Here is a 57,671-nt window from a genome sequence, read left to right as displayed (position 1 = left end):
TAATAGTAATGGCGGACTAATTCGAGTGTATATTTTTGGATTCATTAGAAAAATAATACATTCAATTAGGAGAATTCGCTTATGGAAACTAAAAATAAAAAATTAACATTTAAACACTATATTATTATTGGTTCAATGCTCTTTGGAATGTTTTTTGGAGCTGGTAATTTAATTTTCCCGATTCATTTAGGACAATTAGCTGGCGGACATTGGCTAAGCGCTGGATTGGGCTTTTTATTGACAGGCACTCTGTTGCCACTATTAGGAATTATTGCTATTAGTGTTACTCGCTCAAATGGTATTTATGATTTGGCTAAACCTCTTGGTCATCATTACGCAACCTTTTTTATGATTTTGACTTGTTTGACATTAGGACCCTTATTTGCAACTCCAAGAACAGCAACTACACCTTTTCAAATTGGAATTGCAACACATGTTTCATCTGCACAAGAACCCATATATTTATTAGGATATTCTTTGATCTTCTTTTTAATAGCCGGTTGAGCATCGAGAAAGCCAACTGGAATCATTGATACGATAGGAAAATTATTGAATCCAGCATTCCTAATTTTGTTAGCAATAATCTTTGGCATATCTTTTTCAAGTCCAATGGGAAATGCTGCAACTTCTCATATAACAAGTGATTATCAAGGTGGTGCTTTCTTAAATGGTTTCTTACAAGGATATAACACTATGGATGCTTTGGCCGCATTGTTATTTGGAATTGTAGTTATTACTTCTATTCGTGGATTAGGACAAAATAATTCAACTGCCATTGCAAAGACAGCTGCTAAATCTAGTTTACTTAGTATTTCATTGGAAGCTTTTATATATTTAGTATTAATTTGGATCGGTGCTACTTCACTTACGCATTTCAAAATATCAGCTGATGGAGGAATCGCTTTTTCTCAAATAGTTTCTTATTTTATGGGAATACCTGGTGAAATTATTTTAGCAATTATGGCAACTTTAACTTGTTTAACAACAGCAGTTGGCTTGATATCATCATTTGCAGAAGCTTTACACACTAAATTTCCTAAATTATCGTACAGATTTTGGAATATTCTTTCCTGTGTAGCATCATTTTTAATTGCTAATATAGGTCTAGAGCAGATAATTTCTTGGTCAACTCCTATGTTGATGTTTTTATATCCATTGGCAATTACACTGATTATTTTATCCATAATGTCACCCATATTTGAACATGATTCTATTGTTTATGTGATCACAACTGCTTTTACGATAATTCCAGCATTCATTGATGCATTGAGTTCAGCACCAGCAATTATTGCTGATCAAAATTTAATTCAAATGATTTTAAAATGGGACAAAATGTATCTTCCTTTTGCAAAATTAGGGATGGATTGGTTTATCCCAGCATTGATAGGTTTATTATTAGGTTTAACGATCCATTATGGACAGCTAGTAATGAAACGCTCTAAAGTAACAGATTAAATATTGGAGGGGGAAAAATGGCATTTTTAGGCACACTTTGTTTTTTACTGTTCTGTACAACTTTGGCAGGACATTTTTCACATTTAGTAGGAATACCTGCGGTTATAGGGGAAATAATTGTGGGAGTTATTGTAGGACCAGCAATTTTTAATTTGGTAAAACTCAATACACTAGTAAATACATTTTCTGAAATTGGCGTTGTTATTTTAATGTTTATTGGTGGATTGGAAAGTAATTTACAGTTGTTGAAAAAATATCTTCGACCAGCAATAATTGTCGCCATCATAGGGGTTATATTTCCAGTAGTTATTATGGGTGGAGTCAGCTTATTCTTTGGCTTTACACAATTTGAATCTTTATTTATTGGAGTTATCTTTTCAGCTACGTCAGTTTCAATATCAGTTGAAGTCTTAAAGGAATTTCATACCTTAGACACTAAAGAGGGCGCAACGATATTAGGTGCAGCAGTGGCGGACGATATTATTGGAGTTATTTTGTTAAGTATTATGATTTCAATGATCGGAAGTAAGAATACTACTAACATTGGTATTGTACTTATAGAGCAGATTGCTTTTTTTGCCGGGGTATATTTGCTGTTTCGCTGGATAGCACCACTATTGATGAGTCTAAGTAATCATTTGTTAATGGCAGTTAGTCCGGCCATAATGTCGATGATAATTTGTTTAGGGATGGCTTGGTTAGCCAATTTAGTTGGGTTAAGTGGAGCAATTGGTGCCTTTTTTGCCGGAATCGCCGTTGCTCAGACCGACTATCAAAAAGAAGTCGATACAAACATCGAGCCAGTTGGTTACACTTTATTCATACCTATATTCTTTGTTAGCGTTGGTTTGAATATGACCTTTTCTGATGTATGGAAATCATTGCCATTCATTTTAATAATGACAATTCTGGGTGTTTTGACCAAATTGTATGGATGCGGACTCGGTGCCAAATTAAACGGATTTACTAAAGAAAGTAATTACTTAGTTGGTACAGGGATGATTTCTAGAGGAGAAATGGCACTGATAACGGCTCAAATTGGATTTTCAGCTAATTTATTGTCGAGTGCGTACTACTCAGACGTGATCTTGGTAATTATTTTAATTACGATTATTGCTCCATTTATGTTAAAACAGGCAATCAAGAAAATACCGTATTCAAATAATTTACAAACTAATTAGTCCTAAAAAATAATTTTATAGATAGTGGTAACATAGTAAATGTATATATGATAGAAATTATATAAATGAGAGGGCATTTGTAAATTACAGATGTTTGGCAATATCCAATTGACTGAAAAATATCAAACAGAACGAAAATTATTTTTGACTAGTGCGACTTTGATTGGTCTTGGCGCTGGTATGATGATTGGAACAAACGTTAAAGCTGATTCAACAGGTGAAGTAAATTCCGACCAGGATCAAACTGAGCAAACAACAACTTTACCTAAAACAGATGACAGTCAAGCCACCTCACCAACTGATACTGACGATAACGATTCAACAAGTAACTCTAATGAAGATACATCAACTAATGATCAATCTGATTTTAGTTTTAGTCAGGATTCTAAAGGAAATTATACTGTTACTGGATACACAGGTGCTGCTCAAAAAGCCGCAAATGGTGGAGTAGATCCAACGTATTCTACAGATATAACAATTCCTGATATATATAAAGACAGTCCAGTTACAGCAATTGGAGATAATGCTTTTAATAACGAAGCTGGTTCTTCAGATAATTTATCGATTGTTGATGGATTGACTTCAGTTACTTTTGGTAAAAATATTCAACAAATTGGGAATTATGCTTTTGCTGGAAATAAACTGACATCAATTTATCTACCTGATAGTACATGGTCGATTGGAAGCCATGCTTTTGAAAATAATCAATTAAGTGACATCAAATTTAATAGTGTGCAACAAATTGGTGATTACGCTTTTGCAAATAATAAATTGACTAAAGTAAGTTTACCTGACAGTACATGGTCGGTTGGGGCTTATGCTTTTGCCAATAATCAAATAAACGACATTAATTTGAATAAAGCAACGGTAATTAATGATTACGCATTTAGTGATAATGACCTTAGTAAGCTAGTCATACCGGATAAAACTACTACCATCGGTGGATATTCTTTTGAAGGAAATCATATTGATGACTTAACATTAGGATCTAGCCTTGGAACCATTGGGACATCAGCTTTTCAGAATAATGATATTTCTGGGGTAATAACAATTCCAGCATCGGTAGAGAACATAGGTGATTATGCTTTTTTAGATAATAAGATAACTGGACTAGTCTTTGGTGATCAAACGTCTGGAACGAGTACTGATAAACTTGCAACCATTGGAACGTCGGCTTTTCAAGGCAATCAAATAGCAGGCACGCTTACTTTGCCAGAATTATTAACAGATATTGGTGACTATGCTTTTGATGATAATAAAATAACTGATTTAGTACTTAACAATAAAGTAACGAAGATAAATACCGGTGTGTTTGAAAATAATGAATTGGATGAATTAATTCTTCCCAATAATATTACTAATGTTGGAAATTCTGCCTTTTATAATAATAAACTTGAAAATCTGAGTTTGGATCAAGGCTTGGATACTATTGGAACATATTCTTTTGCTAAAAATAATTTATCAGGTGATTTGACTGTTCCAAGTAGCGTTACAAGCGTTGGGGAAAGCGCTTTTGCTGATAATGGATTAACCGGAGTTGACTTAAAGGGATCACTAGATAATTTAGGGAATAATTCTTTTGATAGTAATGACTTACAAAATATAAATATTGAACAAAATATAAAGACAGTTGGTGATGGATCTTTTTCCAATCAGAAGCATTTATCAGTTGATGCTGAGGTTTCGGTCACCAAAGCTTTGGACGTTAAAAAGAATATAGCAAAACAACTGGGATTGTCTGTTGATAGTTTGTCAGGATTAAAGTTTACTTTGGATAATAATCTTTTAGATTATGATGAATCAAAAGATGAATTATCACTTCCAAAGGATTATCAAGGAAAAGATATTGTCATGAAATTGATTCTTACTTCAAATGGATCAAATACTGGTTGGTATGGAACTAATGATCTGGAATTGAATTTGAAGAAAAAAATGGTAATTGCTGATGTTACTATTCCTAGTAATTTGGAACACGATCCAGTTGTACCAAAAGTAGAAGGCCAACTGGGAGCACAGGTAAGAGTGGTAGTACCCACGGTTTCAGGTTATACAGTTAGTCCTGCATCCATATATGCAACGGTTAATGATGATACGATAACTGCTAATAATTCAGTGATATATCGAAAGAATGCCGAAATTGACCCTGATCCAGATGACGATGATTCAGGTTCAAAAACAGATCCAGGAACTGACTCGGGAAAAGATACAAATAATGACTCAGGAAAGGGCTCGAATAGTGGCTCAGAAACTAAACCTGATAATAATTCGGGAACTAATACCGACACTAATTCGAATTCCAAGCCAAATACGAATTCAAATTCAAATACTGGTTCAAAAACAAACTCCAATTCTAGTTCAGACTTAAATATTCTTAGTCCATCGTCAAATGGTCAAAAAAATATTGAGAGACCCAATGGTTTCTATAATGGACGATCCGGCCAAGCTTCTGAGATTATCGTTAATGATGGAAATGATTTTGTAAAACCAGCAAATAATGATTCGAGAAACATGGAAATAAGTAGTAATGTTCCTGAAAATAGCACTAAACTTCCACAGACTAGTGAGAAATCTAATGTCATGACGTGGATAGGTGTAATTATTTTAGGATTTCTTGGAATTTTTGGTTTTGATAAAAGAAAAAATTAAAAGCATCCTCATGAGAGGGATGCTTTTTTGATTGAATATAGGAAAAAGGAAATTTTTGCGATTTAAATCCCTCAAAATCTATTTAAGGTGTATCGCTGAAATGGGAACTTTATTTATTAGACGGCAGAAAACAGCCTTTAAAAACGTCAAGACCATTTCAGTAGTTTTTTATTGAAAAATTTCTTGTCAACCTCTTGAAATATAGATGCAAATAGTAATTAAAAAAACCATTGATTATCAACTTATAAACATATTAGAATTGAATTTGCGAGTTTGAAATTTCAAATATAACTTCTTGTTTGTGAAGTTAAAAAATATTTTTTTTATATCTACTTTAGCTACTACTTGATATACCAAACTTTTGTTCGTATCGGTACTTTGTGTAATAGTAATTTTTAAGCACAATATCTTGTTATCTCATATGACTTGAGATACTATATATTGTGTTATTTATTTTAAATGGAGTGAAGCATAATGAGTTTACTAAAGAAAATTACCTTAAAAAAAGATTTTGTTGATCATGTTAAAGAAACAATCAAACCACATTGGGGAGAACTAGGCTGGGTCACTTACAAGCGTACATATGCTCGCTGGATACCTGAACTAGGACGTACCGAAAACTGGTCTGAAACCGTTAAACGTGTTGTTGAAGGAAATATCAATCTTGATCCACGTTTGCAAAAGGATTCGTTAACTGATGAAGCATACTCTGGACTTGTTAGTGAAGCTCAAGAATTATATAAATTGGTTTATGGATTAGCTGCTACTCCTTCAGGTAGAAATCTTTGGATCTCTGGAACTGACTATCAAGATAGAAATGGTGATGCTTTAAATAATTGCTGGTTTATCGCTATCCGTCCACAATCTTATGGTGACAGTCATATTGTTCCTTCATATTTGGAAAAAGATCAAGTTGCTGTTTCGATGCCATTTTCATTTATGTTTGATCAACTGATGAAGGGTGGCGGAGTTGGTTTTTCCGTTGTTCCTGAAAATATGAAACAAATGCCTGTTGTCGATCAAAATGTTAATTTAACAGTTTTGATCGATAAAAAGAGTGCTTCTTATGCAGATTCACTTAAAGCTGGTGCAGTTGACCGTGAAGAGTGGATGAAGTCACATAGTACAGATAATGTACGTTTTTATAAGTTACCGGATACTCGTGAAGGTTGGGTAATTGCCAATGCTAATATGATCGATGCTCATTTTGTATCTACAAATAAAGAAAAAATCGATGATGTTGTTCTAGATATTACTGATATCAGACCAAAGGGCGCTAAAATCAAAGGATTTGGTGGTACTGCTTCAGGTCCTGTTCCATTGATTGAAATGTTCTTTGATATTAATAAAGTTTTAGATGAGGCCGTAGGAAGACAATTAACTTCTGTTGACTGTACAGATATGGGTAACCTTATTGGTAAAACGGTTGTTGCTGGTAACGTTCGTCGTTCAGCTGAGCTTGCTTTAGGTGGGGCTACAGATAATGACTTTATTACAATGAAGCAAGACCAAGAGAAGCTTTATCATCATCGTTGGGCTTCAAATAATAGTGTTTCTGTTGATTCTAAGTTCACTAAGTATCAACCAATTGCAGATTCCATTACACATAATGGAGAACCAGGAATCGTTAACCTTGAACTATCACGTAATTATGGTCGTATAGCCGACGGTTACCAACCAGGAATTGATGATGCGGTTGAAGGTACTAATCCATGTGGTGAAATCTCGTTAAGTAACGGTGAACCATGTAATCTATTTGAAGTATTTCCAGTTATTGCCGAAAAACAAGGTTGGAAATTGGAAGAAGCTTTTGGCTTAGCGGCTAGATATACAAAACGTGTTACATTCAGTAATTACGATTGGGAAGTTTCACGTAATGTTATTCAAAAGAATCGTCGTATCGGAGTTTCAATGTCAGGTATTCAAGACTGGATCTTAAATACTTTTGGAAATCGTGTAGTTACAGGCTTTGAAGATGCTATGGATGATGGTGTTGCTATTAAGAAACCTGTTTACGATCAAAGAATTGTTAAGAGATTTGATGATTTGTATCATTCCGTTGTTAAAGCTGATGCTGATTATTCAAAGGCTTTAAATTGCCAGCCTTCAATTAAACATACAACTGTTAAACCATCAGGTACTGTTGCTAAACTTGCTGGTGTTTCAGAAGGAATGCATTTCCATTATGCAGGTTATCTAATTCAAAGAATTAGATTCCAAGACAACGATCCATTGCTTCCAGCATTGAAAGCTTGTGGATACAAGATCGAACCAGATATTTATACAAAACATACTATGTGTGTTGAATTTCCAGTTAAGGCAGTTAATGCTGATAACCCTAACTTTGCATCAGCTGGTAATGTTTCAATTGCTGAACAATTTGCTACACAAGCATTTTTGCAAACATATTGGTCAGATAATGCGGTTAGTTGTACCGTTACTTTCCAACCAAATGAAGCTAAAGAAATTGCACCACTGATGTATCAATACCGCAATACTACAAAATCCACTTCATTGTTACCATACAGTGGTGGGGAGTTTAAACAAGCACCTAAAGAACCAATCGATAAGAAAATATATCAAGAACGTGAATCTGAAATAAAAGGAAATGTTGCTGAAGAATTTTCTGAATTAAGTGGTGATCATGATAAGAAAGATCTAGAGTTAGTAGATCAATCTGATTGTGAAAGTGGAGCATGTCCAATTAAATAGAGCGTAGAAAAACACGTTCAGCTTTCGAGCATTAAGGCAAATGACCCTATCAATCCGATTTTGGATTGATAGGGTCATTTGCTTTAAGCGGAAAAAGCTGTGTTTTTCTGCGCGTTTAAGCAGCAAGTTTAAGGATAAATATAAAAAGCTATGTTGTGTTGCGCGTTTCGACTACATATTTAAATAACCTAAATACTCTCAACAATAGACCAATTTAACTGAGTTTTATATACTCCTGCAGCAAAATTATTATCATTGATATGTAAGAGAATTCCATTTTCTTTAGACCAACCAATAGATGGAACTTCATTTCCTTCGTCTGTTGCTTGAATAACTTGATCATTATTGAATAAATCATGGGCAGTACCGTTGTCAACAAAATGTAAACTTCCTAATAGTTTAATACTATCATCGTTAATCAGATTATCATTTTGTGTAACTCGAACTTCAGTAGGGTTTTTAATACGTCTTTGATCATCCACTTCAACAACGTTTTTTGGTTCATTTAATTCGTCAGGACGATAGATTGTTTCGTTTGCTGAAAGAGGAGATATGGTACCAAAGTTAATATCTTCAACATCCATTTTGATAGTGTTTGTGGAATAACTGATAACTTCTTCAGCTCCATCCGATCTATAATCGTCAGGTTCTGAAACTTGACCAACAATATATGGAGTAGTGTGGACCGTTTCTTTTTGATCAACTGCACCTTGAGTAGACTTTATCTCTACAGAGTGGCTCTGTTTAGTTTTAAAGCTCATATTAGGAATTACTACTTCTTTTGTATTGCTCTTAGAATTTGTAACTACTTCATAATCGTCAGTAGATAATTCATTGTCATCTAGCATAACTGATTTTATGACAGAGCTTTCTCTCATAAGCGCATGATAAGACCCGCCATTAAGAATTCCAGTACCACTATTATTAGTCAAAGTAGATTTTCTAGTGATCGTATCTCCTTCGTTTACTCCAAATAAATGAAGATCATAATCTAAATCGTCATTGTAGTCCTCATTATCAATACTATTATCTATTTTTATATCTGGAGATCCATCAGGAATAACAGTAAGGGTTGCTTTGTTAGTTGTATAACTCTTATTGATCACACCTAATTTAACGTTAATAACTGCTTGGTATTTACTTTGGTTGTCATCTTCCATAGTAGTAGGATCAGTAGTTACAGATAGCGCACCATTAACTTCATCATCTTTATTTATTTGAACTCTAGACCCGTCTGGATTATCTCTATACCACTTAACTGTGTATTCGTTACTTCCACCACTGTTGTCTCCACCTTCATCGCCATCTTCACCATCATCATCGATATCTTCTAAATCACCAAGATTACCTTCGATAGAAAATGTTGCTTTTTCTCCAGCTTTAACAGTTTGATCTTCTAGACCTTGTCCGACCTTAACTGTAGTAGTTCTTTGAATATCTTCTCCGTTAGGATTATGGAGAGTACCGATAACTGTTACAGTCCCGTGCACTTCTTTTTTAGTTACGGCTGTTAATAATCCGGTGTCTTCGTCGATAGTTGCCAACGATGTATCATCAACACTCCATGTTACGTAACCAGTATAATTTTCAGGGATTATATCTGCATGGGCATAAGTCGAAGTTGCAGCCATGTCAAAAGATGTACTGTAAATATAATCGTCATCAGTCCTAACTGTCATTTCTTCACCATCTACGGGATAGGGAACAGTGTGGACAGCAGCAACTTGTGAATAGATTTTTTTTGCGAATGGATTAGGAATAATACCTATCCATTGAACTTGAAGTTGGTAATAAGTGGTTTGATTAGCATCCTTTCCAGTTATAGTTAAATTTTCTTTTTTACCTCCATCATTTTTAATAACGGCAGTCCATTTATCGTCTCCTGGAGTAAATTTATACCATTGGTATCTTGCCCATCTATCTAAAGTAGCAGCCGCATAAACAGCTGATCTAGCAGAGTCAGTTCTTAGAGTTACAGTATCACCAACTACGACGTTATTTTCTGCCTTTGGTTGTAATGCAAATCCAGTTGTTAGCCAGATTCCAAAGAACTTTTTAACATCTTTAGTAGGCTTGTGATAGTAACCTACATCTTCAACACTAGGATCAGTATCGTTGTCGTCCGCATATACGTTTGTTCCATTTAGTTGGAAGCAACTTAGAGTTAATAAAAAGGTTATAAATATGATATAAAACTTTTTTATTTTCATAAATCGTCTCCTTTATTATGTCTTACGCTTTCATAAGTTTAACATAATAATCCTGCATAATAATTCATATTATATAAAAAGTATTTGCATATTATGAGTCAAATTAATTGCTCATAAAATTAAGTGAAAAACTTTTGAGTAAAAAGACTTTACAAAGATGGATTACAGTTGTAAACTACGAATTGTAATAAAGATTACAGTTGTAAACGAAAGGCCTGATAGTAATGATGGAAGTTGAAAATATGTCAAAGGCTGAATGGCAAGTAATGAGAATTATTTGGACACTTGGTCAGGCAACCAGTAAAGAAGTTATTGAAGTTTTAAAGAGAAAGACAACTTGGAAAACAGTAACGATTAAAACATTGATAATTAGACTTCAAAAAAAGGGCTTTTTGAAAGCTGATGAATCAACAAGACCTTATGTTTATAAACCATTAATTGCAGAGACAGACGCAATACATCAGAGTGTTAATGATTTATTTGACAGTCTTTGTTGTATGAGAAAAGGTAAGGCCATTGGAGATCTAATTAAAAATTCACCTATATCTAAGGGCGACATAGATGAATTGATAGAATTGTTGCAAAATAAGCGAGAAACAGCACCGGATGAAGTAGAATGTGATTGTTTGGAGGCGAGTTTATAATGGAAAATATGAAAAATCATGATATGCACAATATGGATGATATGAATATGGAAGATATGGGAAACGGACATATGATGATGCATGGCGGTCATATGATGGATATGGGAGATCTTCGTAAAAAGTTTTGGATTTCATTAGTTTTGGCAATTCCCGTATTTATTCTTTCACCATTTATGGGATTACATTTACCATTTCAATTTCAATTTCCAGGTTCAGACTGGATAGTATTGATCTTATCTTCAATTTTGTTTTTCTATGGTGGTAGACCATTTTTGAATGGTGCAAAAGGAGAATTGCAAAGTAAACAACCAGCAATGATGACCTTGATCACAATGGGTATCAGTGTTGCCTATATTTACAGTTTGTATGCTTTTGTAATGAATAATTTCTTTGGTTCAGCTAATATCATGGATTTCTTCTGGGAACTTGCTTCATTGATCGTAATTATGTTACTAGGTCATTGGATCGAAATGAAATCAACAATGGATGCTGGTAATGCACTTCAAAAAATTGCTTCACTAGTCCCAAGTCAAGTTCATATGGTTCACGGAGATACAACGATGGATCATGATATCGGTATGGTTAAAGCTGACGATATTATTGAGATTCGTGCTGGTGAATCAGTTCCACTTGATGGTGAAATCATTCAAGGTGAAAGTTATATCAATGAATCATTGATCACTGGTGAATCAAAAGCTGTTAAAAAAGGTATTGGTAAAAAAGTAGTTGGTGGTTCGATCAATGGTGATGGAACTATCAGAGTAAAAGTTACTAAGTCTTCAAAAGAAGGTTACTTATCACAGATCAGTAAATTAGTTAATGATGCTCAAAATAACAAATCTAAGACACAAGCCTTGGCTGATAAAGTATCAGGTTGGTTGTTCTACGCAGCCGTTACAGCTGGATTATTATCGTTTATTTATTGGTTGATTTTTGGTGATATGAATATGGCTTTGAATAGATTAGTTACTGTTTTGGTTATTGCATGTCCACACGCTTTAGGTTTAGCAATTCCTTTAGTTATGTCACGTAGTACATCAATTGCTGCCACAAATGGTTTGATCATTCGTGACAACCAAGCTATGGAGAATAGTAGAAAAATTGATTACGTAGTTATGGACAAAACAGGTACTTTAACAGAGGGTAAATTTACTGTTAATGGTATGCAATCACTTGATAAAAATTATGATGACAAAAAGGTATTAGGATTGATTGCCGGTTTGGAATCAGGTTCTAGTCATCCAATTGCCAGTGGTGTTATAAAATATGCTAAATCAGAAAATATTTTGGCAGACACTTTAACTAATATCAAAGCTATTAAAGGTTACGGAATGTCTGGACAAAAAGATGGTCAAGAATATCTTTTGATCAACATGAAGTACCTTCAAGAAAATAATATTTCTATTGATAAGACAGTTATTCAACCATATTTGGATAAAGGAAATACCATTAGTTATTTAGTATCAGATAAGAAGATCATTGGCTTTATCGCTTTAGGTGATAGAATCAAGAAAAATTCTATTCAATTTATCAAAGATCTAAAAGCAAGAAATATCACTCCAGTTATGTTAACCGGGGATAATAAAGAATCAGCTACGATTATGGCAAAACAATTAGGTATCGATGAATTTAAAGCCGAGTTGTTACCAGAAGATAAACACGGATTTATTAAGAATTTGGAATTAACAGGTCATCATGTAATGATGGTCGGTGATGGTATAAATGATGCTCCTAGTTTAGCCAGTGCAACAGTAGGTGTAGCAATTGGAGCCGGAACAGATGTAGCAATCGATTCCGCAGACGTTGTTTTGTATAACAGCGATCCAAGTGACATTATTAAGTTCTTGAATCTTTCTCATAAAACATATCGTAAGATGGTTGAAAACCTCTGGTGGGGAGCAGGATACAATATCTTAGCAATTCCATTAGCAGCCGGAATTTTAGCTGGAGTAGGATTTGTATTAAGCCCAGCAGTAGGTGCAGTAGTTATGTCATTGTCGACAGTTATTGTGGCTTTGAATGCTATGACACTAAGATAGAGAACGGAGGCAAGACGCTCAGCTTCTGAGCACTGCCTAGGATAATGCTTATGGCGATTTGTGCCATAAGCATTATTCGTAGCAGGCACAGGAAGTTGGCTTGCCGCAGTTCGTTTAAGATAGAGAGCACAAGTTTGAGTATTACCTAAAATAATGCGTGTGGCATACACTGCCATGCGCATTATTTTTTTACCAGGCGAAAGAAGATGTCTTATCTAATATAGTGAACGAGGGTCAACTTCAAATATAGATCATTCATTTAAGTTGTTTTTTAAATATTAATTTAATAACATTAGATATATATAGTGAGTTTGTTAACAAAAAGCAAATCGAGGGTAAAAATATGAAAAAAATTATCAAGTTCTCAGAAGTAGTCCTTACTGCATTATTAATGGTCGGACCAATAGTGCCTCAAGTAATACCAACTGTCGAAGTTCGTGCTGATAGTGAAGGGCAACAACCAATAGACGCTTCTAGGTTGCAAGCAATTGCTAATGAATTTAAGTCTATGAGTATTAGGAAGAGTTTTTATTCGGATTTCTCAAATGAAAACAATGCTAATCTTTTAGATGATATGAATGACGATGAGGATCCAGTTCCGGGAATCGATAAATTTTTAGGTCAAGGATATTTTTTGTTTGATTACGATTTTTTTAAAAAATATATGAGTCAAGAATTGCCTGATTCGGATTCAGATTATTTAAAAAATAATGAAGTGTCGATCGGCTTGCAAATATATAATTCAAATGGTGAACGGATCAAAACTATGAAAGATTTCCAAAATTTGGGAGTTGGTTCCTACACAATGAATATCAGTATTTTTTATCTTGATGGTGAAACTATGGATAATGTTAGTGGTTCAACTGGATTGAGGCTTAATATTCTGGATGGTGAAACAACCTCGGCCAACTTTTCTTATAAATCTAAAATAACAGTTACGGATGGAACGCCAATTTCATCCATAGACGATCCTAAGAAATATGTTGATCCTAAACTTACCGATACTGGTTCGGACGGTAATAATAGAACTATTTATGTCAGTTACTTCAATAACATTTATGATAAACCTGAATTTTATCGCAAAGCATTATATGCACGATTAAAAAGACCTAATTTTAGTAAACTATTTATGAATATTAATCCTGAGTTATTTGATAATAACGGAAATCCACTTCCTACTGATGATTTTGAACATCTTGAGGGTGACACTTTTAAAACAGGAACATATTATAGATTAATGCCGCTTGATTTTGGAGACAGCGATAAAGATGCAAAAGACACTGAAGGATATAAACTCTTCTCCAATAAAATGAATTCCATGTCTTCTGACAGTGGTTCGTCAACAGATAAAGATAATCTAAATCTCAAGATTAATGGTAAATCATTAGATGATTCAATAAAAAATTATTCTTTTGATTTACCAATAGTTAATACTATCTACGTAGTACAAGAAATTGATGTTGTTCCTAATAAACCTGTTGATGATGGTATTTCAGGTATTGTTACAACACATAAGGATGCAAAATATTATGCGTTATACAATGACGATAACAATAAAGTTTCCCATCGTAGTTTGATGGCAAATTCTTCATGGAAAACAGACAAAATCAGAACCATTAATGGTGTAAAACAATATAGAGTTTCGTCACACGAATGGGTAAATGCCTCAGATGTAGATTTTATTTCAAACGGAGAAATTACCGAAAGTATGACGATTCAAAATTTAGATACACCAAAGGAAATTAGTCTGGCAAAGAACCATAAAGTCTATGCACTTCAAAATTCCAAGAAAGAAGTTTCAAAGGTTAGAGCATTATCTGGTGGAACTAACTGGAAAGTAGACAAAATTGGAACCGATATGCATGGTGGGGTTTATTATGGAGTTTCTACAGATGAGTTTGTTAAAGCGGATGACGGAGTTAATGTAGTTAAATAAAAATAGTCCTCAATTTTTGTAGATTTTAAAAACCTATAAAAATGAGGACTATTTTTTTATTCAAATGTAATTAATATTCAAGTAATCTCTTCATCAATTGAAAATGGTGCTTTAATGATAGTTTCTTCACAGTTCCTAAACCTGGAAATTTGTCTTGTTGATTATAAGCTAATAATTCTTGTAAAGCAGAAGTATTATTTATGCCATTAATATGATTTTTGGACCATTGGACTAATTTATTCAGTGCCTCAAAGAATTTTTCCTTTTGGCCACGCATACTCTCATTACTATCAGAAACAAAGTGGTGGATTCTTAAACTTCCATCTTTTGTTACATAGATTATATGTAGTGCAATGGCTCGACTAGGCATCTCCTTATCGAAGTAAAAACTTCCAACCATTGAATAATCACCAAAACCATCATAATTATCAATCTGATTGTACCAACTGGCTGGTTGAAAATATTCATCTTCTAATAGTTTATAATCTTCAACATGTTTTACAAAAGTCAATGGATCAGTTAATGAAACAGCTTTGTCTCCAACTATTTCATGCAACCTAGCTTCTTCTGGAATCAACACATTAGTGACGTTTTTTAATAGGTCAGTTTGTTGATAAGCCTTTAACAGTGGATAGTTTTTAGCGATTAAAAGAGTTCTTTTATTTGTATCTAAGTAATCTGTGGAAAAATCGGCTGCTAAAATGGCACTCGGTAAAAAGTTATCAACAGCTGACATGTCTGGTAGGGGATGAAGTTTAGTGTCATTTAGGCCATAAACACTTACTTGAGGATTTGAAATAACACTGAAAGATTGATTACATTTTAAAAAAGTATTCACCGTTGTTTGTAATTCTTTAGAATCGCGTACCGGTTCAATTATGGGGATGATGTTTGGTCCCAATTGATTGTTTTCACACAATTCTTTTAGTGCTAATAAATCATACATGCGACCGCGCAAATATGGATAATATATCGTCATATCAAATCCTCCATATTTGGAGAATCCTCAGATTGTAATTTGAGTTTTAGTGCTTGGTATTCTGCGTTTCTTGCGTCTAACTCTTCTTCTAGAGCTGCAATTTTATCGTTTTCTGATTCTTCAATAAAACGGTCGTATAGATTTCGTTCAGGTTTATAAACGTTATAACCGGTCTTGGAACGTTTTTTGAGTTCTTTAAAAAGTTTATCGTCAGAGTATAGTTGCAATCCTTTTTCTATACGTTTAGCTTTATCTACTTCACGGAATAATGATGCGATGAAGTGACTTGTAAGATATTTTTCATCTACTTGTAGATCTTGATATTTAGCCTTTTTAGCAATTGTTAAAAATCCAGGGGCACGTTGAGTTTGAGGTGATAATTCGACTGATTTTTGATCGAATGCACGATAAATCAAAACTCCAATATTATCGGGAACTTCTTCTTTAACTTCTTCTTTAACTTCTTCAAAAAGTTCTTTTGTTAAAACAAAATAGTTATAGTTCCCAATAAATGATAGTTTGGCCTTAGAATGAAAGTCATTTTTGGTGATTTTTAATTCAAAACAGCGCCATTCTATTTCACCATTAGGTAGTTGCCGATAACTCAAAGTATCAACGATACCTTTTTTATCAGGCATTGAAACTTCCTCAACAACATAAGAATCTTGTTCCAAACAGTATTGATAAAGGGTAGTTTCAAGATTTTTAGTTAGTTTAGTCTTCATAACGTTCTCACTTTCACGCAAACATCTAATTATATTATAGAATATACGTTCGCATTTGTCGTTAAAAAAAAGAACGTCTTAATTACGTTCTTTGATAATATGGAAGATCCAAGAAGGTGATAACAATTTCCGTTCCTTTATCCACCTGTGAATTTATTTCAATTTTATGACCGAGTTTATCCACCATTTTTTTAACAAGATATAGTCCCATACCAGTGGATTTACTGCCGGATGTACGTCCGTTTTTGCCGGTAAACCCTTTATTGAAGACTCGGCTTAAATCTTGGTTGGCAATACCGATACCGTTATCTTTGATATGTAAGGCGACATTGTTATTTTTATTAGTAGTAAAAATAGATATTTTTCCGCCTTGGTCTGTATATTTAAGACTGTTAGAAACAATTTGATTGAGGATAAAACTGAGCCATTTTTCATCAGTCAAAACTTTTTCAGAACTTATATCTAAATCAATTCCGATACGTTTTGAGATAAACATTCTCTTATTACTTCTGATCGACGATTTTACAATACTACTTAAATTTTGTTCTTGAATCAAATAATCATTGGAAAAATTCGTTAGTCTGGCGAAATATAATGCCTGATCTACTAAATAATCAATTTGGTCAATTTCTTCATCAAGTAATTCTTTATCCAAATCGGAATCTTGAGATAGTTTCAATGCAGCTAATGGAACTTTAATATCGTGAACCCAAGATTCCGTGTATTCACGTTGATCTTTTTGACTTTGATAAAGATCTGTTAACTCTTTTCGATAGTCTAGTGATATATCATTTATCTTTTTTTGAATAAATTTTTCTTCGTTATTTTTGGCCCCGGTTAATTCTTTTGATAGATCATTGTCACTTTTTTGAAGAATGTTATACCATGATTTTTTTCTATTGAAAGATAAAACCAGACTAGTGGCAGAGATAAGGATTGCTAAGATCCAAGTATAAATCAAAGTACCTTTTTGAAAGTGTACTTGCGGATCTAAATAAAAGACTATTTCAATGAAAGTTATTCCAAATAAAATTACCAAAATTAGCCCTATATGGTCTTTTAAATATTTATATAGTGTCATAAATAACCTCGCTTAAGGAATAATGTAGCCTTGTCCAACTTTAGTAACTATATAATCTTTCAGTCCAAATTGAGCAATTTTGCCTCTTAGACGGTTGATATTAACAGTCAATGTGTTGTCATCAACGAATCTTTCATCATCCCACATGAAGTTTAAAAGCTGCTCACGAGTGACTATTTTACCTTGATCACGTAATAATCGTTGTAATAATTTATATTCATTTTTTGATAGATCAATTTTTTCTTCACCAATTTCTACTGTGCCACTGGCAAGATTTAATTTTAATCCATTGTACTCAATTACATCGTTATTATTTTTTGCAAAATCATACGTTCTACGTAATAAGGCGTTTATTTTAGCAATTAGAATGTCAACTGAAAAAGGTTTCTCAACAAAATCGTCAGCACCCATATTCATTGCCATAATTTGATCCATATTTGAATTACGTGAGGAGATAATAATAATAGGAATCTTAGATATTTTTCTTATTTCTTGGTTCCAATAATAACCATCAAAAACTGGTAAATTAATATCTAATAGAATTAAATCTGGTTTATATTCTTTGAATTGCTCGATAACTGTTTCAAAATTTTGAGTGACATAGTTATCCAAGTGCCACTTTTCTAGATTTTCACTGATTAGTTTGGAGATAGATGGATCATCTTCAACAATCATAATTTTTGCCATGAAATTAACCCCCACATGATAGAATAAGGCTAACTATTATCATAACAGTAATTTTTAATTTATGGAGAATACACTGTGCAAATTATTGTAAAGAATATTGCTAAAGATTATGGAAAAAGATTTAATGCTGTTCACGCTATCAAAGATATTGGATTAGAAGTAAAACAAGGTGAATTCTTAGGGATCATGGGTCCATCTGGAGCCGGGAAATCAACTTTGTTAAATATTATTTCAACTAATGAACGTCCAGATCACGGACAAGTCTTGATAGATGGAATTGATATGACGCAATTGCATGATAAAGAACAAGCAAAGTATCGTCGAAATAAAATGGGCTTTATTTATCAAAGTTTTGAGTTATTAGATTCATTGAATGTAAAGGAAAATATTATTTTGCCGATGGCCTTAAATCATGCCTCTAAAAAACTGATCGAGCAAAATTTTAAACATATGATTAAATTATTGAATATTGAATCCTTGAGCAAACGAAATGTTGATGATCTATCGTTAGGACAAAAGCAAATCGTTGCTGCAGCAAGAGCTTTGATCAATAATCCCGAGATATTATTTGCGGATGAACCAACGGGAAGTCTGGATTCAAAGTCGGCCACTATCTTGTTGAATTATATGCAATTGATCAATGATAAAGAAAAGACGACTATTTTAATGGCGACACATGATGCTTTTACGGCCAGCTATTGTTCGCACGTAGTATTCATCAAAGATGGCGTCATTTTTTCTGAAATTGTAAATCCGGGTGACCGTAATAAATTTTTTGAACAAATAATCAATATGCAAAGAACAATTGGTGGAGGGAGCTACTTTAATGTTTCTGAAAATAATTAGACGTAGTTTTAGGACCATGAAAGATAGTTATTTGATATATATCCTTGCCTGTAGTTTTGCAATTGGAATTTTTAGTATATTACTTTCTTTAGTTGATAACCCCAAACTAAAAGGAGATATTTCAATATGGAGTAGTGGGATCGCTAATGCTACTTTAGGATTTAGTGTCATATTTATTTTTTGCGCTTTTGTATATATGGGTTTTGTTGGTGGATTCTTTATTAAACAACAGGCACATGAATTTAAGACTTTTGAAAAGTTTGGTATGGCTCGTTGGACAGTAATTATAATAGGATTCATTCAAACAGTCGTTGTCCAATTGATCTCGTGGGTCATTGGGGTTTTGGTTGCACTGATATTTCAAAAGTTTTTTGGAATGTTGTTACTGTACTTAATGGGTGTTAAGTTTGGCTTTGCCTTTTTATTTACTAGTAATACGTTTAATTTGCTACTACAAATAGGTATTTATTCTACATTAGTTTTTAGTATTATGAATTCTTTTAGAGTCAATAGATTGTTGAAAAATAAAAAGAATCGTCAAAAGTCGCTACGTCTATATTTGAGAATACCTTCTGGTATTTTAGGTATATTGTTTTTTGTTAGTGGTTTGTTAGTAACAGTTATCTTTTTGGGAGACATCAAGGGAAGTCAAGCTGATAAAGTTTTGTGGGAACTAGTTTTTTTGATGATGGCTTATTTGTTTGGAACATATTTAATATACTTCGGTTTTTTGCCAAGTCTTTTGACCATATTGCAACATATTAAACGAATCGCTTATACAGGAATAAATGTTTTTTCTTTTAAATACTTCAAAGAGCGTTTGATAAGAAATACTTCCATTTTATGGTTTATAACTGAGTTATCTTCTTTAGCGTTAGTATTATTATCGATTTGTTATTTGGGATACCAAACCATTTATAACAATTATGACTATGCCCATCCCTTTGAATTGACGGCTAACCAATATACGGTTAAAGACATCAAGAAAGATTTGAAGGAAAACGGTTCTAAAATAACTCGTGAATATAAAACAAAAGTGAAGATGACGGTTGTTCAAAGATCTTCTAATGATCAAATAATTCCTGGAACGTTCATGTCTTATTCTGATTATAAAAAATTACCGAAATCTAATATTTCAAGAAATCCTAAGATCGGCAAAAAGGACTTTTTGATTTTAGATTATGGTTACAGTGTTCCAGGTTATGTTTCAAATCAGTCAAAAGAAGCAGTTGTTAAAGTAAAAAATGCAGATACGATTAAGTCAAACAAAATCGGTTCCGCATTTCCATACGGATCGACGATGTATCAAGGCCTAATGATCATTGCTCCAGATAGTTATTATAATGATTTGGATGCTAGCGTAGAGAATACATTTTATGGTTGGTTCTTTAAGAATGGTGACAAGTTAACTAAGAAGCAATATGAAAAATTAGATTCCCAAGAATACACTAAGGGCGTTTCAATAAAAAAAGCAGATAACTTAGATGAAACGAAGTTATCTGCTATAGATGGTTCCTCCAATAATACAGGAACTATCTTTATGGATTCTAGTTATTCTCGTCAAAAAAGTGCCAAGATCCAAGTGGATCAAATTACTGGATTTGGAATATTTATCGTAGCGTTGTTTAGTGTTGCATTACTAATAGCGTTAGGTAGTGTTTTGACATTGAGACTACTGTTAAGGGATGACTCAGAATGGAAACAACTAAAGACGTTGAATAAAATCGGAGTCAATAAAAGTGAGATCAAAGAAATTGTCAAAAAAGAAACTGTTTATACATTCGTTATTCCGATAGTTTTTGCGGTAATGCAGTCCTACATTGTAATAGCGTTGTTTGGCAGTTTTCCTCAAATGGATATGTTAGTGCCATTTATTTTGATTAATCTTGGTTATGTTGCGCTTTATGGGATAATAGGTTTTGTAACTTACCTGATATCGTGGCGCAGTGTTAATCAAAAACTTAACTAAGTTCGTATTCTTTTAGGAAGAATCCAAATGGTTCTTCTGAGAAGCGTTGAATTTCAACGTTGATTTGCTTTTTGATGAATGTTCGCCAATTTTTCAGTGATTCTTCATCAGGGAAAGTACTAATAACTAAATATTCGAGACGATTATCTTTTTTTTGAAAGATTTCTGAATCTTTATCGGTGATGATAAAATCATCTGAATACATTTTATTATCGAAGATAGCAGCTTGATCTTTGTTGAATTTTAAATAAGTCAATAAATATAGTCTGTTAGAACTTATCAAGGATCCAGTCTTCTTGCGGTATTGACCAGATTCAGCTAATACTTTTATTAAAAGATGATCTGCTTTATCATCAAATAAGGGTTTTAATAAAGTATCAGCACTAGTCTGTTGATTCTTTAAAAAATTATATGTTCCTAGCTTTAATGTTATGTTCATAATTATTGAAATCCTTTCAACAAAATTTTTGGAGGTTTTCACATGCTAATTACAGTATTAGGTTTCTATGGAGGATATCCACACAACGGTATCGGAACTTCAGGATATTTACTAAGAGATGACAATTTCAATGTTTTGATCGATTGCGGTAGTGGGGTATTGAATGTATTATCCAATTATCTCGACCCAACTGATTTGGATGCGGTTGTCTTATCTCACTATCACCATGATCATACCGCAGATCTAGGAGTTTTGCAGTATAATTGGCTAGCCGCAGATAAGGATCAACCACTTCCAATCTATGGTCATACACAAGATTTTGTTAACTTTGCTCAATTAACAGAAGGCGATGCTACTAAAGGAATTGCCTATAATGATTATGAGCCAACAAATATCGGACCATTTAAATTTGAATTCTTAAGAACGATTCATCCTGTTCCCGCATATGCAATGCGTATTACCAAGGGTGATGAGACAATAGTCTACACTGCTGATACTACTTATTTTGATGGATTAGTAGACTTTGCTAAGGGAGCTGATCTTTTGATCACTGATACTAACTTCCCCGAAGAAGTTACTGGTAGAAAGTGGCATATGAATACTAAAGAATCAGGTACTTTGGCAAAAGATGCAGGGGTTAAACGAATGATGATCAGTCATTTACCTCAAAACTATAAGAAGCAAACATTGTTAGAACAATCACAAAAATATGCTGGAGATATTCCAGTTATCAGAGCATTCCAAGGTCTTGAAGTTCAAGTTTAATCTCTATTCCTATTGTTATAGGTATTACACTTGTAAACCATAAATGAACAATAATCCTAAACATAACCTAAAAGTTATGTAGAATGTGAATCCATCACAATACAGGCTTATTTGACGGTTCATCAAGTTCACAAACTATAAAAATAAGAACAAGCATTCGTAAGTTTTTATTAGAAAAAGTATAGATTTTGTATTAGTAATACGATACAATATTATTGTGTTAATAATTAGGAGCACAATATACAGAAAAGGAGAGATTATAATGGTAACTATTTATACATCTCCAAGTTGCACTTCATGCCGTAAAGCAAAGGCTTGGCTCGAACAACACGATATTCCTTACAAAGAAAGAAATATTTATTCTGAACCCTTAAATAAACAAGAAATTAAACAAGTCCTACAAATGACAGAAAATGGAACTGAAGAAATTATTTCTACACGTTCCAAAGCATTCCAAAACCTTAAAGTTGATCTTGACGATTTGACAATTGATCAATTATTAACATTAGTACAAGAGAACCCTGGATTATTGAAACGTCCAATCATCATGGATGATAAACGTCTCCAAGTAGGATTCAACGAAGACGAGATCAGAAGATTCTTGCCTAGAAGTGTTAGAACTATGGAATTACAAAAAGCTCAACTTATGGCTGGATTATAAGAAAGTCGTTCACAAAAGTGAACGACTTTTTTATTTGGAGCTGTGACATTGGTCATAACTTCTTTTTTGCTTACGAACCTTTATAGACTTAAATGTGCAACAAAAGGCTGCAACCTCCACATAGCTACGAACCACAAATGATTGATAGTGCCAATCATTCGTGTCTCTAGGCTATGCTCCGGTGGCAGAACGCCTTTTGTCACACTCTTGCCTATAATAATAGACACATGAGGTGTAGTTGTTGACATATCTCATTTTTTGAAATCATAAGTTTTAGATTATGACGCGCGTGGCTTGGAGAATGCCGATATTATATATCATGTAAGATATTTATATATTTATTTCCCAGGGTGGTAGAAAATTATGAAAAGAAATGAGCAGGGACATTTTATTCAAATAATTTTAATAGGCCTGTTTAGTATGGCCCTTTTCTTATTTTCTAATACTCTGATCAAAGCTGACTCCATGCAAGACGTCATTAATCAAAATGATTCTCTAGTTGTTGATCAGCCTAATCAAACTAAGGTTGAAGCTACAGCTTCAGCACCGAATGTTTCAGCATATTCTATTACGAATAGTGGAACTTTTGGAACTTGTAACTGGGATATTGATGATACTGGTAAGTTAACGATACATGCGGGGGTTTTGGGTACAGGATTGCCTAATTGGAATTCATATAATTCTGTTATTACTAGTGTATACGTTGAACAGGGAGTAAAAGCTAATAGTAATTCAACAGGTCTTTTTAAAGATTTATCAAATGCAACAACAATTGATATTAATAATTTAGATACTAGTGGTGTGAGCGATTTTACTCAATTCTTTTCGGATGATTCTAAATTAAAAGATATAAATGGATTGGGAAAAATAGATACCAGTAATGCAGTTTCTATGCAAAGAATGTTCTATTCAGCTAAGTCTTTAGGAACATTGGATGTTTCAAATTTTGATACAAAAGCAGTAACTGATATGTCATATATGTTTTATAATTGTCCGGCATTGATTACAGGATTATCAAATTTTGATACGATTAATGTAGGTCTTATGAATTCAATGTTTATGATTTCAAATTATGCTAATATCAAAGATATTGAGGGATGGAATACTGCTAAAGTAACTAATATGTCTGGGATGCTTTCATTTATATCTAATCTTACTAGCATAGACATATCAAATTGGGATAAAAGCAATGTTACAAATATATCAACCATGTTTTCTGGAGATACATCATTAACTAAAGTAATTGGGTTAGATGGCTGGAATACAGGTAAGGTAACTAATATGTCAGGCCTGTTTAATGGAACGAAATTTACCGAAATTCCTGAAATTGAAGGTTGGGACACTTCTCAAGTAACCAATATGGGATCCTTATTCTATAATTGTAATTCTTTAGCTAAATTAAATTTATCCAATTGGGATACTAGTAAAGTTAAAAATATGAGTTCGATGTTTGGCAAAGATAGTAAATTAAACGAAAATACTTTACAAGGATTAGATAACTTTAAAACAGGTGAAGTTACTGACTTTGGAAGTATGTTTAATGGAACAGGATTCACTGTTTTAAATTTGACAAACTTTAATACAGATAACGCAAATAAAATGAATGACATGTTTGCTTATACTAAATCATTAGTTAGTGTAAATGGAATTTTTAATACTTCATCGGTGTCAACCATTCATGGTATATTTGATAATTCATCAATTTCAGATATATCTAATTTGCATATTGATGAATGGAAAACAGATAAGGTAACAGATTTTGCCTATGCATTTCGTGAAACTAATTTTTCAGCCTTACCAGAAATTTCGGGTTGGAAAACAGACTCAGGGGAAAACTTTTCTCATATGTTTCAAGGTATGCCCAACCTAACTACACTTAATCTTTCAAAATGGAATACTTCTAATGCTACTGATATGAGTTTTATGTTTAGTAATGATAATAAATTAAGCAATGTGGATATTTCCAATTTTGATACTAGTAATGTTAAATATATTAATGATATGTTTTATAACACTTCAAATTTGGATACAATAGATACTTCAAATTGGAATACAAGTAATACAACTACCATGAAAGAAATGTTTACAAATTCTGGAGTGAAGGTATTAGACACTTCGAATTGGAATACTAGGAAAGTAACTGACATTACTGAAATGTTTTATGGTGCCAAAAATATTGGCGAATTTGATTTATCAAATTGGGATATGTCAAATATTGCAAATATGAAAAGCTTTTTTGATAATGGGCGATATAATATTTGGAAACTAAAATTAGGACCAAAAAGCTTTTTTACAGCTGATGCTAATTTTCCAAAGGCTTCTGTTAACGATTTTATAGATCAAAAAGAAAATAAAAAATATTCAGCTATTTCAGATAAGTGGCAAGTGGTTGATGAGGCAAATGGTGGTACTGATCATGCTCCAGTTGGAAAATTGATATCAAATGACGATTTGGCATCTCTTTACTCAGCTCAAGGTGGTCCTACTGCAACTTATGTTTTGCAACAAACTCCATTTATTGATATGAAACTAGATGTTCCCGATTTGTCATTTCATAAGACTGGATCAGCTAAAGGAATTGCCTATAGAAAAGAAGATTTTTTTAGAATAAATATAACGAATAATACTTCTCCGGCAAGATATGTAAAGAGTGATGTAAAAGTTAAGTTGTCAGATCCTATAGCTAATAGTAATGGCGATAAAATCAATGGTGATTTAATTTTTAGGGATGATGGTGGAGTGGATGATAAAGTAATTGGTTCAGATGATACTACTATTTTAACTAGAGATTTTCCAATGAATGATTATCCAATGAGTTGGGGTAGAGGTCGTGGATTTTTGATGAAATTTGATGGCACACATGTTAAAGCAGGGGATTATTCTGGTACATTAACATGGACCTTGCAAAATAGCCTTTAGTAGAGTTTCTTTTCTTTACATAAATTTTGAGACTGTTAGAATGTAGATACAGAATTGAGGTGACTATGATGGAAATGGATCGACTTAATGAGAATACAATCAAAGTCATTCTTAGTACGCAGGATTTGCAAGATCGTGGTGTAACTGTTTTAGACCTTCTGGGAAATAAAAAACAGATTGAATCATTTTTCTACAGTATTTTGGATGAAGTTGACAAGGACCATGTTTTCTCTAACAACGAACCGGTAACTTTCCAAATCATGCCTAATAAGCAAGGACTGGAATTGATAATTAGCAAGAGTCTTGATGATGCCGATGAAACTTTATTTGCCACACAGAATCTAGCTCCGACAATAATGATGTAAATGATGACCGTGTAGGCTTTGAGGAATATGACAGTGACACTTCACCTTATCTGAAGGATCCTGACACACCTACTAAGACATTGATCGTAGAATTCGATGATTTTGAAGACTACATTCAATTAGCTGACTTATTGCATTTAGAAAGTGGCGTTTCAAATCTTTGGGAATACAAAGGTAAGTATTATCTACAATTAGTACTATTTACGGAAGAAATGCACGATATGACCTATAACGACGTTATGGCACTGATGAGTGAATACAGTAATAAGACTAAAGTTACAGCCGCTGTATTATCAGAGTACGGTAAGGAAATTATGAGTAAAACAGCACTCGAGTTAACTAGATATTATTTTAGTAAATAAAAGTTCAAAAATTGAAACAGGAGTTGCGACGTATGTCGCGGCTCCTGTTTTGCTTTTTTAAGCATTAATCTCTATTGACACGGTGGAAACGCTATCATATTCTTAAAGTATATTTATCACTTTTATATTTTTGATAATTCAGTTATCAAAAATGGAATATGGGATGAATAAAACTTTAATCAATTATCAGGGGAGAAAAATTATGAAGAATAAAGGTGTTACATATTTAAGCACTTTACTTTTATTGGTAGGTGGAGTTGGAACCGCCACAACTTCTTTAATAACTGATTCCAGTACGGTTTCAGCTGCTGAAGTGTCAGGGAACACTTATAAATCAGCAATCAATTTAGATTTTAACGGCAAGCCTTTTACAATGATTCCTGTTTTTTCAGGGGATGCAGAAATTACTACTGATGGTAGTGGCACATATGCAAAAATACCACTTTCAAAAGCTGCTATTTCAAGTTTGCAGTCAATGACAATTAATGGTACAGCTTATACTCCAGAAAACGGATATTTAAATATACCTATAAATGCGGATGGTTCAAACAGTGATGTAATGGTAAGTATTTTAATACCTAATACAACAGAACCTAAGACTTTTCCAATGCAAGTAAGTATCGCTGATCCCAAAAATGGTGATACTGATACCAACGTTAATACAGGAAATGGTATATATATTCCAAATATCGATGGCGGAAATGGTTCAATTGCAACATCAGATAATGATGCCGATACAAGTACCGATACAGATGTGAACACAGACACAAATGCAAATACAAATGTAGATACGAATACAAATACTACAAATGATGCAACTAAATCTATTGCATATAGTTATCAAGTTCTTCAAGAAGATCCAAGTGCAGGGGAGTCAGTTGCCGCACAATTTTTTACAAATCAATCAACAGTAACGAAAAATGATGATGGAACTTATACTGTTTCGATGCAAATGAGAACACCAAAGAATTTTGGAAGTGATCCTGTTGAAATAACATCTATTAATGGTGGGTCCATCAATCCAGATGTAACAAGATCATCAGATGATAGCTATAACTATATGAGTTACAGTTTCAATGTAAATAGTCTCGATGCTTTGAATGGCTATGTTCCTGCTAGTTTGAAAATAGGCGTGGCAAGTTTTGGATATTATGCATCTCATAACGTTAATTTTAAATTCAGTCAAGGACAAGGCGTAGCTCCAAGTGGACCAACGAATTTACCATCTACATCCACATCAACACCAACTCTACCTGGATTCAGTGGTTCAGCAGTATCCAATTTGCCAACTAATACTAATAGTGGATCACTTCCTCAAACAGGTTCAAAGAACTTACCAATATATATCATGTATGCCGGTTTCATTACTTTAGCAGTGGCAATGGCAGGTATTAATAATATGGGAAAATTTGATAACTAATGAAAAAGTCTATTTACTTTGTTATTAGTTTTATGTTGACCGTTTTGGCCGTAATATCGATTCCGCAATTAACTGCTAAAGCCGATTCAGTCAACATTACAGCCGTTCAACCTAATGGTTCAACTAGTATGGCAGATGCATATTTAGTTAAACCTGCTACTGTAAATGTTGTTAATAATATGTATGAAGTTACTTATACTATTAGAACTAATAAGGATCTTGGTACATATCCTGTAAAAGTTCTTTCAATGAATGTGCAAACAACAGGTATTAATAATCGAGAAGATGATGGTGCCTATTACACATCGATTACTTTTAAATCAAATCAATTAGATAACGTTACGGGAACTATGAAAGTGGATGTTGACTCAGCCAATATTCATCAAACTCATCCATTTGGGTTAAAATTCAGTAATCCTCCTAAATTGAGTGCCGGAGCAAATAATCAAGACACTCAAAATAGTACTGAAGCAAAACCAAATACAGACACAAAACAACCAGATGCAACAGCTGATGTGAACCAATCTGATCCTGTTAAACAAGATGATGCTGCTAAAAGTAAAACACAAGATAAAAAAGACAAGAAAAAGTCTAATAAAAAAGCACCTAAAAAAAATAAGCAAGCAAAGAAATCAGCCAAAAAAGCTGACAAGTCAGATAAAAAGACATCTAATGTACCAAAGATCTCGGCAGGAATAACTTTGATTGCTATTGCGATAGGTGGCGGTTTATTTGTTAAGAAGAGATTCTTCTAAAAAAATTATTTTTGTCCTGTCTCTTTGGATCGTTAGTTTTGCAGCAATTTTTGCATTGAGCAATTTAAATAAGACTCAAGATAAAAAAGACGACTCTGTCGTAATGACAACTTATGCTTTGACACAAATAGCCGATACTTTACATATGTATCTGACAGGTGTTCCAAATACACAGTACCAAATTCCTGATAGATACAAAGATACGGCAAAAGTAGGAGCACCTAATGCTCCTAGTATGGAAAAGATAAAAAAATTAAATCCAGATACGGTTTATTCAGTTACTACCTTGAAGTCTATGCAGGGAAAAAGTTATCAATCTAATAACATTGATGTGACTTATATGAATTTACAAACAGTCAATCATTTGAAAAAATCGCTTAATGTTTTAGGAAAAAGATACGACAAAGAAGTTTATGCTACAAAGTTTATTAATAAATTAAATCGTAATGTTGATCGTATAAAACAAAAGAATAAGAATAATGATCCCAAAAAAGTTTTGGTTTTATTTGGGATGCCTGGAGGAGGTTACTTGCAGGCAACGACTAATTCTTATATTGGTTCATTAGTTAAATACACTCATAATACCGTCATTCAACCTAAAAATAGTAAGGGTGAGTATATATCGGTCAATATGGAAGAGATTCAAAAGGCTAAGCCGGATATTGTTATTTGTTTAGCTCATGCGATGCCAGATATGGTAGAGAAATCATTTAAGGAAGAATTTTCTAATAATCAGATGTGGCAAGAATTGCCAGCTTTTCAAAATAAACAAGTTCATTACCTGAGAGAACCTGTTTATTCTTCAACCGCAAATATGAACGTCATTAAGGCGTTGAATGGAATTGATAAAATTGTTAACGAAAAATAAAATTAATCTTTTTTTGAGCTTTAATATTTTGGCACTGATTGTGTTTGGAATATTGAATATTATCTCAGGTGATAACAGTCTGCTAAATTTGTTCAATTTAAGAATTAATGATTATCCGATTCTTCAATTAAGATTATCGAGAACGATGGTTGCCTTATTTACTGGTGGATTGATCAGTTTATCAGGATTATTTTTGCAATTGATTTTTAGAAATAATTTGGTTGACCCAGGATTAGTTGGATTAACTTCAGGAACTAGCTTTTTCAAAAATTTACTGGCAATATTTTTGCCGGCATTTTTAGGATCGAAAGTTGTCTATGGATTAGTAGGTGCGTTAATATTAGTTGTTATTTTGATTTGGTTGAAAAATAAAGAAATCAGTCCGACAAGATTTGTTTTATTCGGAGTATGTCTAACGATTCTTTTTATAAGTCTCAATCAAGTTTTAAGTTATTTTACGCACGTTCAGATCAACTTGTTTTCTGGATTTAATTTGATAAGTCCGAGTGTGACTTATTTGATGATAATTTTAGGTGTAGTGATAGTTACGGAACTAATTTTATTTGAAAAATATATACCGTACTATTCGTTTAATGACCAGAAAATAATTGAATTAGGTATTGACGTCAAGAAGACTAATTTGTCTATTTTGTTAATAATCAGTCTCGCTATTTCAGCCATTGTAGGAATAGTCGGAGAGTTCTTCTTTATTGGGATCGTTATCCCTAATATCATTAAGGTAATTAATGGGACTAATGTTAAACACTATTTCATCGATACTTTTATGTTAGGTGCAAACTTAATGTTGATTTCTGATTTTATAGGTCGAAATTTGTTTTACCCAGTGGAAATACCAGCTGGTCTGATTTGCAGTCTGATTTGTGCACCAGTTCTATTTTATATTGTTTTACGAGGTAGCCATGGAAGCAAAGAATATTAATTTCTCATATGAAAAAAAACAGGTCATATATGATATTTCACTGAAATTTGATCAAGGAATTACAGCTTTGATTGGTCCAAATGGGAGTGGTAAAAGTACGATATTAAAGATATTATCAGGTCAAATAAAAAACTATCAAGGAATCATTGAATACGATCATAAGGATATTAAGTATTTATCGATTTCTAAAAAAAGCCGATTGTTGTCATATTTTAATCAAAGAGAACAAATTTATGGATTAATCAGTGTACGGTCGATTTTTGAAATGAGCAATATACAAAATATCGATTATTTTAAGTATTTGGATTATTTTGATTTAACTGACAAATTGGATTTACCGTTCAATCAATTGTCTGGTGGACAACAACAAGTTATTTTAGTTTTGGCCGTATTGTGTGAGCAAACACCATATGTTTACCTTGATGAGCCATTTAATAATTTGGATCCGTTGTATAAAGAGAGCTTAGTAAAGTTAATAAAGAATTCTGATCAACATTTCTTTATAGTTGACCATGACTTAGATACTTTAGCTATTTTGGCGGATAATATTTTGTTATATAAAGATGGAAGAATAGTTGAATCAGGTTCAACTGAGATTTTGAATGAAGACAATTTGAAAAAAGTTTTTGGAACCGAATTTAAAATTTATCAAGATGATTCGGGGAATAAACGTTTGATACAAAGTCTGAGAGTGTAATGATACATGTTCAGAAGGTCCTATCAATCCGATTTTGGATTGATAGGACCTTTTGTTCTAAGTGGAAAAAGCTGTGTGTCATTGCACGTTTATGCTGCATATTTAACTAGCATATATACTTTTTTCGTAATTTTTATTGAGGTGATAATAATGTATGCAGCATTAAATGACGCAGATAAACTTATTTACGCAATTGAGGTGGATAGAATTGAACAATTCCGTTGTCCCAAGTGCCTAAAGGAAGTTAAGTTGATTCAAAAAAATGATACATCATATTTTCAACACTTGAATAAGAAGTTTAACGAAATAAATGAACGTGATATTCATAAATGTGGAAAAGATATTTTGGTGAGAGATTTTTCAGAGTTAGGATATCTCGATATAAAGCAGGAAGCGTTTTTGTCAGAAATCAAACAAAGACCAGATATAATGCTGGCTGATAATCTTGTTTTAGAATATCAATGTGCCATTATTAAAACTTCTAAATTAAAAGAGCGCATAGAGGGCTACAATAAACTGGGGATTAAGAGTGTCTGGATACTTGGAGGTAGTTATTTAAACAATAAGATACTGAAGAAACATCTCAAGTTTTTATCGTACGATAATAATTGGGGATTTTATTTGATCATGTTAGATTCAGATAAAAAAGTGTATCAATTATTTTATCAGATCAGATATGTGGGCCTATTTAATAAAATCATTTATAACAAGATCGAGTTTCGCACAGATGGAATAAGAGAATTGTTAAAATTCAAAACTGAATTTAAAAGTTATCCACCGATTAGAGTGGATGGTTATCAAATTAATAAAATAAGGAATATCCGTGGTGTAAAAGTGGATAAACTTAAAGAAAGTTTCTTTAATAAACATGAGAAAACTGTGGAAGAATTTTTATCTAGTAAAATCTTGCATTGCCAAAAACCAATATACAGCAATCATTATTGGAGAATAGTTTGTGGAGAAAAGCCAAGAAACTTGGAACAACCATTACTTTACAAAGGTATGAATTAAGTTTTTTTATGATTTTTGGTAAAAAAAAAGAACTTGCTCTATTGAACAAGTTCTAAGTAGAAACTAAAATTATCTTCTAAATTTATCTAAACTAATTACTGTACTGCTATTAATAGTAGGTTGTTCAGCAACTTCTGGTATAGCTGCTTCTAACATTGCTGTTAGATTACTATTGATGACTTCTTCAGATGTTTTACTTCCGAAATCATCGATCATTACGCCAGGTCTGTCTTCATTGTTTAAATCGAAGACAACAACTGTAGGCGCTTTGGTAATATTCATTTCAATCGCTAATTGCTGGTCTCTTTGAATACCTTGTTCGACGCATTCGCTTTGTTTGTCTTCCATTATAGCTTCGTAATCAAGCCCACTGTCATTGATGGCCACTTTGACTGATTCAGCATTAAAAGGATTATCCAAAACATTGATCTGTTCTTGTAAATTCATTAAGAAGTTACGAGCTTTCTTATTTCCCTGACAGGATGCTGCCTTATAAAGGCTAGCGGCTTCGTAAATATCTGTTGAAACTTTTGACCGGTTTTGCAGGTCACAAAGTTGATATCCTTTTAATTGCATATATTCATTAATTGTTTCCATGTTATTAGTGGTTACAAAGTGGTATTGAGTTTCAATATCGTGTTTTCTTGTGAAATCTATAATAGCTTGTTCAACTTTCAAGCAATACGAACACAAGGGATTAATATATAAGAATACTTCCCACATTTTGTTTCCCTCCATATCTCTAGCATAGTCATCATAACAGCAAACTTATAAAAGGTAAAATAATAACTCTATGGACCAATTTTGCTATTTAGATGAATCTTCAGGTGAATTACGATATATTTAAAGTGGTAAGGTGGGTTAATATGACAAGAATTAAATGGAACGAGTTTTTAATACCCTATTCGCAAACAGTCGACGAACTTAAATTGAAGTTTCGAAACTTACGAAAAGAATTTTTAGAGAAAAATGAGCATTCGCCAATCGAATTTGTAACTGGACGTGTTAAAACTGTCGATAGTATCAAAGAAAAGATGCGTCGAAGATATATTTCAGAGGATCTTTTAGAACAAGACATGCAAGACATTGCTGGTATCAGAATTCAGTGTCAATTTGTTGAGGATATCTATGATGTTGCTAAGTTACTTCATGCTAGAGAAGATATGCAAGTAGTTGAGGAACGTGATTATATTGCCAATAGTAAACCTAGTGGTTATAGATCATATCATGTTGTTATTGAGTATCCTATTCAAACTTCTAAAGGGCAAAAAAATATTATTGCCGAGATACAAATTAGAACTTTAGCCATGAATTTTTGGTCAACGATCGAACATTCATTGAACTACAAATATCGTGGTGATTTTCCAGAAGAAATAAATGAACGATTGAAACGAGCCGCTGAAGCATCTTTTATGCTTGATGAAGAGATGTCGAAAATCAGAGGTGAAATTCAAGATGCCCAACAATATTTTACGGATAGTAAAAGAGATATCAATAATTCTACGAAGGATAAAAATTAATGAAATTTTGGGTCAATAATAACAATAAGAAACAATCAGTAATTGCTGGCGATAAGATCAGGTCTAATTTAAAAGACTTGGGCTTAGAAGAGTATCGCCGCAGTCCCGATTTAGTAATTAGTGTGGGTGGTGATGGAACTCTTTTGAGTACCTTTCATGCGTATGCTAATCATCTAGATAAAGTTAAGTTTCTGGCGTTACATACAGGTCATTTAGGATTCTATTCTGATTGGACCGATCAAGAAATACCTGAACTAACACAGAGGATCAAAGAATATAAAGACAAAATCCCTTCAACAAGTTATCCACTGATCGATATTAAAGTTGAGAGTGAAGATGGTCGTTACTTGCATGAGATCGCAATCAATGAGGCTGTAGTAAGACGTTTATCGTCAATGACTATGAAGACTAGTGTTGATATAGATGGAGAATTTTTTGAAAGTTTTCGTGGAGATGGATTGTGCTTTTCAACACCAACTGGTTCTACCGCATATTCAAAAGCCATTGGTGGGGCTTTAGTACATCCTAAAATTAGCGTATTTCAAATGGTGGAAATGGCTTCTATAAATAATCGTGTTTATAGAACTATTTCATCACCATTGTTGATTCCTCACAACCAACAAGTTGATCTTTATCCACAAGTTGCAGATGATTATGTTATTAGTTGTGATGGGATTACGACAAAATTGATGAAAGTAAAAAGAATTTCAATTCGTTTAAATAGTCAACGTGCACAGTTTGCACAATATCGACATCGCCATTTTTGGACTAGAGTTGGGACAGCTTTCTTAGGTCAAGATGCAGAATAATCGCTTTTTAAAATTCATAATTCAAGAAACGGATAAAAAGATACTAAGGAAATTCTTGATCCAACACAATTTCTCTTCTAGTCAATTACATAATTTAAAAAATAAGGGCGGGCAAATCTACGTAAATCATAAACAGCGTCATTTTAATTTTAAAATGCAAACGGGAGACACCTTGTTAGTCGTTTTAAATAATGAGCAACCTTCGGATTTAATTGAGCCTATGGAAGGACAACTGGATGTTATTTATGAAGATAAGTATTTACTTGTAGTTAATAAACCACCGGGGCTAGCAAGTTTGCCTGCCAAAGCACGTTCGAGTAGGACTATGGCTAATGTTGTAAAATATTATCTTCAATCTAAAGAAGAGAATTCTTCAATTCATCTTGTTACTAGATTGGATCGAGAAACCTCGGGATTAATGGTCTTTGCTAAAAATTCTTATACTCATTCGCTTTTAGACCAAATACTTCATTCAGATGATTTTAAAAAGTATTATTTGGCTCTTGTATATGGTGAAGTTCAACCTCAAAACGGACTGATAGATTTGCCAATTGGTATTGATCCTAAGGCTTTTTATTTGAGATCAATCGATTATAAACTTGGCAAAGAGTCAAGGACAATCTATGAAACTGTTGAAAATTATGAAAATGACAGTATGTTGAAGCTTAAATTATTAACAGGACGAACACATCAAATAAGGGTTCATTTATCAGCTATAGGGCACCCGATCATTGGGGATGAAATGTATAGTTTAAAAAAGGACCCTCGGATAAATCGCCAGGCATTGCATTGTTATCAACTTCAAATTATTCATCCAGTTACTAAAAAGCTATTAAAATTAACGGCACCAATTCCTGAAGATATGGTATTGTTAAGGAGTGCGTTAAAGGGGTGAAAACAATGGATGAAAATGAAAAAAGACTGCAGGAAAAATTTACCCAGTTGAAAAAATATCTAGATAAAGGTGATAAAAAGCGATTTCGAAAAACCTATCTAGATATGCATTTTTATGACCAGAGTACTTTCTACCTAACCTTAAATAAAGATGAGCGCTTGAGCATCTATACAATTCTTGAACCAGATGAAATGGGAGACATGTTCGATACTCTTGAGGATGATCTACCAGAGATCCCAGAGTATTTGAATGAAATGAATTTATCGTATGCTTCTCAAATGTTAAACGATATGTATGATGATAATGCTGCTGATATTTTGGAACACCTAGATAAGGTAGAAGTAGACAGATTTTTAGGACAAATGCCTCGAGCGGATGCTAATAATCTACGTGGATTATTACATTATGATACAGAAACCGCCGGTGGTATTATGACTACCGACTACGTGAGGTTTCATGAGGATGAAACAGCTAAAGAAGCAATTGGGAATTTAAAGAGATTTGCCGAAACTGCTGAAACGATTTATTACTTGTATGTTTTAGATAATCATGACGATTTGGTTGGTGTAATGTCTTTACGTGATTTGATAATGTTAGACGATAATGCAACCTTAAAAGATCACATGAATTCAGATATTATTACAGTCAACGTTGATGCCGAGCAGGCTGAAGTTGCACAAGTATTTAGAGATTATGAATTCTTGGCAGTTCCCGTTTTAGACCATTCAAATCAAATGGTCGGAATTGTTACGGTTGATGATGTTATTGAAGTTATTGATGACGAATCATTGCAAGACTATTCAGGACTTGCCGGTGTTAGTGTTGATGAGACCGTTCAGGATAATCCACTTAAAGCAGCATCGAAACGTTTGCCATGGTTAATTACGCTATTATTATTAAGTATGATTACTGCTACATTGATAAATCATTATGAAGGATTATTGGCTGAAGCAAGTATTCTAGCAGTATTTATTTCTACCATAACCGGTACAGCCGGTAATGCTGGTACGCAAAGTTTAGCTGTGGCTGTCAGAAGACTAGCTGTTGAAGAAATAAATCGCAATGAGTTCTTTAAACTAGTTGGTAAGGAATTATTAACTGGATTTATTACCGGCGTTGTAACGGGTGCATCAGTATTGTTACTTGTTGGATTTTGGAAGCACAATTTCATTTTAGGGATGGTTATAGGGTTGGCAATGTGTGCCGCTATAACGGTGGCTAACTTAGCAGGTAGCTTAATTCCAATGCTAATGTCTAGCTTTGGATTTGATCCAGCCGTTGCAAGTGGACCATTTATTTCAACTCTAAGTGATTTAACAAGTGTATTGATTTACTTCAGTATTGCAGGTATGTTTTTACAGTCATTTGTTGGTGCATGAATATTAGAAGAGTGTGACAAAAGGTGGTTTGCCACCGGAATATAGCCTAGAACCATGAATGATTGGTATCATCAATCATTCGTGGTTCGTAGCTATATGGAGGTTGCAACCTTTTGTCGCACGTTTAAGCAGCATATTTAAAAAAAATAAAAAAGGACCAACTATTTCAAATTCTGGAATAGTTGGTCCTTTTTATCTATAAATTATGCCAAATCAATCAAACGTGTACCGTGCAATTCTTTAACACCTAATTTAGATGCAATTTCATCACAATTTTCATATGTAACTCCACCACCAGGTAGAATCGTAATACGACCATCAGCGTAATCAATTAGTTGTTGGAGGCTATCTAAATTATCCATGATAGGAATTTCAAATGGTCCACCATGAGTAAGAATACGATCAACGTCATGGTCAGCTAGCCAATCGATGCTTTCCTTTTGTTTATCAGATGATATATCATCAAAAGCCATATGGAAGACTACTTGCATACCAGAACTTGCAGCAATCAATTGTTCCATAGCATCTTCATCAATTTCTCCTTCTTGTGTTAAAGCACCAAATGTAACGGCATCAATACCCAATTTTTGGGCTTCAAACAAGTCTGTTTCCATCATTTTGATTTCTAAGTCGTTATAGACAAAATTGCCACCACGTGGACGGATCATTTCAACTAATGGAATTGATTTTTCTTGGAGATATTTACTACTTTCTTTAAGAACCCCCAAACTTGGAGTAGTTCCACCTGCAGATAAATTGTCATTTAATTCAATACGATTAGCACCAGCCAAAACAGCTTGAGGAATATTAGTAAAGTTTTCTAAAGCAATTTCTTTAAAAATAATAGTCACTTCTTTCATTAATTTTTTTCATAAAAAAAACGCCAGATGGCGTTCTATACAAAAGCTTTGAAGAATCCAAAGTATAAGATAACAATAACAGCTAGGATAATTCTATACCAACCAAAAGCCTTAAAGTCGTTATGCTTAATGTAGTTCAATAAGAACTTGATTGAAACATAGGCTACAACAAACGATACGAAAGTACCGATAAGTAGGATAATAGCTTGGCTAGATGTGAATGTGTTTCCATTTTTAAAGTATTTCAAAATCTTCAATAAACTAGCTCCAAACATTGTTGGAATAGCAAGGAAGAATGAAAACTCAGTTGCTACAAATCTTGAGGTACCAATAGAAATACCACCTAAGATAGTTGCACCAGAACGTGATGTTCCGGGAACTAATGACAATACTTGGAAAAGTCCGATTTCAAGAGCTGTCTTATATGAAAGGTTATCGAGATCAGTTACTTGTGGACGTTTGTTTTTAAAGTAGTTCTCAACGATGATGAATAAGATACCATAGATCAAAAGTGTTGCAGCAATTACTTGCCAGCTTGTTAGATGAGCATCCATCCAATCATTTAGAGGAAATCCAATTACAACTGATGGAATGATGGCTACTAAAACTTTAAACCAAATGTTCCATGTTAACTTTTTTTCGTGACTAGATTTTCTTGGTGAAAATGGATTAAGTTTGTGAAAATAAATTAAGATAACTGCTAAGATCGCACCAAATTGGATAACAACCATAAACATGTGAATAAATGCAGCAGATTCATTCAATTTAACAAACTCATCGGCTAAGTATAAATGTCCAGTCGAACTGATAGGTAGAAACTCAGTAAAACCTTCGATAATACCCAGAATAATAGTTTTTATTATTTCAATGAACATTATAAAATTTTCTCCTAAAATTAATTAAAACTAGATAAAGTGTACACATACACACTCTGGAATAGCAATATCATCTTCAAGAATTGTTAAAATTCCTTTTTTTGAATTTCTCTTATATAGGGTTAAGTTATCACTATCTTGATTAGCTGCAACCACAAAGTCTTGTGAAGGATCGATATCAAAATCTCTTGGACCTTTTCCTTTAGTTTTGATAGTGTCAATTTTCTTCAAACGTGAACCGTCAGAATCAACTGAGAAAATAGCGATAGTATTTGCACCTCTAGTTGAAGCATAAAGAAATTTACCATCATTACTTATACGGATTGCAGCGGTTGTATTCTTTTTCTCATCCTTAGCAGCATCAACTTCATCAACTAAAGTTAAGCGGGAATATTTTGGATCATATTCAAGAACTAAGACTTTTGACGAAAGTTCACATGCAACATAGACATATGGTTCTGTAGGGTTAAAGACTAAGTGTCTAGGAGCATAGCCACTTGGAACTATATAATTATTCAATAATTTAGGATTTTTAGGATCTTCTAGACCGTAGATGTAAATACGATCAGCTCCATAATCACAGATAATTAATTTGCCATCTGGAGTTAAAGCACTGAAATGAGGTTTTGATTGATCTTGTTCAGGTCTTGGACCAGAACCTTCAAAATTTAAAGTAGCGTAATTTTCTATTTTGCCATCAGTTGACAAGTGGTCAACTTTTACTTTGCCTAAATGGAAGTATGAACTAAAAATTAAATTACGACTGGCATCAAATTTTACATAAGAAGGGGAAGTGTTTTCTGAAATATCCTCGTCTAATAATTTTGGATCAGAATTGATATCATAGACTGCAATTCCACCTCTACCGTCTTTTTTTAATAGTGTGATCAATTTTAAATCATTTGTGACATCCACATATGTTGGACTATCAATTTTAATTAAAGGGGTTGGTTCTGATAGACTTTTGGAATCTGTATCTAGTTTTGCCTGATATATTCCTTGACCTTTATTGGTGTAGCCACTGAGTAGCACCTTTTCTAACATTTATAATTACCTCCAAACTATTGTATAGTATACATTATAAATGCAGTAAACCAATTATTATGAAGAAGTAAATAGGTGATAAATATGAGAGAATCTCCCAAAAAAGATAAGAGTTTATTTTACAGATGGTTTTTGAATAATCAATTAACAGTTATTCTATTGAACATTTTTTTGGTATTTTTAATTGTTTTTCTCTTTTCAAAAATAAAATTTGTTTTCACTCCAATTAATCAAATTTTAGGTATAACAATGCCTCCAGTAATACTGGCATTAGTCCTTTATTACTTAATAAATCCCTTGATCAATGTACTAGAAAATAAATTTCATGTTAAACGAGTTATTTCTATTGCATTTGTTTTCATTATTATAGCGGCGTTATTAGTTTGGGGAGTAATGTCACTGATTCCTTTTGTTCAAAATCAAATTGATTCGTTAGTTAAAAATTGGCCGCAATATTGGGATTCACTTAATAAGAGTTTACAAGACCTATTTAAAGATCCTAAACTACATGTTTTCAAAGATCGTCTAGCAGATGCTAATGCAAAGTTCAGCGCTAACTTTGAAAAATCTATCGATCATGTATTGCCTCAAACGTTTAATAATATTAGTTCGGCTCTGAGTGTTGTAACTAATGTAATAATTATTTTACTTACTGCACCTTTCATATTGTTCTTTATGTTAAAGGATGATAAGAAGTTTAAGAAGTCTGTTGTAAAGTTCGTTCCTACAAGATTGCGTCCTTCGGCTGAGGATATGTTATCTGAAATGAGCCAATCTCTTAGTTCATATATCACTGGACAACTTACCGTTGCATTTTGGGTAGCGGTAATGTTCTTTGTAGGTTATCTGATTATCGGTCAAAGGTATGCATTAGTTCTTGGAATTGCCGCCGGAATTTTGAATTTAATACCATATATTGGTTCAACTTTAGCCTTGATCCCGTCATTAGTTATAGCCGCTTTTGTAGCTCCAGCGATGGTAATTAAGGTATTGATCGTATTTATAGTAGAACAAACAATAGAAACTCGTGTTATTTCACCAATTATCGTAGGAAATAAAATGCAAATGCATCCAGTGACTACAATTTTAGTTTTACTAGTATCAGCTGGTATGTTTGGCTTAATTGGGATGATTGCCGGTATTCCAATATTTGCCATCTTAAAGATTATTTGTACTAGAATATTTAATTGGTTTAAACGCAATTCAACTTGGTATGACGAACAAGATATAAAAGAGTTGCAGGAACCAAAGGATAATAAAAATATCGAGAAATAATCATAGTTTATTCAAATTTATATTGTATAGCGCTAAATTATCGTCTATAATGTTTATAAACTTTGTGGTTATTTGTTTTTCTCAGAAGTCGTTTTGACAAAAGCAAGTAAATTGACGGGTTTAACTAACGCATGTCCTTGCTGTGAGTGTCACCGAGGGTATGCGTTTTTTTAATTCAAAGGAGTAGAAAATGACTAATCATATTGTATTGTATCAACCACTTATGCCAGCTAATACTGGAAATATTGCCAGAACTTGTGCGGGGACGAATACTAAACTTCATTTAATAAGGCCACTTGGATTCAGCACTGATGATGCTCATATGAAACGTGCTGGATTGGATTATTGGGACAAAGTAGATATTACTTATCACGATACTTTGGATGATTTTATGAAATCTATTCCAGATGATAAGTATCTGTACTTGATTACTAAGTTCTCTGATGAAGTCTATAGTGATCGAGATTTTAGTGATACTTCTGTTGATCATTATTTCTTATTTGGTAAGGAAACTACTGGATTACCTGAAGATTTCATGCGTGAAAATCCTGAAAAATGTTTGAGAATTCCAATGAGTGATAATATTAGAGCATTGAATTTGTCTAATAGCTGTGCTTTAGTAATTTATGAGGCAGTACGCCAACAAAAATTTGCTGGTTTAGAATTATCTCATCATTATGAACACGATAAATTAGATTAAAGGGGTATAAACATGAAGACACTAAAGGGACCTGTAACAGTAAATTCATTCCATTATGATGTTGAATCACCAACAGCAGATGCAAAGCAAGATTTACACATCTCAATTGATCATCCTGATTTGAAAGATGAACAGGGAAAACCAATGGATGAAAGTAAAGGGAAGATATTTCAAGTGATTATTCCATTTGATATTCATCCAGAAGGTGCACCTTTTAAAGTTTCTGGTTTGATTGGACAAGTTGTTCAACTAACAGACTTTCATGGGAATCCAGATGATCTTGAACCAAAGGATGTTCAAAAAATTTCTCGTCCGGTTGTTGAGTATATTGAAACCTTGACATATCAAGTAACAGCGGTTACCTTAAACCAAGGAATTTCCTTGAACTTTACAGCTCATTCAGAGATCAAACCTGATGAACAGCCTGAAGAGAAGAAAAATAAGGATAAATAATTATTCGAGTTTGGGAGAAATGGTCCCAAACTTATTTTTTTACTCAAAAGGGATTTTTGTATTGGAAATAATGTATAATTTTTATTGAGTAATTGAGAGTTAGTGAGGTTTCTATGGCAAGAAGAAAGGCGAAGACGACGCCTAGAAAAACAACAGCAAAATCAACCAGAACAACCAAGAAAAAGAAGAATGATAATGGACGCTTAGTTAAATCTATTATCAGTTTGATTTGGATAGTTTTATCCGTTCTTGGTTTATTTAAGTTTGGAATGGTTGGAAGTTTTTTTGATAATGTTTACCGTATTTTCGTTGGTGATAGTTATCCAGCATTGATATTGATCAGCATTTTTATCGGAGTATTTATAATTGCTACGGGCAGGGTTCCTGTAATGACTCCAAAGAGAAACTTTGGTTTTCTTTTTACGTACTTAGGAATACTGCTAGCTTTGCATGCAATTCTTTTTTCAAATTTAGCCCTTTATCATAATTACAATATGATAACGTGGAATATTTTATCGACCGATATGGCAAAGTTCTCTGTTGCGGAATCAGTTGGTGGCGGTATGATAGGTTCTTATCTATTTAGCCTATGTATGCCATTATTCTCTACGTGGGGAACATATTTTATTATTTTCCTGATGATTTTTATAGGCATTTTAATGTTATTCAATGTAACGATGAAACAAGTTGGAATTGTATTTACTAATATTTTATTGCACTTTAAACATGTTTTGTCTAATACCAAAGAATCTTTATCAGGTGGTTACAATAATTACGTAGATAATCGTAGTGAAAAGAAAAAAGCTGAACCTAAAGTTGAAAAAACAGTTGAACGCGATGATGACAAATTCCAAGATGTAAATAGTTTTGCTAAACCTAAGAAAGAAGAACCGGAAGCTGAATTTCATATTGATGTTCCAAGTCAATCGTCAACTGCTGATTCTAGTTCAGTTAAGTCAAATAATGATCAAGCACAAGTTGTAACTAATCCTCATACAGTTGGCGATGAAAAAGACTTACCAACGCCAATAAGTTATAAGGCATCAGATAATGATGACTACAAGTTACCCAGCTCAGATCTTTTAAAACAAATTCCACAAGTTGATCAAAGTGGAGAAGTTCAATTAATTGATGAGAATAAAGATAAATTAAAACAAACCTTCAAGAGTTTTGGAGTCAATGTAGAAGTCAAAAAGGCTAGTCTTGGACCAACTATTACTAAATATGAAGTCCAGCCTGCTGTCGGTGTCAAAGTAAGTAAGATAGTTAACTTAGCTGATGATTTGGCATTAGCCTTGGCAGCTAAGGATATAAGAATCGAGGCTCCAATTCCGGGTAAATCATTTGTTGGTATTGAAGTACCTAATAAAACTATTTCTACAGTTTCCTTTAGAGATATTACAGAAAATCAAAAAGATAAAACTCATCCACTGATAGTTCCTTTGGGGAAGGATGTTTCTGGTAATATAATTGAAGCTAATATCACTAAAATGCCCCATTTATTGATTGCTGGTTCTACTGGTAGTGGTAAATCCGTTGCCATAAATACTATTATTACTGGTATTTTAATGAAGGCTAAACCAAATGAAGTAAAATTAATTTTGATTGATCCAAAGATGGTCGAGCTAAATGTTTATAACGGTATACCTCATCTCTTGATCCCAGTTGTTACCGATGCAAGAAGAGCAGCTGGTGCCTTACAAAAGGCAGTTAAAGAAATGGAACGACGTTATAAATTGTTTGCGGATACTAATCACCGAAACATAGGTGAGTATAATGCAGATGTTGACAAATTTAACGAAACAGCGGATAAAGACAAACAAATGGAACGTTTACCATTTATTGTCGTTATTGTTGATGAGTTATCTGACTTGATGATGGTTGCTGGTCACGAAGTTGAAGCAGCAATTGTTAGATTGGCTCAAATGGCTCGTGCCGCTGGATTACATATTATTATTGCTACACAGCGTCCGTCAGTTGATGTTATTACTGGTTTGATCAAAGCCAATATTCCTTCTAGAATGGCATTTGCGGTGTCTAGTGGAGTTGATTCTAGAACAATTTTAGACTCAGTAGGTGCAGAGAAATTGCTAGGTCGAGGCGATATGTTATTCCAGCCAATTGGTAAGAGTAAGCCAGTTCGTATACAGGGAGCGTATATTTCTGAATCAGAAGTTGAGAACGTTGTTAACTTTGTCAGTGAACAACAATCAGCTGAATATGATGAAGATATGATACCAACTGATATTGAAGAAAATAGTGGTAATGGAGATACACCTAATGATGAGTATTGGGATGATGCGGTCGATTTGATCGTTAAACAACAGTCAGCGAGTGTTTCAATGTTACAACGTCGATTCCAAATCGGGTACAATCGTGCCGCACGTATGGTTGACCAAATGGAAGAAAAGGGTATCGTTGGACCATCGGAAGGTAGTAAACCAAGAAAAGTATTATTAACACCAGAACAGTTAGATGCAATTAAGAAGAATCAGGTGAAAAAGTGAAACAAGAAATCGCTAAAAATGTAGTTTTAAATATAGATCCTATTAAAAAATTTAGAACAATTAAAATCCAAATTGATTTTTTACGTCCGCTAAATAAAGAAGAAACGACAACAAGAAGACTTTTGGCTAATGTTTTATCTAACTCAACTAAGAGTTATCCAAGTTTTAGGGCTTTAAATGATCGTGAAATGGAGCTATATGGTTCAGAAATAAATGTATATACGAGAAATTTACTAAACCTCAATGATTTAGCTTTTAGTATTGAGTTTGCTGATCCCAAATTTTTACTTAATGGTAATGATCTGTTAAAAGAGAACATTGATTTATTGAGTAAAATAATTTTTGATCCCAATTTAAAAAATGACCATGAATTTTCAGATGAATCATTTGATACAGAAAAGCGTAATCTAATGTCTAATTTATCGTCAGTAGATGATAATTAAGACCTCGTTAGTATGCTTAAGCTGTCCAGCTTGATCCATCATGATAATCCGGATAAACAAGTTCCTATTTTTGGGGATATGGTTCATTTAAATAAATTAACCAATCAAGACCTTTTTGAGCATTATAAAAAGACTATCCAAGAAGACATGATAATCATCAATGTTGTTGGTGATGTGGACGATAAAGAACTTTTAGATGCTATGGATAATAGCGCTATGTCGTCATTTTTAAAGAATGCTCGTCAAGATAGAAAAATAACTTTTGATCAATTCAAAAATTTAATTGATCATCCATTGAATCAAGAAGAGCACAAACATATTAACCAAAGTCGCTTGGCTTTAGCGTACGTTACCGACAAGACAGATCCTTCTGTAAGTCATCTAGCTCCTCAAGCGATGAATCTTATTTTGGGTGGAGACGACCAGTCGAAATTGTTTTTACAAGTTAGAGAGAAAAATAGTTTGGCATACTCTGTTTCTAGTATGTATCATCCAATAAGTCATTTATTAACAATTCAAGCGGGTCTTGATGCTAAAACAGTGGATCAAGCAATGGATTTGATCAATAAGCAAATTTCCTTTGTTAAAGAAGGACAGTTTACACAAGCACAAATTGAGCATGCTAAAAAAGTATTATCAACTCGTCGTAAGATAAGTTCTGATTCGATTCAATATTATATAATGCATAATATTTGGGAGAATATTTATCCTAAATCATTACTTGATGATGAGCATTATCAAGCTGAATTAGATAAGCTAGATAAAGATCATATTATTAAGGTTGCTCAAGGGATTCACGATATTGCCCAATATAGGTTGATTGGAGATTAGAATGGCAGAAAAATTACAAAAATTTTCTAAGAAATTAAAAAATGGATATCAAATAGAAGTCGTTAATTTACCTGGATATAATCAAACGTACGGAGTTGCAATGACTAACTTTGGATCGGTTGATATCTTATTACCCAATCAACAAAAACTGCCTGCTGGAATCGCTCACTTTATTGAACATAAATTATTTGCTAAACCAGGTTACGATATTTCAGAGAAGTTTGCTGAATTTGGAGCTAATTCCAATGCGTATACTAGTTACACTAAAACAGCCTATTTGTTCCAAACATTGATCAATCCTTACGATAATCTAAAGGTATTGCTAGATTTGATCCAGCACCCAAACTTTACTGAAGAAAATGTTGCTTCCGAAAGAGGAATCATTGATCAAGAGATACAGATGTATTTGGATATGCCAGAATGGGTTTTGGAACAAAGAATTTTAAACCAATTGTATCCAGGTGATCCTATTGCTGAAGATATTGCTGGAAGCAGTGAATCACTTCAAAAAATCAATTATCAAAACCTTTTAAAGACTTATCAAGGCAATTACCGTCCAAGTAATATGGATTTAGTTATTGTTGGGGATGTGGATACGGATAAAATCGAACAGATTGTATCTGAATCTGACTTCTCTGCTTCTGGAGCTGTTCCTGCTATCGAAGCTAAGACTATGTCTCCTATAGGTAAAGGTGGATCTGAAAAAATGGAGATCAGTCAAGGAAGATCTTCATTTGGAATAAGAATTGACACAGACTTACGAGGAGCAGATTTAGTTAAACTACAATTTGAACTAAATATGATCATGGAAACTCTAGTTGGAGAATCATCGATTAATTATCAAGAATTAACAAATCAAGAAATAATAGATGATAGTTTTTCTTATAATGTGGTTGCAGAAAATGACTATTGCTTTATCATAATTAGTGGGTCGACTAATTATCCTGAAAAGTTTCAACAATATTTACAAAAACATCTTTCATATGAACAATTTGATAAAGTTCTCGATGATAAAAAATTTGAAAGAATTAAACGTGATGCAATAGGTGCATATTTGTTTGCTCAAAATTCACCTGATGCGATTGCTAATCAAATGGCTGAGCTTTATTTCTATAACGTTAATTATTTAGAGTTGATTCATTTGATCGATTCAATTACTCAAGAGGATGTTCTAAGAATTGCTGAAGATTCATTGAAAGAAGATAATTACACCTACTACAATCTTTTACCTGATAGGACATAATTATGCATGCATTGATCTTAGGAAGTTCAGGCGATATCGGAACAAGTATCGCTAAACAATTAGCGCAGAAAGGGTGGTCACTCTATCTGCATTACAACAGTAATCAAAAACGAGTAAGTAAATTGATTACCGAGTTACAAGAAGAATATCCAAAACAAGAATTTATACCTGTCAAATTTGATATGGTCAACGATAGTGTTTCTGTTTTGACAAAACAGTTATTTACTCTTGATGCAGTTGTATTTGCACAAGGTAATACTTACTACAAGTTGTTGGTTGATATTGAAGAAGAAGAAATTGACAGTCTATGGAAGATACATATCAAATTGCCAATTTTGATTCTGAAAGAACTCCAAGATAAATTAGCAGAGTCTAAGTCAGGACGAGTAGTCTTTATTGGTTCGATCTATGGTAAAATCGGCTCAGCAATGGAGGTAGTTTACAGTACAGTAAAAGGTGCTATGTCATCATTTGCTGACGCCTATGCTAAGGAAGTAGCTTCATTAGGCATTTCTGTTAATGTTGTTGCCCCTGGAGCTGTAGACACTAAGATGAACCAAGAATTTTCGAGTGAAGACTTGGAAAATATTCGTGAAGAAATTCCGGCAAATAGATTAGCCAAGCCAGATGAAATTGCTGATTTGGTTGGTTATTTGGTTAATATGAAATCGAATTATTTAACAGGACAGACGATTTATTTTGCTGGGGGCTGGCTGCTATAACGTTGCTAGTGCTTCATTAATAAGATATATTATAGATAATAAAATTAGTTAATCGGTGGTAAAAAATGGACGAAATTGGCCAAAAATTAAGAAACGCAAGAATTAAAAAAGGATATACAATTGATGACTTACAACAAGTCACAAAAATCCAAAAGAGATATTTAATTGCAATTGAAGAAGGACAATTTGATCATTTGCCCGGCGATTTTTATGTGCGTGCTTTTATTAAGCAATATTCAGATGCGGTTGGTATTTCTAGTGATGATTTACTTGAAGAATACAAATCAGAAATTCCTGATTCTCAACCAAAAGAACCAGTTCAAACTTCTGAAAAGAACAGTACACGTGCAATCAAAGAAGATTCAACACCATTTTTCTCAAAACTCGGTAACTACATTCCTCAAATTATTGTAGGAATAGTTATTTTAGTTATCATCGGTGTTATCGCTTATGGAATGATCAGTAAGAGTCAAAATGAGTCTAAAGTAAATATTCCTCAAGATAATACTGAACAAACATCTAAGAAGACTTCTTCTAAAAAATCAGATAAAAAGAAAGCGGCTAAGAAGAAAACTAGTTCAAAGAAAACAGCTGCTAAAAAGTCAACAGAATTAAGTGTTAAGGAATCTAGCACTGATGGTACTTACACAATTAAAAACGTACCTTCAGATGGTGTAAATGTAGTTGTTACTGGTAAGAGCGGTCAAGCTTGGATTCAATTTTCAGAGGGTTCAAGTACAACATGGCAACAAGCTCTTAGCTCTGGTGAAAAGAAGTCAACTAAGGTTTCAGCAGATACAACAACATTTACCGTTCAAACTGGTAATGTTAACCACACAGAAATATCAATTGGTGGTAAGGATGTTAACTTAGGTAAAGTTGGCAGTGATGAATCAATCGTTAAAACATTAACCTTTAATATCGAAAAGTAATACTTTGATCTAACTAAAAAAATCTCGTTATTTGTTAAATGGCGGGATTTTTCTGGTGTTATACATTAGTTAATTTTTTCACACTATAATTTGTCGGAGGGATTTATCATGGTTTGGAATGTACCGAATAAACTTACAATGTTACGTATCATCTTGATACCGATTTTTATTATTTTATTGGCGTTCAATTTTGCTAATTGGGGAGATATTTTCTTGTTTGGAACATTGATCCCAATGAATCATTTTATTGCTACTTTAGTATTTATTTTGGCATCATTGACTGACTTAGCTGACGGAAAGATTGCTCGTAAATATCATCTTGTCAGCAACTTTGGAAAGTTTGCAGATACATTAGCTGATAAAATGCTTGTTATGACAGCATTTATTTTCTTAGTTGAAATGAAAATGGCTCCTGCTTGGGTAATTGCTATTATTGTCTGTCGTGAACTTGCTGTTACTGGATTAAGAATGATCGTTCTTGAAGAGGGTGGCAAAGTTATGGCCGCTCAAATGCCAGGTAAGATCAAAACAACAACACAAATGATTGCAATTATTCTTTTGTTATTACATAACGTATTCTTTGAAACGTTTGGATTCCCTATGGGATTAATATTCCTATATATTTGCTTATTCTTTACTGTATATTCAGGAGCAGATTACTTTATTCAAAGTAGAGATGTCTTTAAAAAATAAAACGTAATTTAGAGATGAGGACAATGGATAATACTGAAAAGATATTAAATGAAATTGATCAAATAAAATTTAAAGATTATATACCTGAAGAGTTTTATTATTTACCTCATAACGTCGTTACGGCTCTCAAAAGGAAAAATTTATCTATCACGGCGGCTGAGAGTTTGACTTCGGGGATGTTTCAATCAACAGTTTCTCAAGTTCCAGGTGCCTCACAAGTATTTAGTGGAGGATTTGTAACTTATTCTGATGACGTTAAATCAAAACTTTTGGGAATCGATCCTAAATTGATTGAAGAGAATACTGTTGTCAGCGCACCAGTTGCAAAAGCTATGGCTCAACAAGCAGCCAGAGTTCTCCATGCAGATATTGGAGTTGGACTTACAGGTGTTGCCGGTCCTGATGCTCTGGAGGGCAGTCCTGTTGGAACAGTATTCATTGGAGTTTCTAACAGTTTAAGTAATAATGTAAGAGTTAAAGAATTTCATTTTAGTGGTGATAGAAATTCTATTCGTTTAAAGTCAGTGGTTGCTGCCTTTGTCCTCGTTGAAGAGATTATTTAAGTTGACAAACATTTGTTCGCTTTTTTCTTGCTTTTTTTTGGAATTACTAATAATATATCTAGTGATGAATGCATTAGGAGGAAGACAATTTGGCTAATGATGAAAGACAAAAGGCGCTTGATAAAGCCCTAAAAAAAATCGAAAAGGATTTTGGTAAGGGTGCTATCATGCGTATGGGTGATGACTTGGATATGCAGATCCAAGCAGTTTCCTCGGGCTCTTTGGCACTGGATAATGCTTTAGGAGTTGGTGGATTCCCACGTGGTAGAATCGTAGAAATCTATGGCCCTGAAAGTTCTGGTAAAACTACTGTAGCGTTACATGCTGTTGCCGAAGTACAAAAACAAGGTGGAACAGCTGCTTATATTGATGCTGAAAATGCTATGGATCCAACATATGCAACAGCATTAGGTGTTAATATTGATGATTTGCTACTATCACAGCCTGATACTGGTGAACAAGGATTGGAAATTGCCGATGCGCTAGTTTCCAGTGGAGCTGTTGATATCGTTGTTGTCGATTCTGTTGCGGCTTTAGTACCTAGAGCTGAAATTGATGGTGACATGGGTGACTCTCATGTTGGTTTGCAAGCTCGTTTAATGTCTCAAGCTTTACGTAAGTTGTCAGGAACAATTAACAAAACTAAAACAATTGCCTTATTTATTAATCAGATCCGTGAAAAGGTCGGAGTTATGTTTGGTAATCCTGAGACAACACCTGGTGGACGTGCATTGAAGTTCTATTCCACCGTCAGACTTGAGGTAAGACGTTCTGAGCAAATTAAAGATGGTTCAGATGTAATTGGTAACCGTACTAAAATAAAGGTCGTAAAGAACAAGGTAGCCCCTCCATTTAAAGTGGCACTTGTTGATATTATGTATGGACATGGTATTTCTCAAACAGGTGAGCTTGTTGATATGGCTGTCGAAAAAGACATTATCAATAAGAGTGGTTCATGGTATTCATATAAAGAAGACAGAATTGGTCAAGGACGTGAGAACGCTAAGAAATTCTTAGCTGATAATCCTGAAAAGATGGCTGAAATTCGTAAAAAAGTACGTGATGCTTACAATATGGATGGTAAACCTGAAGAAGAATCAGATAAAAAAGATGATAAGTCTGATAAAAAAACAGATGATAAAAAAGAAGCTTCAACTGATTTAAAATTAGATGTTGATAGTAAAAAATCATCTAAGAATTCTGGAGAAGAGACCAAATAGGTCTCTTTTTTCTTTTTAATTGATTGACAGGGATTATTTATTCTATAATATAGTGTTGTATGTAAAAATAATGTAACAGGTCGTTATTTACAAACAATTAGGTATTATAAAATTGGAGGTGATGGCATGCATGGTGCTATCATAACCTTCTCTTTCGCATTAATAACATTAATTGTGGGGGTATTCTTTGGCTATGCTTTTTGCAAAGACTCCTATGAAAAAAAACTTTCACAAGCTAGACAAACTGCTGACGATATTGTTTCAGATGCTCATAAAGCCGCTAAATCTTTAAAGAAAGAGACTTTACTTGAAGCAAAAGACGATATTCATAAGTATCGAGAAGAACAAGAAAATGAGTTGAAAGAACGTCGACAAGACATTCAAAAACAAGAAAATCGAGTTCTTGAAAGACAAGATATTTTAGATCGTAAAGATCAATCTCTTGAAAAAAGAGAAGAGAATATTGAAAAAAATGAAAACGATATTTCAGCTCGACAACATAAACTTGATGAAAAGAATAAACAATTGACCGACACTCTTGATGAACAAAAGGCGGAGTTAACAAGAGTAAGTAATTTAACTCGTGAACAAGCTCGAAAGATTATTTTAGATAATTTGAATCAGGAATTGACACATGAACGTGCTACAAAGATCAAAGAAAGCGACGAACAAGCAAGACAATATGCTGATAAAGATGCAAAAGCCTTGATTGTTGCTGCTATTCAAAGAAGTGCTGCAGATACTGTTTCAGACTCTACAGTAACAACGGTTACTCTACCTAATGAGGATATGAAAGGTAGAATAATTGGTCGTGAAGGTAGAAATATCAGAACGATTGAAGCTCTTACTGGGGTAGACTTAATTATTGATGATACTCCTGAAGCTGTGGCTTTGAGTGGATTTGATCCAATAAGACGTGAAATCGCACGTATGGCACTTGAAAAGTTAATTGAAGATGGACGTATACATCCAGCTAGAATCGAAGAAATGGTAGACAAAGCCCGTCGTGAGATGGATGACCATATTCGTGAGGTTGGGGAACAAACTATTTATAGTTTAGGTATCAATTCAATTAACCCTGATTTAATTAAAATAATTGGACGTATGAAGTACAGAACGAGTTATGGTCAAAATGTTTTGAGTCATTCAATTGAGGTAGCAAAATTATCCGCCGTAATGGCTGCCGAGTTGGGTGAAGATGTTATGTTAGCAAAACGAGCAGGTTTATTACACGATATAGGTAAAGCTATAGATCGTGAAGTTGACGGATCACACGTTGAAATTGGTGTAGATATCGCAACTAAGTATAAAGAACCAGAAGTAGTTATTAATACAATTGCTTCACATCATGGTGATGTAGAACCAACTTCTCTAATCGCAACTATCGTGGCTGCCGCAGATGCAATTTCTGCTGCACGTCCAGGGGCAAGATCAGAGTCAATGGAGAACTATATTCACCGTCTTGAAAAACTTGAGAACATTGCCAATAAGCATGAAGGTGTTGATCACAGTTATGCAATTCAAGCTGGTCATGAAATTAGAATTATGGTTAAACCAGAGGAAATTTCAGATGATCAAGCAGCAATTTTATCTCGAGATGTCAAAAATGAAATTGAAGATAACCTTGAATATCCTGGTCATATTAAGGTCACGGTTGTTCGAGAAGTCAGAAAAGTTGAATTAGCGAAATAAATAGGGGGTCTGTAACAGTTGTTGCAGTCCTTTTTTTGTTACAATGGCAGTTGGGTATTTAAATACCGAGAATAGATATTGTATAATTGTAATATTAATTAGAAAGTGAGTTTCAGGGTATACCAAGTATGTTTAGTGTAATAGTAAAATTATTTTTAACGATGATATTGTCTGCTGCAATAACACCCTTTGTAGTTAAACTTGCTTATATTTTAGGGGCGGTTGATAACCCTAATGCTCGTCGAGTAAATAAAAAACCAATGCCAACTATGGGCGGATTAGCAATCTTTATAGCTTTTACGTTCTCTACATTTGTTTTATTGCGAAATCAATTTCCAAGTCATGAGTTATTTAGCGTTTTTTTAGCTGAATGTATTATTATTTTGACAGGTATAATTGATGATATACGTGAGTTGTCACCTAAAGCTAAAATGGGTGGAATCTTTGCTGCTTCCTTGGTTATTTACTTTTTAGCCGGCATCAAGATGAATGAAGTCGTGTTACCGATCTTTGGAGCATTTAAGTTAGGTTGGTGGAGTTTCCCAATAACTATAATTTGGATTTTGGCGATTACTAATGCTGTTAATCTAATTGATGGGTTAGATGGACTAGCGACTGGGGTTTCTATAATTGCCTTATTCACCATGGGAATTGTCGGATATTTCTTCTTAAATATGACAAATGTTTATGTTTCGATTTGGGTTTTTGCAATGGTTGCATCCCTACTAGGATTTCTGCCACATAATTTCCATCCGGCAAGTATCTTCCTAGGAGATACCGGGGCCTTGTTTATAGGATTTATGATTGCAGTATTTTCTTTAAAGGGTCTTAAGAATGTCACATTTATTACAATGTTGATTCCGGTAGTTATTCTTGGAGTTCCAATTACAGACACAGTTTATGCCATGTTAAGAAGATTCTTGAATAAAAAACCAATAACGCAAGCTGATAAACATCATTTACATCATCGACTTATGCAATTAGGCTTGTCACATCGTCAAACAGTATTAGTTATTTATGGTTTGGCTTTGGTTTTCGCTTTTATCTCACTACTTTACCCACTTTCTACATTGTGGGGGAGTGTCTTGTTAACAATAGGTGTTTTGATAGGATTAGAGTTATTTGTTGAATCTATTGGATTGATTGGTGATAATCGACAACCTCTCCTTCATGCAATTCAAAAATTTGTAAAAAGAATGGAAAAAAAGGACTAAGCCTAGGCTTAGTCCTTTATTGGTACTTGCTTAAATTCTTTAGTTGTTTTCTCAAATGAGATTTGATTTTGAAATTGATCTCTTATGTCTTGAATCAACTCTTCTTGCTCACTTAAATCCAAAAAGATATTACATTTCACGTCGGTAGAGAAACTTTTATCTTCCAACGTGATTTTTTGATTTTTAGCATAATTTTCAAATTTGTCATATAGGTTATAAGGAATCGATAAAGAATATCCTTGTTGAATCCTATTCTCTACCAGCCCGATTTCTTTAATTGCATCAGCTGTTGTTGAAGAGTACGCCCTAATCAAACCACCAGCACCGAGTTTGATCCCACCAAAATATCTAGTGACAACGACTGCTACATTTTCTAAATTATTTTGTTGAATAACATTTAAAATGGGGGATCCTGCGGTACCACTTGGTTCACCATCATCTGACATTCTTTCTATTTTGACATTTTCTAAAACGATGTAGGCAGTGCAATTATGTGTGGCGTCTTTTTCTTGTTCACGAATTGTTTCAATAAATTCCTTTGCTTCATCTTCTGAATTCGTTTGGGCAATATTAGCTATAAAACGAGATTTTTTAATATCTTTTTCAAAACTTCCATTCGTTGCTATTGTTCGATAATTTTGCAAATGATCATTTCCTTTTCGTAATTTTAGTTATGAATAATTTAAATGAATTTTTAGGTGGACGAATCTTAGATTTAAAGAGTGTAGATGAGATAACTGTAAAGCAATTATTAGATTTGGGAGGAGAAGTGGTCCCAGCTTTTTATAAAAAAGATAAACATGAGTATTGTCGCAGATGTTTATCTAAGATCGATTCCAAAATCAATTATTGTAGAAGTTGTTTAGGGATGGGGAAGATAACAAGAGAAGATCAGCTATTAATTAGTCCTTCAGAGGCTTATTTTGAATTTCAGGAAAGCCCAATGATGTGGGATGGTATATTAACTCAATTACAGGAAAAAGCTTCCCAGGAGCTTATTAATGCATTTTATCAGAATGACGATCACCTGATTTGGGCTGTAACTGGTGCTGGGAAAACTGAGATGACATTTCCATTGATATCAGAGATTATTAAATCTGGTAAAAGAATTGCACTCTGCTCGCCAAGAGTTGATGTTTGTATCGAATTATTCCCAAGGATAAAGGCTGCATTTCCCCAAACCACGATAGGTCTGTACCATGGTAAAAGTGAAGAATCATATCAAATCACACAAATTATGATTGCCACGATACATCAATTGATACGCTTTGAAAAGGCCTTTGATGTATTGATCGTTGATGAAGTGGATTCTTATCCATTAGCGGGAAGTTCTATGTTACAAAATGCCATTATCAAATCCGTTAAGGTTATTAATAGTATTTATTATCTTTCCGCAACACCGCCTAAGGTATTGTTAGATAAGGTAAGAAATAAGCAACTTGGTATGTCTAAATTATATCAAAGATTCCATGGTCATCCCTTGCCTGAACCTAGGTGTCATTTACTTTATAAGTCCACGACCTTTTTGAAAATCAATCCGATGATTCAATTTACGGTTAAAAAATTAATAAAAAGAAATCAAAGATTCATGATGTTCTTTTCCAATATTCCCCAAATGCTTTATTTTGAAAAATATTTAAAATTAAAATTCCCTCAATTAGAAATGATCAGTGTTAGTTCAAAAGATGATGATAGACTCTCAAAAGTTCAACAATTTAGAGATTTTAAAAAACATGCCATTTTGACGACTACTATTTTAGAACGAGGAGTTACTTTTAAAAATGTTGCGGTCATCGTGATCGATGCTGATGCTAGTGAATTTTCCAAAACTGCTCTGATTCAAATAGCGGGGCGTGCTGGGAGATCTGCAGATTCTTTTGATGACGAAGTTCACTTTTACTATCAAAATTATAATAAGCAGATCAAAGAGGCTTGCAATGAAATTAAATACTTAAATTGGTGTGCAAAAAATGTCTAAGTGTCTTTATTGCAATAATGATTTTTCATATAACTTAACTATTAAAGAAATATTTAGTTTTAATCCGATATTTGAGGATAATTTATGTCAACTTTGTCGAAACCAATTAAAACCATTATCCTCCACTAATGGATGTTCCCGCTGTTTTAAGCCTGAAATTAAGACAATTTGCGATGATTGTCGTTTTTGGGAGGATAAATATAACATAATTAATTGTCATCAGTCTTTGTTTGGGTATAATCAGTTCATACACAATTATTTTAAGAAGTATAAAAGGTATGGAGATATTTTATTAGCAGATCTTTTTTTGAAAGACTTGCTGACTTGGTCTCAATCAAATAAATTTGATTTAATTACATATATTCCAGCTAGTAAAAGTCATCAAGAATTGCGTGGATTTGATCCAGTTTGGGAAATGTATCATCGAGTTTTTGAATTAACACCTTTATTGATAAAAGTGGATGCCGACAAACCTCAAGCTCAGAAAAATCGAAGCGAAAGATTGAATACTCCGCAAACTTTTAGGTGTATTAACGATCAACTTTATTCTAGTGAAACTAAGGTTTTGCTGTTAGATGATATATATACCACTGGAAGAACAATTTTACATGCAAAGATGGCTCTAAATGCAATCGGTTTAACAAATATTTATACTTTTTCATTATCTAGATAGTGAAAACGTTGTCACATTGCCGATAGAATTATATAATTGAATAGAAGAGTTGATTAAGGCTCTAATATTTCCTACTCATCGGAAGGAGAGATTTTTATGTTAACAATTAATGTACGTGGCGAAAATATTGAAGTAACTTCAGCAATGCGTGAATATGTTGAAAAAAGATTATCCAAGATGGAAAAATATTTCAGTGATGGGAGTTCTCCTATTGCTCATGTTAACTTGAAGACTTACCCTTCAAAGGGAACAAAAGTTGAGGTAACTATTCCACTACCATACATGACATTGAGAGCCGAGGAAATCAATGACGATATGTATGCCGGTATTGATTTAGTAATTGATAAACTTGAAAGACAAGTTAAGAAATTTAAGACACGTGTAAACCGTAAGGGACGTGAAAAGGGCAGCATCAAAGACATTCCATTAGATGCAGTTTCACCTGAGGACACTAAAGAAGACGAATCAGAAATCGTAAGAACAAAGCGTCTATCATTGAAACCAATGGATGCCGAAGAAGCTGTTTTACAAATGGAAATGCTTGGACATGAATTCTTCATCTTTGAAGATGCAGAAACAAATGGAGCAAGTATCGTTTATAAACGTAATGATGGTAAATATGGTTTGATCGAAACAAACGAATAAGTTTCACCAAGAGTGTGACAAAAGGTGGTCTGCCACCGTAACATAGCCTAGAACTACTGATGATTGATAGCATCAATCATTTGTGGTTCGTAGCTATGTGTAGGTTGCAACTTTTTGTTACACGTTTAGACAAAGGGGCTGTGACAAAAGTCCTAAGAAAAAAGATCAGAACGTGGAAATCGTAAGATTTCCC

General features: G+C 33.5%; 49 protein-coding genes and 2 pseudogenes. 40 read left to right on the top strand and 11 right to left on the bottom strand.

The window, feature by feature from the left end:
- Positions 1-81: 81 nt before the first annotated feature.
- From brnQ to nrdJ, 4 genes and pseudogenes are all read left to right on the top strand, one after another.
- Positions 82-1,455: pseudogene (gene brnQ / locus FC72_RS03965) on the top strand (branched-chain amino acid transport system II carrier protein).
- A gap of 17 nt (positions 1,456-1,472) precedes the next feature.
- Entirely contained in the window at positions 1,473-2,636 is a 1,164-nt protein-coding gene (locus FC72_RS03960) for a cation:proton antiporter (protein ID WP_057765005.1), read from the top strand.
- 90 nt (positions 2,637-2,726) lie between these two features.
- Complete coding sequence (locus tag FC72_RS03955; RefSeq protein WP_057765003.1) at positions 2,727-5,282, top strand: leucine-rich repeat protein; 2,556 nt, start codon at positions 2,727-2,729, stop codon at positions 5,280-5,282.
- A 474-nt stretch (positions 5,283-5,756) separates the two neighbouring features.
- Entirely contained in the window at positions 5,757-7,994 is a 2,238-nt protein-coding gene (gene nrdJ / locus FC72_RS03950) for a ribonucleoside-triphosphate reductase, adenosylcobalamin-dependent (protein WP_057765001.1), read from the top strand.
- 188 nt (positions 7,995-8,182) lie between these two features.
- Here nrdJ and FC72_RS03945 read toward each other — a convergent pair whose 3' ends face one another.
- Positions 8,183-10,204: a hypothetical protein gene (locus tag FC72_RS03945; RefSeq protein WP_057764999.1), complete on the bottom strand. Its 2,022-nt coding sequence runs from the start codon at positions 10,202-10,204 to the stop codon at positions 8,183-8,185.
- 242 nt (positions 10,205-10,446) lie between these two features.
- Between FC72_RS03945 and FC72_RS03940 the strand changes: the two genes are divergently transcribed.
- The 3 genes from FC72_RS03940 to FC72_RS03930 all read left to right on the top strand — a co-directional run bounded on the left by FC72_RS03940 (position 10,447) and on the right by FC72_RS03930 (position 14,823).
- Entirely contained in the window at positions 10,447-10,848 is a 402-nt protein-coding gene (locus FC72_RS03940; RefSeq protein ID WP_235805143.1) for a CopY/TcrY family copper transport repressor, read from the top strand.
- Positions 10,848-12,887: a heavy metal translocating P-type ATPase gene (locus FC72_RS03935; RefSeq protein WP_057764995.1), complete on the top strand. Its 2,040-nt coding sequence runs from the start codon at positions 10,848-10,850 to the stop codon at positions 12,885-12,887. The genes FC72_RS03940 and FC72_RS03935 overlap by 1 nt, the downstream gene beginning before the upstream one ends.
- A gap of 343 nt (positions 12,888-13,230) precedes the next feature.
- Entirely contained in the window at positions 13,231-14,823 is a 1,593-nt protein-coding gene (locus FC72_RS03930) for an SLAP domain-containing protein (RefSeq protein WP_057764993.1), read from the top strand.
- A 70-nt stretch (positions 14,824-14,893) separates the two neighbouring features.
- Here the strand turns inward: FC72_RS03930 and FC72_RS03925 are convergent, their stop codons facing one another.
- The 4 genes from FC72_RS03925 to FC72_RS03910 form a co-directional block, all read right to left on the bottom strand.
- Entirely contained in the window at positions 14,894-15,802 is a 909-nt protein-coding gene (locus FC72_RS03925) for a sce7725 family protein (RefSeq protein WP_057764991.1), read from the bottom strand.
- A complete protein-coding gene (locus tag FC72_RS03920; protein ID WP_057764990.1) occupies positions 15,799-16,527 on the bottom strand; it encodes a hypothetical protein in 729 nt (242 codons plus the stop codon). Before FC72_RS03920 ends, FC72_RS03925 begins: the two co-directional genes overlap by 4 nt.
- Positions 16,528-16,609: 82 nt before the next feature.
- Positions 16,610-17,608: a sensor histidine kinase gene (locus FC72_RS03915; protein WP_057764988.1), complete on the bottom strand. Its 999-nt coding sequence runs from the start codon at positions 17,606-17,608 to the stop codon at positions 16,610-16,612.
- Between the two features lie 12 nt (positions 17,609-17,620).
- Complete coding sequence (locus FC72_RS03910) at positions 17,621-18,295, bottom strand: response regulator transcription factor (protein ID WP_057764986.1); 675 nt, start codon at positions 18,293-18,295, stop codon at positions 17,621-17,623.
- Between the two features lie 75 nt (positions 18,296-18,370).
- Between FC72_RS03910 and FC72_RS03905 the strand changes: the two genes are divergently transcribed.
- A complete protein-coding gene (locus FC72_RS03905; protein WP_057764985.1) occupies positions 18,371-19,141 on the top strand; it encodes an ABC transporter ATP-binding protein in 771 nt (256 codons plus the stop codon).
- Complete coding sequence (locus FC72_RS03900; RefSeq protein ID WP_057764983.1) at positions 19,122-21,110, top strand: hypothetical protein; 1,989 nt, start codon at positions 19,122-19,124, stop codon at positions 21,108-21,110. The genes FC72_RS03905 and FC72_RS03900 overlap by 20 nt, the downstream gene beginning before the upstream one ends.
- On the opposite strand, the gene FC72_RS03895 is transcribed toward FC72_RS03900, so the two are convergent.
- Positions 21,103-21,549 (bottom strand): hypothetical protein, encoded by a 447-nt coding sequence (locus FC72_RS03895; protein ID WP_057764981.1) that lies wholly within the window; start codon positions 21,547-21,549, stop codon positions 21,103-21,105. The genes FC72_RS03900 and FC72_RS03895 overlap by 8 nt on opposite strands.
- A gap of 42 nt (positions 21,550-21,591) precedes the next feature.
- On the opposite strand from FC72_RS03895, the gene FC72_RS03890 reads away from it, so the two are divergent.
- The 10 genes and pseudogenes from FC72_RS03890 to FC72_RS03845 all read left to right on the top strand — a co-directional run bounded on the left by FC72_RS03890 (position 21,592) and on the right by FC72_RS03845 (position 32,312).
- The gene (locus FC72_RS03890; RefSeq protein ID WP_057764979.1) at positions 21,592-22,314 is read left to right on the top strand and encodes an MBL fold metallo-hydrolase; all 723 of its coding nucleotides are present in this window, start codon (positions 21,592-21,594) and stop codon (positions 22,312-22,314) included.
- Positions 22,315-22,576: 262 nt separating this feature from the next.
- Positions 22,577-22,975: a transcriptional regulator SpxA gene (gene spxA / locus FC72_RS03885; protein ID WP_057764977.1), complete on the top strand. Its 399-nt coding sequence runs from the start codon at positions 22,577-22,579 to the stop codon at positions 22,973-22,975.
- 363 nt (positions 22,976-23,338) lie between these two features.
- Positions 23,339-25,894: a BspA family leucine-rich repeat surface protein gene (locus tag FC72_RS03880; protein ID WP_057764975.1), complete on the top strand. Its 2,556-nt coding sequence runs from the start codon at positions 23,339-23,341 to the stop codon at positions 25,892-25,894.
- Positions 25,895-25,962: 68 nt separating this feature from the next.
- Positions 25,963-26,621 (top strand): annotated as a pseudogene (locus FC72_RS10995) (adaptor protein MecA).
- Positions 26,622-26,823: 202 nt separating this feature from the next.
- A complete protein-coding gene (locus FC72_RS03870; protein WP_057764973.1) occupies positions 26,824-28,041 on the top strand; it encodes a hypothetical protein in 1,218 nt (405 codons plus the stop codon).
- The gene (locus FC72_RS03865; protein WP_057764971.1) at positions 28,041-28,796 is read left to right on the top strand and encodes an NEAT domain-containing protein; all 756 of its coding nucleotides are present in this window, start codon (positions 28,041-28,043) and stop codon (positions 28,794-28,796) included. Before FC72_RS03870 ends, FC72_RS03865 begins: the two co-directional genes overlap by 1 nt.
- A complete protein-coding gene (locus FC72_RS03860; RefSeq protein ID WP_057764969.1) occupies positions 28,774-29,664 on the top strand; it encodes an ABC transporter substrate-binding protein in 891 nt (296 codons plus the stop codon). Before FC72_RS03865 ends, FC72_RS03860 begins: the two co-directional genes overlap by 23 nt.
- 28 nt (positions 29,665-29,692) lie before the next feature.
- On the top strand, positions 29,693-30,604 hold the full coding sequence (locus FC72_RS03855; RefSeq protein ID WP_162253519.1) for an iron ABC transporter permease: 912 nt from the start codon (positions 29,693-29,695) through the stop codon (positions 30,602-30,604).
- Positions 30,585-31,301 carry an ABC transporter ATP-binding protein gene (locus FC72_RS03850; protein ID WP_057764966.1) on the top strand — a complete coding sequence of 239 codons (717 nt, stop codon included), beginning with the start codon at positions 30,585-30,587 and terminating at the stop codon, positions 31,299-31,301. The genes FC72_RS03855 and FC72_RS03850 overlap by 20 nt, the downstream gene beginning before the upstream one ends.
- Positions 31,302-31,451: 150 nt before the next feature.
- Positions 31,452-32,312, top strand: a complete 861-nt coding sequence (locus FC72_RS03845; protein WP_057764964.1) for a competence protein CoiA family protein — start codon at positions 31,452-31,454, stop codon at positions 32,310-32,312.
- 69 nt (positions 32,313-32,381) lie between these two features.
- Here FC72_RS03845 and FC72_RS03840 read toward each other — a convergent pair whose 3' ends face one another.
- Positions 32,382-33,035: a DsbA family protein gene (locus FC72_RS03840; protein ID WP_057764962.1), complete on the bottom strand. Its 654-nt coding sequence runs from the start codon at positions 33,033-33,035 to the stop codon at positions 32,382-32,384.
- 143 nt (positions 33,036-33,178) lie between these two features.
- Between FC72_RS03840 and yjbM the strand changes: the two genes are divergently transcribed.
- From yjbM to mgtE, 4 genes are read left to right on the top strand one after another with little or no spacing between them, the layout of a single operon-like run.
- Entirely contained in the window at positions 33,179-33,832 is a 654-nt protein-coding gene (yjbM, locus tag FC72_RS03835; protein WP_057764960.1) for a GTP diphosphokinase, read from the top strand.
- Positions 33,832-34,641, top strand: coding sequence for an NAD kinase (locus FC72_RS03830; RefSeq protein ID WP_057764958.1), 810 nt, complete (start codon positions 33,832-33,834; stop codon positions 34,639-34,641). The genes yjbM and FC72_RS03830 overlap by 1 nt, the downstream gene beginning before the upstream one ends.
- Positions 34,631-35,536: an RluA family pseudouridine synthase gene (locus FC72_RS03825; RefSeq protein WP_083480741.1), complete on the top strand. Its 906-nt coding sequence runs from the start codon at positions 34,631-34,633 to the stop codon at positions 35,534-35,536. Before FC72_RS03830 ends, FC72_RS03825 begins: the two co-directional genes overlap by 11 nt.
- Positions 35,537-35,541: 5 nt before the next feature.
- Positions 35,542-36,915, top strand: coding sequence for a magnesium transporter (gene mgtE, locus FC72_RS03820; protein ID WP_057764956.1), 1,374 nt, complete (start codon positions 35,542-35,544; stop codon positions 36,913-36,915).
- Positions 36,916-37,118: 203 nt separating this feature from the next.
- Here mgtE and FC72_RS03815 read toward each other — a convergent pair whose 3' ends face one another.
- Genes FC72_RS03815 through FC72_RS03805 form a run of 3 tightly spaced genes read right to left on the bottom strand, consistent with a single transcriptional unit; the run spans position 37,119 to position 39,694 of the window.
- The gene (locus FC72_RS03815; protein ID WP_057765093.1) at positions 37,119-37,757 is read right to left on the bottom strand and encodes a copper homeostasis protein CutC; all 639 of its coding nucleotides are present in this window, start codon (positions 37,755-37,757) and stop codon (positions 37,119-37,121) included.
- A gap of 53 nt (positions 37,758-37,810) precedes the next feature.
- Entirely contained in the window at positions 37,811-38,650 is an 840-nt protein-coding gene (locus tag FC72_RS03810) for an undecaprenyl-diphosphate phosphatase (RefSeq protein ID WP_057764954.1), read from the bottom strand.
- 30 nt (positions 38,651-38,680) lie between these two features.
- A complete protein-coding gene (locus FC72_RS03805; protein WP_057764952.1) occupies positions 38,681-39,694 on the bottom strand; it encodes a lactonase family protein in 1,014 nt (337 codons plus the stop codon).
- Positions 39,695-39,778: 84 nt separating this feature from the next.
- On the opposite strand from FC72_RS03805, the gene FC72_RS03800 reads away from it, so the two are divergent.
- The 14 genes from FC72_RS03800 (at position 39,779) to FC72_RS03740 (ending at position 54,182) form a co-directional block, all read left to right on the top strand.
- Complete coding sequence (locus tag FC72_RS03800) at positions 39,779-40,969, top strand: AI-2E family transporter (protein ID WP_057764950.1); 1,191 nt, start codon at positions 39,779-39,781, stop codon at positions 40,967-40,969.
- Positions 40,970-41,159: 190 nt separating this feature from the next.
- A complete protein-coding gene (trmL, locus tag FC72_RS03795; RefSeq protein ID WP_057764948.1) occupies positions 41,160-41,669 on the top strand; it encodes a tRNA (uridine(34)/cytosine(34)/5-carboxymethylaminomethyluridine(34)-2'-O)-methyltransferase TrmL in 510 nt (169 codons plus the stop codon).
- A 12-nt stretch (positions 41,670-41,681) separates the two neighbouring features.
- Positions 41,682-42,122, top strand: a complete 441-nt coding sequence (locus FC72_RS03790; RefSeq protein ID WP_057764946.1) for a DUF1149 family protein — start codon at positions 41,682-41,684, stop codon at positions 42,120-42,122.
- Between the two features lie 113 nt (positions 42,123-42,235).
- Entirely contained in the window at positions 42,236-44,629 is a 2,394-nt protein-coding gene (locus FC72_RS03785; RefSeq protein ID WP_057764944.1) for a DNA translocase FtsK, read from the top strand.
- Positions 44,626-45,072, top strand: a complete 447-nt coding sequence (locus FC72_RS10990) for a peptidase M16 family protein (RefSeq protein ID WP_235805142.1) — start codon at positions 44,626-44,628, stop codon at positions 45,070-45,072. Before FC72_RS03785 ends, FC72_RS10990 begins: the two co-directional genes overlap by 4 nt.
- 12 nt (positions 45,073-45,084) lie before the next feature.
- Positions 45,085-45,903, top strand: coding sequence for a M16 family metallopeptidase (locus FC72_RS10985; protein ID WP_235805141.1), 819 nt, complete (start codon positions 45,085-45,087; stop codon positions 45,901-45,903).
- A 1-nt stretch (position 45,904) separates the two neighbouring features.
- Positions 45,905-47,146 (top strand): EF-P 5-aminopentanol modification-associated protein YfmH, encoded by a 1,242-nt coding sequence (yfmH, locus tag FC72_RS03775; protein ID WP_057764942.1) that lies wholly within the window; start codon positions 45,905-45,907, stop codon positions 47,144-47,146.
- Positions 47,147-47,148: 2 nt separating this feature from the next.
- Positions 47,149-47,868, top strand: coding sequence for an elongation factor P 5-aminopentanone reductase (gene ymfI, locus FC72_RS03770; RefSeq protein ID WP_057764940.1), 720 nt, complete (start codon positions 47,149-47,151; stop codon positions 47,866-47,868).
- A gap of 65 nt (positions 47,869-47,933) precedes the next feature.
- Entirely contained in the window at positions 47,934-48,800 is an 867-nt protein-coding gene (locus FC72_RS03765) for a helix-turn-helix domain-containing protein (RefSeq protein ID WP_057764938.1), read from the top strand.
- Between the two features lie 108 nt (positions 48,801-48,908).
- Positions 48,909-49,493, top strand: coding sequence for a CDP-diacylglycerol--glycerol-3-phosphate 3-phosphatidyltransferase (gene pgsA, locus FC72_RS03760; RefSeq protein ID WP_057764936.1), 585 nt, complete (start codon positions 48,909-48,911; stop codon positions 49,491-49,493).
- Positions 49,494-49,516: 23 nt separating this feature from the next.
- Positions 49,517-50,056, top strand: coding sequence for a CinA family protein (locus FC72_RS03755; RefSeq protein WP_057764935.1), 540 nt, complete (start codon positions 49,517-49,519; stop codon positions 50,054-50,056).
- 89 nt (positions 50,057-50,145) lie between these two features.
- Entirely contained in the window at positions 50,146-51,276 is a 1,131-nt protein-coding gene (gene recA, locus FC72_RS03750) for a recombinase RecA (protein WP_057764933.1), read from the top strand.
- A 126-nt stretch (positions 51,277-51,402) separates the two neighbouring features.
- The gene (rny, locus tag FC72_RS03745; RefSeq protein ID WP_057764931.1) at positions 51,403-52,968 is read left to right on the top strand and encodes a ribonuclease Y; all 1,566 of its coding nucleotides are present in this window, start codon (positions 51,403-51,405) and stop codon (positions 52,966-52,968) included.
- Between the two features lie 128 nt (positions 52,969-53,096).
- Positions 53,097-54,182 (top strand): glycosyltransferase family 4 protein, encoded by a 1,086-nt coding sequence (locus FC72_RS03740; RefSeq protein WP_057764929.1) that lies wholly within the window; start codon positions 53,097-53,099, stop codon positions 54,180-54,182.
- An 8-nt stretch (positions 54,183-54,190) separates the two neighbouring features.
- Here FC72_RS03740 and FC72_RS03735 read toward each other — a convergent pair whose 3' ends face one another.
- Complete coding sequence (locus FC72_RS03735) at positions 54,191-54,826, bottom strand: YigZ family protein (RefSeq protein WP_057764928.1); 636 nt, start codon at positions 54,824-54,826, stop codon at positions 54,191-54,193.
- Between the two features lie 29 nt (positions 54,827-54,855).
- Between FC72_RS03735 and FC72_RS03730 the strand changes: the two genes are divergently transcribed.
- The 3 genes from FC72_RS03730 to hpf all read left to right on the top strand — a co-directional run bounded on the left by FC72_RS03730 (position 54,856) and on the right by hpf (position 57,478).
- Complete coding sequence (locus FC72_RS03730) at positions 54,856-56,160, top strand: DEAD/DEAH box helicase family protein (RefSeq protein WP_157051097.1); 1,305 nt, start codon at positions 54,856-54,858, stop codon at positions 56,158-56,160.
- Between the two features lie 307 nt (positions 56,161-56,467).
- Positions 56,468-56,833: a ComF family protein gene (locus tag FC72_RS10980; RefSeq protein WP_235805140.1), complete on the top strand. Its 366-nt coding sequence runs from the start codon at positions 56,468-56,470 to the stop codon at positions 56,831-56,833.
- Positions 56,834-56,929: 96 nt separating this feature from the next.
- Positions 56,930-57,478 carry a ribosome hibernation-promoting factor, HPF/YfiA family gene (gene hpf, locus FC72_RS03720; RefSeq protein WP_057764922.1) on the top strand — a complete coding sequence of 183 codons (549 nt, stop codon included), beginning with the start codon at positions 56,930-56,932 and terminating at the stop codon, positions 57,476-57,478.
- Positions 57,479-57,671: the final 193 nt, after the last annotated feature.

Source organism: Companilactobacillus tucceti DSM 20183, assembly GCF_001434665.1.
Classification (GTDB): domain Bacteria; phylum Bacillota; class Bacilli; order Lactobacillales; family Lactobacillaceae; genus Companilactobacillus; species Companilactobacillus tucceti.
Note: the sequence above shows the minus strand (reverse complement) of the source record. Positions and strands in the feature narration are given on the sequence as shown.

Coding starts and splice junctions, on each gene's coding strand:
- FC72_RS03960 (WP_057765005.1), top strand. CDS start 1,473: ATGGCATTTTTAGGCACACTTTGTTTTTTACTGTTCTGTACAACTTTG.
- FC72_RS03955 (WP_057765003.1), top strand. CDS start 2,727: ATGTTTGGCAATATCCAATTGACTGAAAAATATCAAACAGAACGAAAA.
- nrdJ (WP_057765001.1), top strand. CDS start 5,757: ATGAGTTTACTAAAGAAAATTACCTTAAAAAAAGATTTTGTTGATCAT.
- FC72_RS03945 (WP_057764999.1), bottom strand. CDS start 10,204: ATGAAAATAAAAAAGTTTTATATCATATTTATAACCTTTTTATTAACT.
- FC72_RS03940 (WP_235805143.1), top strand. CDS start 10,447: ATGTCAAAGGCTGAATGGCAAGTAATGAGAATTATTTGGACACTTGGT.
- FC72_RS03935 (WP_057764995.1), top strand. CDS start 10,848: ATGGAAAATATGAAAAATCATGATATGCACAATATGGATGATATGAAT.
- FC72_RS03930 (WP_057764993.1), top strand. CDS start 13,231: ATGAAAAAAATTATCAAGTTCTCAGAAGTAGTCCTTACTGCATTATTA.
- FC72_RS03925 (WP_057764991.1), bottom strand. CDS start 15,802: ATGACGATATATTATCCATATTTGCGCGGTCGCATGTATGATTTATTA.
- FC72_RS03920 (WP_057764990.1), bottom strand. CDS start 16,527: ATGAAGACTAAACTAACTAAAAATCTTGAAACTACCCTTTATCAATAC.
- FC72_RS03915 (WP_057764988.1), bottom strand. CDS start 17,608: ATGACACTATATAAATATTTAAAAGACCATATAGGGCTAATTTTGGTA.
- FC72_RS03910 (WP_057764986.1), bottom strand. CDS start 18,295: ATGGCAAAAATTATGATTGTTGAAGATGATCCATCTATCTCCAAACTA.
- FC72_RS03900 (WP_057764983.1), top strand. CDS start 19,122: ATGTTTCTGAAAATAATTAGACGTAGTTTTAGGACCATGAAAGATAGT.
- FC72_RS03895 (WP_057764981.1), bottom strand. CDS start 21,549: ATGAACATAACATTAAAGCTAGGAACATATAATTTTTTAAAGAATCAA.
- FC72_RS03890 (WP_057764979.1), top strand. CDS start 21,592: ATGCTAATTACAGTATTAGGTTTCTATGGAGGATATCCACACAACGGT.
- spxA (WP_057764977.1), top strand. CDS start 22,577: ATGGTAACTATTTATACATCTCCAAGTTGCACTTCATGCCGTAAAGCA.
- FC72_RS03880 (WP_057764975.1), top strand. CDS start 23,339: ATGAAAAGAAATGAGCAGGGACATTTTATTCAAATAATTTTAATAGGC.
- FC72_RS03870 (WP_057764973.1), top strand. CDS start 26,824: ATGAAGAATAAAGGTGTTACATATTTAAGCACTTTACTTTTATTGGTA.
- FC72_RS03865 (WP_057764971.1), top strand. CDS start 28,041: ATGAAAAAGTCTATTTACTTTGTTATTAGTTTTATGTTGACCGTTTTG.
- FC72_RS03850 (WP_057764966.1), top strand. CDS start 30,585: ATGGAAGCAAAGAATATTAATTTCTCATATGAAAAAAAACAGGTCATA.
- FC72_RS03845 (WP_057764964.1), top strand. CDS start 31,452: ATGTATGCAGCATTAAATGACGCAGATAAACTTATTTACGCAATTGAG.
- FC72_RS03840 (WP_057764962.1), bottom strand. CDS start 33,035: ATGTGGGAAGTATTCTTATATATTAATCCCTTGTGTTCGTATTGCTTG.
- yjbM (WP_057764960.1), top strand. CDS start 33,179: ATGACAAGAATTAAATGGAACGAGTTTTTAATACCCTATTCGCAAACA.
- FC72_RS03830 (WP_057764958.1), top strand. CDS start 33,832: ATGAAATTTTGGGTCAATAATAACAATAAGAAACAATCAGTAATTGCT.
- FC72_RS03825 (WP_083480741.1), top strand. CDS start 34,631: ATGCAGAATAATCGCTTTTTAAAATTCATAATTCAAGAAACGGATAAA.
- mgtE (WP_057764956.1), top strand. CDS start 35,542: ATGGATGAAAATGAAAAAAGACTGCAGGAAAAATTTACCCAGTTGAAA.
- FC72_RS03810 (WP_057764954.1), bottom strand. CDS start 38,650: ATGTTCATTGAAATAATAAAAACTATTATTCTGGGTATTATCGAAGGT.
- FC72_RS03805 (WP_057764952.1), bottom strand. CDS start 39,694: ATGTTAGAAAAGGTGCTACTCAGTGGCTACACCAATAAAGGTCAAGGA.
- FC72_RS03800 (WP_057764950.1), top strand. CDS start 39,779: ATGAGAGAATCTCCCAAAAAAGATAAGAGTTTATTTTACAGATGGTTT.
- trmL (WP_057764948.1), top strand. CDS start 41,160: ATGACTAATCATATTGTATTGTATCAACCACTTATGCCAGCTAATACT.
- FC72_RS03790 (WP_057764946.1), top strand. CDS start 41,682: ATGAAGACACTAAAGGGACCTGTAACAGTAAATTCATTCCATTATGAT.
- FC72_RS03785 (WP_057764944.1), top strand. CDS start 42,236: ATGGCAAGAAGAAAGGCGAAGACGACGCCTAGAAAAACAACAGCAAAA.
- FC72_RS10985 (WP_235805141.1), top strand. CDS start 45,085: ATGCTTAAGCTGTCCAGCTTGATCCATCATGATAATCCGGATAAACAA.
- yfmH (WP_057764942.1), top strand. CDS start 45,905: ATGGCAGAAAAATTACAAAAATTTTCTAAGAAATTAAAAAATGGATAT.
- ymfI (WP_057764940.1), top strand. CDS start 47,149: ATGCATGCATTGATCTTAGGAAGTTCAGGCGATATCGGAACAAGTATC.
- FC72_RS03765 (WP_057764938.1), top strand. CDS start 47,934: ATGGACGAAATTGGCCAAAAATTAAGAAACGCAAGAATTAAAAAAGGA.
- pgsA (WP_057764936.1), top strand. CDS start 48,909: ATGGTTTGGAATGTACCGAATAAACTTACAATGTTACGTATCATCTTG.
- FC72_RS03755 (WP_057764935.1), top strand. CDS start 49,517: ATGGATAATACTGAAAAGATATTAAATGAAATTGATCAAATAAAATTT.
- rny (WP_057764931.1), top strand. CDS start 51,403: ATGCATGGTGCTATCATAACCTTCTCTTTCGCATTAATAACATTAATT.
- FC72_RS03740 (WP_057764929.1), top strand. CDS start 53,097: ATGTTTAGTGTAATAGTAAAATTATTTTTAACGATGATATTGTCTGCT.
- FC72_RS03730 (WP_157051097.1), top strand. CDS start 54,856: ATGAATAATTTAAATGAATTTTTAGGTGGACGAATCTTAGATTTAAAG.
- hpf (WP_057764922.1), top strand. CDS start 56,930: ATGTTAACAATTAATGTACGTGGCGAAAATATTGAAGTAACTTCAGCA.